Annotated in this window: 52 protein-coding genes and 1 tRNA gene (1 of these 53 only partly in view); 26 read left to right on the top strand and 27 right to left on the bottom strand. The window is 52.6% G+C overall.

Annotated elements, in window-relative coordinates:
* From lldR to WB371_RS10840, 3 genes are all read right to left on the bottom strand, one after another.
* Nucleotides 1-180 carry the 5' portion of a transcriptional regulator LldR gene (lldR, locus tag WB371_RS10850; protein ID WP_336220070.1) on the bottom strand. Its footprint begins 597 nt before the window's first position, so 180 of the gene's 777 nt are visible here — the first part of the coding sequence; it begins with the start codon at nucleotides 178-180; the stop codon falls past the left edge of the window.
* Nucleotides 177-1832 (bottom strand): L-lactate permease, encoded by a 1656-nt coding sequence (gene lldP / locus WB371_RS10845; protein ID WP_336220069.1) that lies wholly within the window; start codon nucleotides 1830-1832, stop codon nucleotides 177-179. The genes lldR and lldP overlap by 4 nt, the downstream gene beginning before the upstream one ends.
* 252 nt (nucleotides 1833-2084) lie before the next feature.
* Nucleotides 2085-2447, bottom strand: a complete 363-nt coding sequence (locus WB371_RS10840) for a YibL family ribosome-associated protein (protein ID WP_336220068.1) — start codon at nucleotides 2445-2447, stop codon at nucleotides 2085-2087.
* 290 nt (nucleotides 2448-2737) lie between these two features.
* Here WB371_RS10840 and WB371_RS10835 point away from each other — a divergent pair, with 290 nt between their 5' ends.
* Nucleotides 2738-2944, top strand: coding sequence for a hypothetical protein (locus tag WB371_RS10835; RefSeq protein WP_336220067.1), 207 nt, complete (start codon nucleotides 2738-2740; stop codon nucleotides 2942-2944).
* A 3-nt stretch (nucleotides 2945-2947) separates the two neighbouring features.
* On the opposite strand, the gene mtlR is transcribed toward WB371_RS10835, so the two are convergent.
* The 3 genes from mtlR to mtlA all read right to left on the bottom strand — a co-directional run bounded on the left by mtlR (nucleotide 2948) and on the right by mtlA (nucleotide 6733).
* Nucleotides 2948-3535, bottom strand: a complete 588-nt coding sequence (gene mtlR / locus WB371_RS10830; RefSeq protein ID WP_336220191.1) for a mannitol operon repressor MtlR — start codon at nucleotides 3533-3535, stop codon at nucleotides 2948-2950.
* A 2-nt stretch (nucleotides 3536-3537) separates the two neighbouring features.
* Complete coding sequence (mtlD, locus tag WB371_RS10825) at nucleotides 3538-4683, bottom strand: mannitol-1-phosphate 5-dehydrogenase (protein WP_336220066.1); 1146 nt, start codon at nucleotides 4681-4683, stop codon at nucleotides 3538-3540.
* Nucleotides 4684-4819: 136 nt separating this feature from the next.
* Nucleotides 4820-6733 (bottom strand): PTS mannitol transporter subunit IICBA, encoded by a 1914-nt coding sequence (gene mtlA, locus WB371_RS10820; RefSeq protein ID WP_336220065.1) that lies wholly within the window; start codon nucleotides 6731-6733, stop codon nucleotides 4820-4822.
* A 532-nt stretch (nucleotides 6734-7265) separates the two neighbouring features.
* Between mtlA and WB371_RS10815 the strand changes: the two genes are divergently transcribed.
* The 7 genes from WB371_RS10815 to aldB all read left to right on the top strand — a co-directional run bounded on the left by WB371_RS10815 (nucleotide 7266) and on the right by aldB (nucleotide 15742).
* Nucleotides 7266-7628, top strand: a complete 363-nt coding sequence (locus WB371_RS10815) for a DUF3302 domain-containing protein (protein WP_336220064.1) — start codon at nucleotides 7266-7268, stop codon at nucleotides 7626-7628.
* Nucleotides 7629-7630: 2 nt separating this feature from the next.
* Entirely contained in the window at nucleotides 7631-8767 is a 1137-nt protein-coding gene (locus WB371_RS10810; protein WP_336220063.1) for an HlyD family secretion protein, read from the top strand.
* Between the two features lie 72 nt (nucleotides 8768-8839).
* Nucleotides 8840-9448: a glutathione S-transferase gene (locus WB371_RS10805; protein WP_336220062.1), complete on the top strand. Its 609-nt coding sequence runs from the start codon at nucleotides 8840-8842 to the stop codon at nucleotides 9446-9448.
* A gap of 99 nt (nucleotides 9449-9547) precedes the next feature.
* On the top strand, nucleotides 9548-10939 hold the full coding sequence (gene selA / locus WB371_RS10800; RefSeq protein ID WP_336220060.1) for an L-seryl-tRNA(Sec) selenium transferase: 1392 nt from the start codon (nucleotides 9548-9550) through the stop codon (nucleotides 10937-10939).
* A complete protein-coding gene (selB, locus tag WB371_RS10795; protein WP_336220059.1) occupies nucleotides 10936-12783 on the top strand; it encodes a selenocysteine-specific translation elongation factor in 1848 nt (615 codons plus the stop codon). Before selA ends, selB begins: the two co-directional genes overlap by 4 nt.
* Before the next feature lie 182 nt (nucleotides 12784-12965).
* The gene (yiaY, locus tag WB371_RS10790) at nucleotides 12966-14117 is read left to right on the top strand and encodes an L-threonine dehydrogenase (RefSeq protein WP_336220058.1); all 1152 of its coding nucleotides are present in this window, start codon (nucleotides 12966-12968) and stop codon (nucleotides 14115-14117) included.
* 92 nt (nucleotides 14118-14209) lie between these two features.
* A complete protein-coding gene (gene aldB / locus WB371_RS10785; RefSeq protein ID WP_336220057.1) occupies nucleotides 14210-15742 on the top strand; it encodes an aldehyde dehydrogenase AldB in 1533 nt (510 codons plus the stop codon).
* Nucleotides 15743-15787: 45 nt separating this feature from the next.
* Here aldB and WB371_RS10780 read toward each other — a convergent pair whose 3' ends face one another.
* Nucleotides 15788-16105, bottom strand: coding sequence for a hypothetical protein (locus tag WB371_RS10780; protein ID WP_336220056.1), 318 nt, complete (start codon nucleotides 16103-16105; stop codon nucleotides 15788-15790).
* 188 nt (nucleotides 16106-16293) lie between these two features.
* Here WB371_RS10780 and WB371_RS10775 point away from each other — a divergent pair, with 188 nt between their 5' ends.
* Together WB371_RS10775 and WB371_RS10770 are read left to right on the top strand one after the other, a co-directional pair.
* Entirely contained in the window at nucleotides 16294-16620 is a 327-nt protein-coding gene (locus WB371_RS10775; RefSeq protein ID WP_336220055.1) for a DUF3302 domain-containing protein, read from the top strand.
* Nucleotides 16621-16622: 2 nt separating this feature from the next.
* Nucleotides 16623-17759, top strand: a complete 1137-nt coding sequence (locus WB371_RS10770) for an HlyD family secretion protein (RefSeq protein WP_336220054.1) — start codon at nucleotides 16623-16625, stop codon at nucleotides 17757-17759.
* On the opposite strand, the gene WB371_RS10765 is transcribed toward WB371_RS10770, so the two are convergent.
* Nucleotides 17756-18736, bottom strand: a complete 981-nt coding sequence (locus tag WB371_RS10765) for a LysR family transcriptional regulator (protein WP_336220053.1) — start codon at nucleotides 18734-18736, stop codon at nucleotides 17756-17758. The genes WB371_RS10770 and WB371_RS10765 overlap by 4 nt on opposite strands.
* Nucleotides 18737-18861: 125 nt before the next feature.
* On the opposite strand from WB371_RS10765, the gene WB371_RS10760 reads away from it, so the two are divergent.
* From WB371_RS10760 to WB371_RS10750, 3 genes are all read left to right on the top strand, one after another.
* A complete protein-coding gene (locus tag WB371_RS10760) occupies nucleotides 18862-19602 on the top strand; it encodes a MipA/OmpV family protein (protein ID WP_336220052.1) in 741 nt (246 codons plus the stop codon).
* A gap of 481 nt (nucleotides 19603-20083) precedes the next feature.
* The gene (locus WB371_RS10755; protein WP_336220051.1) at nucleotides 20084-20491 is read left to right on the top strand and encodes a winged helix-turn-helix domain-containing protein; all 408 of its coding nucleotides are present in this window, start codon (nucleotides 20084-20086) and stop codon (nucleotides 20489-20491) included.
* 226 nt (nucleotides 20492-20717) lie between these two features.
* Nucleotides 20718-21191 (top strand): 4Fe-4S binding protein, encoded by a 474-nt coding sequence (locus WB371_RS10750; RefSeq protein WP_336220050.1) that lies wholly within the window; start codon nucleotides 20718-20720, stop codon nucleotides 21189-21191.
* Between the two features lie 33 nt (nucleotides 21192-21224).
* On the opposite strand, the gene avtA is transcribed toward WB371_RS10750, so the two are convergent.
* Together avtA and malS are read right to left on the bottom strand one after the other, a co-directional pair.
* On the bottom strand, nucleotides 21225-22478 hold the full coding sequence (gene avtA, locus WB371_RS10745; protein WP_336220049.1) for a valine--pyruvate transaminase: 1254 nt from the start codon (nucleotides 22476-22478) through the stop codon (nucleotides 21225-21227).
* A 173-nt stretch (nucleotides 22479-22651) separates the two neighbouring features.
* Entirely contained in the window at nucleotides 22652-24682 is a 2031-nt protein-coding gene (gene malS, locus WB371_RS10740) for an alpha-amylase (protein ID WP_336220048.1), read from the bottom strand.
* Nucleotides 24683-24995: 313 nt separating this feature from the next.
* Here malS and WB371_RS10735 point away from each other — a divergent pair, with 313 nt between their 5' ends.
* Entirely contained in the window at nucleotides 24996-25820 is an 825-nt protein-coding gene (locus WB371_RS10735) for a protein bax (protein WP_336220047.1), read from the top strand.
* A gap of 48 nt (nucleotides 25821-25868) precedes the next feature.
* On the opposite strand, the gene xylR is transcribed toward WB371_RS10735, so the two are convergent.
* The 4 genes from xylR to xylF all read right to left on the bottom strand — a co-directional run bounded on the left by xylR (nucleotide 25869) and on the right by xylF (nucleotide 30900).
* Nucleotides 25869-27047: a D-xylose utilization transcriptional activator XylR gene (gene xylR / locus WB371_RS10730; protein WP_336220046.1), complete on the bottom strand. Its 1179-nt coding sequence runs from the start codon at nucleotides 27045-27047 to the stop codon at nucleotides 25869-25871.
* Between the two features lie 81 nt (nucleotides 27048-27128).
* A complete protein-coding gene (gene xylH / locus WB371_RS10725) occupies nucleotides 27129-28310 on the bottom strand; it encodes a xylose ABC transporter permease XylH (protein ID WP_336220045.1) in 1182 nt (393 codons plus the stop codon).
* On the bottom strand, nucleotides 28288-29829 hold the full coding sequence (locus WB371_RS10720) for a xylose ABC transporter ATP-binding protein (RefSeq protein WP_336220044.1): 1542 nt from the start codon (nucleotides 29827-29829) through the stop codon (nucleotides 28288-28290). Before WB371_RS10720 ends, xylH begins: the two co-directional genes overlap by 23 nt.
* 78 nt (nucleotides 29830-29907) lie before the next feature.
* Nucleotides 29908-30900, bottom strand: coding sequence for a D-xylose ABC transporter substrate-binding protein (xylF, locus tag WB371_RS10715; protein ID WP_336220043.1), 993 nt, complete (start codon nucleotides 30898-30900; stop codon nucleotides 29908-29910).
* A gap of 364 nt (nucleotides 30901-31264) precedes the next feature.
* On the opposite strand from xylF, the gene xylA reads away from it, so the two are divergent.
* The 3 genes from xylA to yiaB all read left to right on the top strand — a co-directional run bounded on the left by xylA (nucleotide 31265) and on the right by yiaB (nucleotide 34646).
* Nucleotides 31265-32587, top strand: a complete 1323-nt coding sequence (xylA, locus tag WB371_RS10710) for a xylose isomerase (protein WP_336220041.1) — start codon at nucleotides 31265-31267, stop codon at nucleotides 32585-32587.
* 98 nt (nucleotides 32588-32685) lie between these two features.
* On the top strand, nucleotides 32686-34140 hold the full coding sequence (gene xylB / locus WB371_RS10705; protein ID WP_336220040.1) for a xylulokinase: 1455 nt from the start codon (nucleotides 32686-32688) through the stop codon (nucleotides 34138-34140).
* A gap of 167 nt (nucleotides 34141-34307) precedes the next feature.
* Nucleotides 34308-34646 (top strand): inner membrane protein YiaB, encoded by a 339-nt coding sequence (gene yiaB, locus WB371_RS10700; protein WP_336220039.1) that lies wholly within the window; start codon nucleotides 34308-34310, stop codon nucleotides 34644-34646.
* Nucleotides 34647-34783: 137 nt separating this feature from the next.
* Here the strand turns inward: yiaB and WB371_RS10695 are convergent, their stop codons facing one another.
* Complete coding sequence (locus WB371_RS10695; RefSeq protein WP_336220038.1) at nucleotides 34784-35779, bottom strand: acyltransferase; 996 nt, start codon at nucleotides 35777-35779, stop codon at nucleotides 34784-34786.
* A 172-nt stretch (nucleotides 35780-35951) separates the two neighbouring features.
* Here WB371_RS10695 and WB371_RS10690 point away from each other — a divergent pair, with 172 nt between their 5' ends.
* The 3 genes from WB371_RS10690 to glyS all read left to right on the top strand — a co-directional run bounded on the left by WB371_RS10690 (nucleotide 35952) and on the right by glyS (nucleotide 39344).
* Entirely contained in the window at nucleotides 35952-36257 is a 306-nt protein-coding gene (locus WB371_RS10690; RefSeq protein WP_336220037.1) for a YsaB family lipoprotein, read from the top strand.
* Between the two features lie 96 nt (nucleotides 36258-36353).
* Nucleotides 36354-37265, top strand: a complete 912-nt coding sequence (glyQ, locus tag WB371_RS10685) for a glycine--tRNA ligase subunit alpha (protein ID WP_042323214.1) — start codon at nucleotides 36354-36356, stop codon at nucleotides 37263-37265.
* 9 nt (nucleotides 37266-37274) lie between these two features.
* Nucleotides 37275-39344 carry a glycine--tRNA ligase subunit beta gene (glyS, locus tag WB371_RS10680; RefSeq protein WP_336220036.1) on the top strand — a complete coding sequence of 690 codons (2070 nt, stop codon included), beginning with the start codon at nucleotides 37275-37277 and terminating at the stop codon, nucleotides 39342-39344.
* 186 nt (nucleotides 39345-39530) lie between these two features.
* Here the strand turns inward: glyS and cueP are convergent, their stop codons facing one another.
* The 4 genes from cueP to WB371_RS10660 all read right to left on the bottom strand — a co-directional run bounded on the left by cueP (nucleotide 39531) and on the right by WB371_RS10660 (nucleotide 42620).
* Entirely contained in the window at nucleotides 39531-40070 is a 540-nt protein-coding gene (gene cueP / locus WB371_RS10675) for a copper-binding periplasmic metallochaperone CueP (protein ID WP_336220035.1), read from the bottom strand.
* 152 nt (nucleotides 40071-40222) lie between these two features.
* Entirely contained in the window at nucleotides 40223-40435 is a 213-nt protein-coding gene (gene cspE / locus WB371_RS10670; RefSeq protein WP_000014594.1) for a transcription antiterminator/RNA stability regulator CspE, read from the bottom strand.
* A gap of 269 nt (nucleotides 40436-40704) precedes the next feature.
* Nucleotides 40705-40995, bottom strand: a complete 291-nt coding sequence (locus WB371_RS10665) for an HTH-type transcriptional regulator (protein WP_336220034.1) — start codon at nucleotides 40993-40995, stop codon at nucleotides 40705-40707.
* Between the two features lie 254 nt (nucleotides 40996-41249).
* Nucleotides 41250-42620, bottom strand: coding sequence for an MFS transporter (locus WB371_RS10660; RefSeq protein WP_336220033.1), 1371 nt, complete (start codon nucleotides 42618-42620; stop codon nucleotides 41250-41252).
* Between the two features lie 441 nt (nucleotides 42621-43061).
* Between WB371_RS10660 and WB371_RS10655 the strand changes: the two genes are divergently transcribed.
* Entirely contained in the window at nucleotides 43062-43772 is a 711-nt protein-coding gene (locus tag WB371_RS10655; RefSeq protein ID WP_336220032.1) for a DUF3053 domain-containing protein, read from the top strand.
* Nucleotides 43773-43813: 41 nt separating this feature from the next.
* On the opposite strand, the gene ghrB is transcribed toward WB371_RS10655, so the two are convergent.
* The 6 genes from ghrB to WB371_RS10625 form a co-directional block, all read right to left on the bottom strand.
* Complete coding sequence (gene ghrB / locus WB371_RS10650) at nucleotides 43814-44788, bottom strand: glyoxylate/hydroxypyruvate reductase GhrB (RefSeq protein ID WP_336220031.1); 975 nt, start codon at nucleotides 44786-44788, stop codon at nucleotides 43814-43816.
* A gap of 22 nt (nucleotides 44789-44810) precedes the next feature.
* The gene (locus tag WB371_RS10645) at nucleotides 44811-46091 is read right to left on the bottom strand and encodes an MFS transporter (RefSeq protein ID WP_336220030.1); all 1281 of its coding nucleotides are present in this window, start codon (nucleotides 46089-46091) and stop codon (nucleotides 44811-44813) included.
* A 67-nt stretch (nucleotides 46092-46158) separates the two neighbouring features.
* Complete coding sequence (locus tag WB371_RS10640) at nucleotides 46159-47097, bottom strand: sugar kinase (RefSeq protein WP_336220029.1); 939 nt, start codon at nucleotides 47095-47097, stop codon at nucleotides 46159-46161.
* 3 nt (nucleotides 47098-47100) lie between these two features.
* Nucleotides 47101-47850, bottom strand: coding sequence for a sugar phosphate isomerase/epimerase (locus tag WB371_RS10635; protein WP_336220028.1), 750 nt, complete (start codon nucleotides 47848-47850; stop codon nucleotides 47101-47103).
* 100 nt (nucleotides 47851-47950) lie between these two features.
* On the bottom strand, nucleotides 47951-48967 hold the full coding sequence (locus tag WB371_RS10630; protein ID WP_336220027.1) for a LacI family DNA-binding transcriptional regulator: 1017 nt from the start codon (nucleotides 48965-48967) through the stop codon (nucleotides 47951-47953).
* 101 nt (nucleotides 48968-49068) lie between these two features.
* Nucleotides 49069-49731: an OmpA family lipoprotein gene (locus WB371_RS10625; protein WP_336220026.1), complete on the bottom strand. Its 663-nt coding sequence runs from the start codon at nucleotides 49729-49731 to the stop codon at nucleotides 49069-49071.
* Nucleotides 49732-49884: 153 nt separating this feature from the next.
* On the opposite strand from WB371_RS10625, the gene WB371_RS10620 reads away from it, so the two are divergent.
* Nucleotides 49885-52209, top strand: coding sequence for a molybdopterin guanine dinucleotide-containing S/N-oxide reductase (locus WB371_RS10620; RefSeq protein ID WP_336220025.1), 2325 nt, complete (start codon nucleotides 49885-49887; stop codon nucleotides 52207-52209).
* Here WB371_RS10620 and WB371_RS10615 read toward each other — a convergent pair.
* On the bottom strand, nucleotides 52187-52618 hold the full coding sequence (locus WB371_RS10615; RefSeq protein WP_336220024.1) for an N-acetyltransferase: 432 nt from the start codon (nucleotides 52616-52618) through the stop codon (nucleotides 52187-52189). The two genes, WB371_RS10620 and WB371_RS10615, sit on opposite strands and share 23 nt — an antisense overlap.
* Nucleotides 52593-53177 carry a DNA-3-methyladenine glycosylase I gene (gene tag / locus WB371_RS10610; RefSeq protein ID WP_336220023.1) on the bottom strand — a complete coding sequence of 195 codons (585 nt, stop codon included), beginning with the start codon at nucleotides 53175-53177 and terminating at the stop codon, nucleotides 52593-52595. Before tag ends, WB371_RS10615 begins: the two co-directional genes overlap by 26 nt.
* A gap of 157 nt (nucleotides 53178-53334) precedes the next feature.
* Between tag and WB371_RS10605 the strand changes: the two genes are divergently transcribed.
* The 4 genes from WB371_RS10605 to WB371_RS10590 all read left to right on the top strand — a co-directional run bounded on the left by WB371_RS10605 (nucleotide 53335) and on the right by WB371_RS10590 (nucleotide 57590).
* Complete coding sequence (locus WB371_RS10605; protein WP_336220022.1) at nucleotides 53335-54036, top strand: autotransporter outer membrane beta-barrel domain-containing protein; 702 nt, start codon at nucleotides 53335-53337, stop codon at nucleotides 54034-54036.
* Nucleotides 54037-54266: 230 nt separating this feature from the next.
* Nucleotides 54267-55469 (top strand): MFS transporter, encoded by a 1203-nt coding sequence (locus WB371_RS10600; protein WP_336220021.1) that lies wholly within the window; start codon nucleotides 54267-54269, stop codon nucleotides 55467-55469.
* Between the two features lie 261 nt (nucleotides 55470-55730).
* The gene (gene eptB / locus WB371_RS10595; protein WP_336220020.1) at nucleotides 55731-57422 is read left to right on the top strand and encodes a kdo(2)-lipid A phosphoethanolamine 7''-transferase; all 1692 of its coding nucleotides are present in this window, start codon (nucleotides 55731-55733) and stop codon (nucleotides 57420-57422) included.
* Between the two features lie 91 nt (nucleotides 57423-57513).
* Nucleotides 57514-57590: transfer RNA gene (locus WB371_RS10590), tRNA-Pro, on the top strand.
* Nucleotides 57591-57671: the final 81 nt, after the last annotated feature.

Genomic DNA, 57671 nt, shown 5'->3' with positions numbered 1-57671 from the left:
AACGCCTTCGCTGACGAGCTTCGCCAGCGCCTCGCGCAGAGAGTTACGCGACACGCCAAGCTGTACCGCTAACTGTCGTTCGGCGGGCAGTTTCATGCCCGCTTCCAGTTGTTGTTCTTCAATCAGCGCTCGCACACGAGAAGCCACCTCGTCTGACAGGCGTCTGGGCATCACAATCATGGAATCATCCAGGTTAAGACATAGGCCTGAAGCGTGGTGATCACGCCCACCATACAGGTGAAAATCAGGCTGTGTTTGACGGTAAAACGGAACAGATCCGACTCTTTGCCGACCAGCCCGACCGCCGCGCAGGCGATGGCGATAGACTGCGGCGAAATCATCTTGCCGGTAACCCCACCGGTGGTGTTCGCCGCGACCATCAACACATCAGATACGCCGATTTGTTGGGCGGCCGTGGCCTGCAAGGCGGCAAACAGTGCATTAGAAGAGGTGTCTGAGCCGGTCAGGAACACGCCCAGCCAGCCGAGGAACGGCGAGAAGAAGGTAAACGCGCTGCCGGTGTGCGCCAGCGCTAACGCCAGCGTCGAAGAGAGCCCGGAATAGTTTGAGATAAACGCGAATGCCAGCACCATCCCAATGGAGTAAATCGGCAGTGCCAGCTCTTTCAGCGTATTACCAAAGGTTTGAATGGCGGCGGAAGGCTTCATCTTCAGCCAGACGATAGACAGTAGCGCCGCGAACAGAATGGCGGTGCCGGTCGCGGAGAACCAGTCAAATTTATAGACGGCTGCATAGGCGGTGGCTTCGTGGACCACCGGAGGCATACGGGCAACCAGCTTGTCGAGGAACGGGACCGGAATGGTAATCACCCAGTCATACAGCGCGCCGCCTGGGGCAAACAGCGCTTTAAACGGCGGAACGCTCCACAGCGTAACCGTGGCGGTCAGAAACAGGAATGGCGTCCAGGCGCGAACTACCTGTCCCGCAGAGTAATTCGTGCGCGCCAGCGTTTGATCGACCTGCGATGCGCCCATATTGCCAAAGCGGAAGATACGTACAGGCTGCCAGCGTTTCAGGAACAGGGTCAGACACACCAGCGATACCAGCGAAGAGATGATGTCCGGCAGTTCCGGGCCGATAAAGTTGGAGCTTAGGTACTGGGCGATGGCGAACGAGCCGCCCGCCACCATTACCGCAGGCCACGTCTCTTTGACGCCGCGCCAGCCGTCCATAATCGCCATGATCCAGAACAGTACGATGATCGTCAGGAACGGTAACTGGCGACCCACCATCTGGCCGATTTCGAAGCTGTCCAGCCCGGTCACCTGACCAGCGACCAGGATTGGAATGCCCATAGCGCCAAAGGCCACCGGGGCGGTATTTACAATCAGGCACAGTCCGGCGGCGTAAAGAGGGTTAAAGCCGAGACCTACCAGCAGAGCAGCAGTAATCGCCACTGGCGCGCCAAAACCTGCCGCCCCTTCCAGGAAGGCGCCAAACGAGAAGCCAACGATTAGCATCTGTAAACGCTGGTCAGGGGTAATCGACAGAATCGACGAACGGATGATGTCGAACTGGCCAGTTTTGACCGAGATTTTATAGACAAACACCGCGGCGATGATTATCCAGGCAATCGGCCACAGGCCGTAGAAGAAACCGTAAACCACGGAAGCCAGTGCGTGATCGACCGGCATTTTATAGAACAATAGCGCCACAGCCAGTGCGATAACCACTGTCCATGAGGCCGCAACGTAACCTTTCAGCTTGAGCTTAATCAGCGCGAAAAAGAAAAACAGGATCGGAAGCGAGGCGATCAGACTCGAAAGCCAGATGTTACCAGCCGGATCGTAGTTTTGTTGCCAGAGATTCATTGCAGGTCTCCTGAGAACCACACGCACAATGCAATGAGTCTGTGCTCATCTCTTTGTCACACTGTGTGTAAAAGTGGTCCTACCAATATTGTTGTGTAGGGGTAATGACAATGAATGGTTAATCAAATGTTATTTATTGGCAACGATAGTGTAGGAAGAAATTAATGAATTGTGAACCAGTGGTCGGAAGGAGGAGGAATTGGTAGGGCCAATTGGCAGAATCGGACAGCAATGTTGCTGCCCGACAGAACCTCAGAATTCAGTCTTTGCGAAGCCGGTCATCTCTTTCAAGCCCATTTCGCGGCCTAATGCGGTCATCGGGTGAACCACGACCAGACCGCGTACGCTTTTTTTCAGCTTGCCCATATCTGCCTGCTCTTTTTTCGTAATCGCACGGCGAAACGGCAGGTTCATCAGTTTCTGAGCTTCTTTACTCAGTTTCTGGCTATGAACATCACGCAGACGGGCGATTTCTGCTTCCAGAGTGGCTTTCTCTTTTTCCAGCTCCGCGTATTTGTCGGCGGCTTCAACCAGTGACAAATCGGCTTGTTGGTGGCGGATGGCGTCAAGGCGATCGCTCAGGCGTTTGATTTCGTTTTTTTCGACTTCTTTCATGGTATGGCTTCTGATAAAAATAAGGGGAATGCCCTATAGTATGCGCGCTGAGCGGGTTTCTTCACAATCAATCGCGATAAATTAATCAAATAAAAGGACGATCACGAAACAGGATGAAATTGTAATTCATTGATTGTTTGTGTTTTACGTCTGAAAAAACATCAGTCTGGCATCTTGTCTGAAGGATCAGGTTTAAGCACGTTTTCCCCAATGTCATCACCAAACCGATCCTAAACTAAAAGTAGCGGCTGCGGTTATGGGGCGCAGGAAAACATGGAGGAGAATTCAACATGGCTAAAATTGGTGAAAACGTTCCGCTTCTTATTGATAAAGCAGTTGATTTTATGGCCTCAAGCCAGGCGTTCAGAGAGTATCTGAATAAAATGCCGGCGCGTGATGTTGTTCCGGACGAGGTACCCAAAGAAAACGTGCAGATGTATTTACAGCGTCTGGCGTATTACCGGCAGCTTTATCAGCCAAAGCAGGAAGAAAAGTAGCACTTATTTCTGAAAGGCTTTTTTTAAGCTGATTTTAGAAATCAGCTCAGTCAGAGAAAGTACCATCGTTGAGCGCACCGCTTGCTGGTAGCGCTGGATTTGCATCGCATACAAACTGGGATCGGCTGCATCAAACTGTGGCGGTGGGGGGAGCGCCGTGACGCAGTGCAGTTCACCGAACGGGCCGAGGATCTCATCATCCGTGAAGGCATACTCATTGCCGTCATGATTCATCTCTTCACGCAGTGCCATCAGCAGTTCCGCATCTTCATATTCAGGCCGATTGAGTACGCCAAGACCGTAGATCAGTTTCAGACGCACAGACAGATCGCCCAGCGGTCCATCGCCGTCGAGTAACGGTTCCACAGCGTACTTCACCGCGTAATCATCTTTGCGAAACACCTGAAGCACCAGAATATTCACTGCCTCGGAAAGTAACTCCACGGCGGTGATGAGGAAGCTTCGTACGGTTTTGCCAGCATTCAGACGCTCAAGCACACGATTTTCAAAGGCCTGGGTTTGTTCCATTGTTGCCTGCATATCTGACAATCTGTTAGTCAGGCGCAGGGAGTCCTGCGCCAGTTCCTGCAACATTATTTTGCGTTATACGCGTTTACGGCCTCGGCAACGACTGCGCTATTGATATCCAGTCCGGAAATCTGCGCGAGAGCCGCCTGCGGGCCTTTATCAGCGATCAGTGCAGCCAGTTCCTGCGCCTGCGGATCGTCTTCGCTACGGAAGTGCATTGCGGCTGCAATTCCTTTAACCAGGTTGAGGTGTGGCAATCCATATTCCAGCGTACCCAGCAGCGGTTTGATCAGACGATCGCCCGCGCTCAGTTTACGCAGCGGCTGGCGGCCAACACGCTCAACGTCATCTTTCAGATACGGATTTTCAAAACGGCCGAGGATTTTCTGGATGTAGGCCGCATGCTTATCGGCTTCAAAACCATAACGTTTGATCAGTACCGCACCGCTCTCTTGCATTGCGCCTTTCACCACCGCGCGGATTTTCTCATCGAGAATCGCGTCACGGATGGTTTGATGTCCGGCTAATTTTCCGAGGTACGCGGTTATAGCATGCCCGGTGTTCAGCGTGAAGAGTTTACGTTCGACAAATGCCATCAGGTTATCAGTTAATTCCATTCCTGGAATGACAGGCAGCTCACCTTTGAACTGCGTTTTGTCGACGATCCACTCGCTGAATGTTTCTACAGTCACTTCCAGCGGATCGTGGGTTGCAGAGGCGGAAGGCGGCACGATGCGGTCAACTGCGGAATCAACGAACCCGACATGAGCGTCAACCCAGGCTTTGTCTTCCTCTGCCAGCGCATTCATCACATGGCCTTTTAACTGCGTGGTGCCGCGCACCATGTTTTCACAGGCGATGATATTCAGTGGGGGGGTGATCCCTTGCGCTTTGCGTTTGACCAGACCTTTCGCGATAGCAGGCGCAATGCGCTCAAGAACGACAGGCCCCACCGCCGTCGTGACCAGATCGACCTGCGCGATCAGATCAACCACCTCGTCGCCAATGCTGCTTACCGCATTGACGCCAGACACGGTGTCCACCTGCTCATTTTCTCCCACCACATGCACCTGGTAGCTATGACGGGCATTCAGGGCGTCGAGTACGACCTGATTTACATCAGCGAATGTCAGTTGTATCCCCGCGTCCGCCAGCAGTTTGCCGATAAAGCCACGACCGATATTACCTGCGCCAAAATGTAATGCTTTCATAGTATTAACCTTCATTAATGTTTTTTACCCGAGAGGGCTGGGGTGAGGAGTAATCTGTTGCACCTCACCCAAACCCTCTCCACAAGGGAGAGGATTGGGTAGGCCCGATAAGCGTCGCGCCATCGGGCTACGGGGTTTACTTACGACCCGCCAGCAGCGCCAGTACTTCTTCCACGCTGGTGGTATTCGCCAGACGCTCAATGACAGACTCATCATCCAGTGCGTTGGTCAGACTGGTAATCACCTGAATGTGCTCGTTGTTACGGGCAGCGATACCAATCACCAGGCGGGCGATATCGTCTTCTTCTTCACCGAAGCGAACGCCTTGCGGATACTGACAGAACACAACGCCCGTTTTCAGTACGCGGTCTTTGGCTTCAACGGTACCGTGCGGCACTGCGATTGACTCACCCAGGTAGGTCGGCGTCAGTTTTTCACGCTCCAGCATCGCATCGACATATTCTGGCTCAACGTAACCGCCTTTCACCAGTTGCTCACCGGCGAAGCGAATCGCTTCTTCTTTCGTTGCCGCGGTACGGCCGAGGAAAATGTTCTCCGCGCCCAGTTTGAACAGGTTGCTGTCGCTGTCATCAAAGCTGTCTTTCAGGCTGTCTTTCACTTTCACTTCGTTTTCAGTGTGGCGCTGTGCTGCAACCAGACGCTCGGTCAGGCTGGCGTACAGGCCGCTGTCCAGGAAGTTGGTCAGCGAAATATGCTGTGCCTGCGGAACCTGACGCATTGCGCGTTCGGTCAGGTCACGGTGAGTGATGACCAGGTCAACGTCCGGCGGCAGGTTGTTGATAGCGCTGTTGGTAACAGAGATCTGGCTCAGGCCTGCATCTTGCACTTTTTTACGCAGCACGCCGGCACCCATTGCGCTGGAACCCATACCGGCATCACAGGCAACGATAATTTTACGCACGTGGCTCAGGTCGTTGGTGACATCGCCAGCAGACAGCGGAGTACCGCCTTTGGATTCCGCTTTCATATCCTGCATGCGACGGGTCGCGGCTTCAATGTCATCTTCTTCTTTCACTTTGCTGGTTTTCAGCAGAATGGCAGAGACAACGAAGGAGACCGCCATGGCAGCACAGATTGCCGCGATGTTGGCGAAGTAAGCGCCTTTCGGCGTCATCGCCAGCACGGCCAGGATAGAACCCGGAGACGCCGGAGAAACCAGACCACCGTTCAGGATAGTCAGCGTGAACACGCCAGTCATGCCGCCGAGGATAACGGCAAGGATCAGACGCGGGTTCATCAGCACATACGGGAAGTAAATTTCGTGGATACCGCCCAGGAAGTGGATGATTGCTGCACCGCCTGCAGACTGTTTTGCGCTGCCGCGACCGAAGAACATATACGCCAACAAAACGCCCATACCCGGACCTGGGTTAGCTTCAATCAGGAAGAAGATGGATTTACCCATCTCATGGGACTGCTGGATGCCCAGCGGAGAGAAGATCCCGTGGTTGATAGCATTGTTCAGGAACAGGATTTTGGCTGGTTCAACGAAGATAGACGCCAGCGGCAGCATGTCATGGGCAACCATGAAGTTAACGCCCGCCGCCAGGATTTTCGACAGAACTTCAACCGCCGGACCAATGCCGAGGAATGCCAGAATAGCGAGGATCATCCCGATGATACCCGCGGAGAAGTTATTCACCAGCATTTCAAAACCGGATTTGATCTTACCGTCAACCCAGCTATCGAAATGTTTGATTGCCCAGCCGCCCAGCGGACCGGCAATCATTGCGCCGAGGAACATCGGCATATCCGCCCCGACGATAACGCCCATGGTGGTAATTGCACCGACCACACCGCCGCGCTCGCCGCCCACCAGTCTACCGCCGGTATAACCGATCAGCAGCGGCAGGAGATAAGTGATCATTGGGCCGACCAGCTTCGCCAGCGTTTCGTTTGGCAACCAGCCTGTTGGAATAAATAATGCGGTGATAATACCCCACGCGATAAACGCGCCGATATTTGGCATCACCATATTGCTGAGGAATCGACCAAAGCTTTGCACTTTGATCTTAATATCGGATGACATAAAAACACCCCTTCTTATGTTTGCTGTCGCGCAGGCTGGAAGCCCGAGGTTTTGTTGATGTAGCGGCAGAGGTAGCCGGACCCTGTAGATACTGCGAAATCTGGCACTGAATCGATAAACTGTCCAGTCCATGACCTTTAATGTGAGTTGAGTCACATAAATATAGGGGGTAGAGAGGTAATTGATGTGATTGTGATCACAAATGCACTGTGTAAAAAAACAACAAATCTCGTTTTTTAACCATTACGGCCTGAAAAATGTGATTCAGTTATCATTTTTACTTTGGCTCTTTGTTGAATGTTTGTGATGTGTATCACAATAAACTTTCCTTCCCATTTATCCTGATGTGATCCTGAGCAGATTCTGCATGTCGTGATATTGGCGGATGTCACTCAGTAACCATTCCGCGTGAAAAATAGTCTTTGGCGTGATGGCGAAAATGCAGAACTCGAATTATGTTCAAATTAACAGCCAAATTGCTTTCGGCTGCCAGCATAAAAAAAACACTGATTAGCGTGAAGCCGAGGCAGATATGTTTCTAAATTATTTCGCGTTGGGAGTGCTGATTTTCGTTTTTCTGGTGATCTTTTACGGCATCATCGCCATTCATGACATCCCCTATTTAATCGCAAAGAAACGCAATCATCCGCATGCTGATGCAATACACACCGCCGGTTGGGTCAGTCTGTTCACGCTCCATGTAATCTGGCCGTTTTTGTGGATTTGGGCGACGCTCTACCAGCCTGAACGCGGATGGGGCATGCAGTCTCACGTAACCCCTGCTGGGCAGGAGACCGATCCGGAAATTGCGGCGTTATCCGCCCGTATCACACAACTCGAAAAAAAACTGGCCGGGGTTAAAACGGCTGAAGAGACGACGTTTCCGGAGATCTGACCATGGATCTGTTGATTGTTTTAACTTATGTGGCGCTGGCGTGGGCGGTCTTCAAAATCTTCCGCATTCCGGTGAATCAGTGGACGCTGGCGACGGCAGCATTAGGCGGCGTATTTCTGGTGAGCGGCTTAATTCTGTTAATGAACTATAACCACCCCTACACCTTTACGGCGCAAAAGGCCGTTATTTCAATTCCGATTACGCCGCAGGTCACCGGCGTGGTCAGCGAGGTTACCGATAAAAATAACCTGCTGATAAAAAAGGGCGAGGTGCTGTTTAAACTGGATCCTGTGCGTTATCAGGCGCGTGTTGACCGGTTGCAGGCCGATCTGGTGACGGCGACGCATAATATCCAGACGCTTAAAGCACAGCTTGCAGAGGCGCAGGCCAATACCACCCGCGTCTCGGCGGAGCGAGATCGGTTATATAAAGATTATCAACGCTATCTGAAGGGTAGTCAGGCTCGCGTCAATCCCTTCTCAGAAAGTGATATTGATAATGCGCGGCAAAACTATCTGGCGCAGGATGCGCTGGTAAAAGGTTCAGTGGCTGAACAGGCGCAAATCCAGAGCCAGTTAGACAGCATGGTCAACGGCGAGCAGTCGCAGCTCGTCAGCCTGCGGGCTCAACTGGCGGAAGCAAAATACAATCTTGATCAGACGGTTATTCGTGCGCCCAGTAATGGCTATGTCACGCAGGTACTGATTCGTCCCGGTACGTATGCCGCCGCATTGCCGTTGCGCCCGGTGATGGTTTTTATCCCCGAACAAAAACGGCAGATCGTCGCTCAGTTTCGTCAAAACTCACTGCTTCGCCTGGAACCTGGCGATGAAGCGGAAGTGGTGTTTAATGCCTTACCGGGCCAGGTTTTTCACGGTAAGCTGACCAGCATACTACCGGTGGTGCCCGGTGGTTCCTATCAGGCGCAGGGGGCATTACAGTCTCTGACGGTGGTGCCGGGAACCGATGGCGTCCTGGCAACAATTGAACTCGACCCTTATGCAGAGGTGGATGCGCTACCTGACGGTATCTATGCTCAGGTGGCGGTTTATTCCGATCATTTTTCCCACGTCTCGGTGATGCGCAAAGTGTTACTGCGGATGACCAGTTGGATGCATTACCTTTATTTGGATCATTGAGAGGGCTGTCACCTGCCTTTTGCCGCTACGTGAGCCATACTCATTGTTTTGTGTTGGCGAAAAGGACTGATTATGAAACTCATCGGCAGCTACACCAGCCCGTTCGTACGTAAGATTTCGATTCTGTTGCTGGAAAAAGGCATCACTTTCGAATTTGTTAATGAACTGCCCTATAACGCGGAAAACGGCGTGGCGCAGTACAACCCATTGGGAAAAGTGCCCGCTCTGGTGACCGACCAGGGGGAATACTGGTTCGATTCGCCGATTATCGCGGAGTACATTGAACTGCTGGATATCGCACCGGCAATGCTGCCGCGTGAGCCGCTGGCCTCGCTGAAAGTACGACAGCTTGAAGCGCTGGCGGATGGGATTATGGATGCCGGGTTAGTCTCCGTTCGTGAACAGGCTCGCCCCGCCGCGCAACAGTCGGAAACGGAACTGTTGCGCCAGCGCGAGAAAATTAACCGTAGCCTGGATGCGCTGGAAGGATACCTGGTGGACGGCACAATTCGGCCCGATACGGTCAATCTGGCGACCATCGCCATTGCCTGCGCGGTGGGTTATCTCAACTTCCGCCGTGTTTCTCCAGGCTGGTGTGTCAACCGGCCTAACCTGGTTAAACTGGTAGAAACAATGTTCCAGCGCGAAAGTTTTGCGCGCACAGAACCGCCAAAGGCTTGACCGGGGCATATGTCCGCCTGAGCAATCTCACGTTACAATCCCCCCTATGTCGACATCCCTCTCCGTGGTGGAGAGGGCCACCAACAGCCAGGCTTTTTCATGACTACCGAAACGCGTTCGCTCTACAGCCAGCTTCCTGCCATTGATCGTTTATTGCGTGAAAGTGAATTTCTGTCACTGCGTGACACCCACGGGCATACCCGCGTTGTGGATCTGCTCCGTCAGATGCTTGATGACGCGAGAGAGGCGATACGGGATACGCACGCGCTGCCGGCGTGGTGCGATAACTGGGCGCAGGAAGTGAGTACCAGACTGGAAAAAGAGTCGCAGAGTGCGCTGCGTCCGGTGATTAACCTGACAGGAACAGTACTGCATACCAATCTGGGCCGTGCGTTACAGGCGGAAGACGCTATTGCAGCCGTCACGCAGGCAATGCGTTCGCCGGTGACGCTGGAATATGATCTGGACGATGCCGGAAGAGGGCATCGCGATCGTGCGGTGGCGGCGCTGTTGTGTCGTCTCACCGGGGCGGAAGATGCCTGTATTGTGAATAATAACGCGGCGGCGGTACTGCTGATGCTGGCTGCTACGGCGGCGGGAAAAGAGGTGGTGGTTTCACGCGGTGAACTGGTGGAGATTGGCGGCGCGTTCCGTATCCCGGATGTGATGCGCCAGGCGGGGTGCAGACTGCATGAAGTCGGGACCACTAACCGGACGCACGCTAACGACTATCGTCAGGCGGTAAACGAAAACACCGGTCTGCTGATGAAAGTCCACACCAGTAATTACAGTATCGAGGGATTCACGAAATCCGTTGACGAAGCGGAACTGGCGCAAATCGGTCAGGCGCTGGATATTCCTGTCGTGGCGGATCTCGGTAGCGGTTCACTGATTGATTTGAGCCATTACGGTTTGCCTAAAGAGCCGATGCCGCAACAGTTGATTGCCGCCGGTGTCAGTCTGGTGAGTTTTTCAGGCGACAAACTGTTGGGGGGGCCACAGGCCGGGATCATCGTCGGCAAAAAAGAGTTGATTGCACAGTTGCAGAGCCATCCACTGAAACGGGCGCTGCGGGCGGACAAAATGACCCTTGCGGCACTCGAAGCGACGTTACGTCTTTACCTGCATCCGGAAGCGTTAGCCGACAAGCTACCAACGCTACGCCTGTTAACCCGTAGCAAAGAGACCATTCAGGCGCAGGCGGAACGACTTCAGGCCGCACTGGCGGCACACTACGCTGCAGAATTTGCGCTGAACGTGATGCCTTGCCTGTCGCAAATAGGTAGTGGTTCATTGCCGGTTGATCGGCTGCCCAGTGCAGCATTAACCTTTACACCGCACGACGGGCGCGGAAGCCGTCTTGAGGCGCTGGCAACCCGCTGGCGCGGGCTGCCGGTCCCGGTGATCGGCCGGATTTACGAAGGGCGTCTGTGGCTGGATTTGCGCTGTCTTGACGATGAGACCCGGTTTATGGAGATGTTGTTGAAATGATTATTGCGACCGCCGGACACGTTGACCACGGTAAAACAACGTTGCTGCAGGCGATTACCGGCGTGAATGCCGACCGCCTGCCGGAAGAAAAAAAGCGGGGTATGACTATCGATCTCGGTTATGCCTACTGGCCGCAGGCAGATGGCCGCGTGCTGGGTTTTATTGACGTACCGGGGCACGAGAAATTTCTCTCCAATATGCTGGCAGGCGTAGGCGGTATCGATCATGCGTTGCTGGTGGTGGCCTGCGACGATGGTGTGATGGCGCAAACGCGTGAACATCTGGCGATTCTGCAACTGACCGGGAATCCGACGTTGACGGTGGCATTGACCAAAGCCGATCGCGTGGATGAAACGCGAGTGCAGGAGGTTCAACAGCAAGTCAGGGAGGTGCTCGGTGAATTTGGCTTTGCCGATGCGACCTTGTTTGTTACTGCCGCCAGCGAAGGCCGTGGAATCGAGGCGCTGCGTGGGCATTTACAGCAGTTACCTGCCCGCGAGCATGCGGGAAATCACACCTTTCGTCTGGCGATCGACCGCGCCTTTACCGTCAAAGGTGCCGGGCTGGTGGTAACCGGAACCGCGTTAAGCGGTGAAGTGAACGTTGGGGATATGCTGTGGCTGACCGGCGTGAACAAGTCCATGCGCGTACGTGGACTTCATGCACAAAACCAGCCGACGGACCATGCCCACGCCGGGCAGCGCATTGCGCTGAATATTGCGGGGGATGCCGAAAAAGAACAGCTTAACCGTGGAGACTGGCTGCTTTCCGATGCGCCGCCAGAGCCGTTCACACGGGTGATTGTGGCGCTGGAAACCCATGCGCCGCTGACGCAATGGCAACCGCTACACATCCATCATGCTGCCAGCCACATCACGGGGCGCGTATCGCTACTGGAAGATAACCTGGCGGAACTGGTGTTCGATACGCCGCTATTACTGGCGGACAACGATCGGCTGGTATTGCGTGATATCGCTGCGCGCGTGACGCTTGCAGGGGCGCGGGTGGTTGCTCTCAATTCACCGCGCCGCGGAAAGCGTAAACCGGAGTATCTGCAGTGGCTGGCGTCACTGGCAACGGTGAAAGATGATGGTGCCGCGCTGGCTGTACATCTGCAACGCGGAGCAGTAAACCTGCCCGACTTTGCGTGGGCGCGGCAGTTAAATGGCGATGGCATGCGCTTGCTTATACAGCAGCACGGCTTTATTCAGGCAGGTTACAGCCTGTTGAGCGCGCCAGTTGCCGCACGCTGGCAGCGCAAAATCCTCGATACGCTGGCAACTTATCACGAACAGCATCGTGATGAGCCCGGCCCGGGGCGCGAACGCCTGCGCCGCATGGCGTTGCCGATGGAAGACGAAGCGCTGGTACTGCTGCTCATTGAACAGATGCGCGAGAGTGGCGAGATTCATAGTCACCATGGCTGGTTGCATTTACCAGAACACAAAGCCGGTTTTACTGACGAACAGCAGGCCATCTGGCTGAAAGTCGGCCCCTTGTTTAATGATGAGCCCTGGTGGGTGCGCGATCTGGCGCGCGAAACCGCGACGGAAGAGCAAACCATGCGTCTGGTGCTGCGTCAGGCGGCGCAGCAGGGGATGATTACGGCGATCGTGAAAGATCGTTACTACCGTAACGATCGCATTGTGGCCTTCGCCAGTATGATCCGTGAACAGGATTTGCAGAAAGGATCAACCTGCGCAGCCGATTTTCGCGACCGTCTGGGTGTGGGGCGCAAACTGGCTATCCAGATTCTGGAATATTTTGACCGGATTGGCTTTACGCGCCGCCGGGGTAATGATCATTTATTACGAGATGCGTTATTATTTCCTGAAAAAGAATAATACAAATTATTTATGATAAAATGAAATGATACAAATAATATATTGAATTAGAAAAGCGCATTAGAACATTGACCTAATGTGTTTTTTATTTTTTCGAACGTCAAATAACAACGATGATCATATTTTTTTCTGCTTTTCATTCGTATCCTGCTCGTCCACGTTAAATAATTAAGGATAGCTCAATGACCGCGACGACATTTTATATTCCCTCCGTGAATATAATTGGTGCTGATTCATTAAAAGATGCAATGAATACGATGGCAGAATATGGTTTTCGCCGAACGTTAATTGTGACGGATAAGGTACTTACACAATTAGGTATGGCGGCTGATATTCAAAAAGCATTGCAGGCCTATGATATTTTCAGCGTCATTTTTGATGGCACCCACCCAAATCCGACGACGAAAAATGTTGCAGATGGTCTTAAAATCCTTAAAGAAAATGACTGTGACAGCGTTATTTCACTGGGGGGAGGATCACCACATGATTGCGCGAAAGGGATTGCGCTGGTCGCGGCGAATGGCGGAGATATTCGTGATTATGAAGGCGTGGATCGTTCTGCAAAACCGCAACTGCCGATGATTGCGATAAACACGACAGCCGGTACTGCATCTGAGATGACGCGTTTTTGTATTATTACCGATGTCGAGCGTCACATTAAAATGGCGATTGTGGACAAACATGTCACACCGTTGCTCTCTGTGAATGACGCATTGCTGATGATTGGTATGCCGAAATCGCTGACGGCGGCGACGGGTATGGACGCACTGACTCATGCAATCGAAGCCTATGTATCCGTAGCGGCAACGCCTATCACTGATGCCTGCGCGTTGAAAGCCATCACCATGATTGCGGAGCATTTGGCCGTAGCCGTGGAAGAAGGGGGTAATGTGCATGCACGTGAAGCGATGGCTTATGCGCAGTTTCTCGCCGGGATGGCTTTTAACAACGCCTCTTTAGGTTATGTCCATGCGATGGCGCATCAGTTGGGCGGGTTTTATGACCTGCCACATGGCGTATGTAACGCCGTACTGCTGCCGCATGTTCAAATGTTTAACAGCCAGATTGCTGCAGCGCGTCTGCGTGACTGCGCAGAGGCGATGGGCGTGAACGTTGCAGGGATGACGGACTCTGAAGGCGCTGAAGCCTGTATCGATGCTATCCGTTCACTGGCGCAGCGAGTCAATATCCCGGCCGGTTTGCGTGAACTGGGTGTCAAAGAAAACGATATCCCTGTTCTTGCGACCAATGCATTGAAAGACGCCTGTGGGCTGACCAATCCCATCCAGGCGACGCACAGCGAGATTATGGCAATTTATCGCGCGGCGATGTAATTCGTGACCGTTGTCGTAAACCCATGAGTGACTGGCGAGAAAATCGCCAGTCACGTCTACCCTTGTTATATCCCTGTAGCAAGGAGACGATCATGACCAACAATCCCCCCCGTATTCAGCCCGGCGAATATGGTTTCCCTTTGAAGCTGAAGACCCGTTACGACAATTTTATTGGCGGCGACTGGGTGCCCCCGGCTGATGGCGAGTACTACCAGAATCTGACCCCCGTTACCGGGCAACTCTTATGCGAAGTGGCCTCTTCCGGTAAAAAGGACGTTGATTTGGCGCTCGATGCGGCCCACAAAGTGAAAGATCAGTGGGCGCACACCTCCGTTCAGGATCGTGCGGCGATTCTGCTCAGGATTGCCGACCGGATGGAACAAAACCTTGAGCTTCTGGCGACGGCGGAAACCTGGGATAACGGTAAGCCGATCCGCGAAACCCGTGCGGCTGACGTGCCGCTGGCTATCGATCATTTCCGTTATTTCGCTTCCTGTATTCGTGCTCAGGAAGGGGGAATCAGTGAGGTGGATAGCGACACGGTAGCGTATCACTTCCACGAACCGCTCGGCGTGGTGGGACAAATTATTCCATGGAACTTCCCGTTACTGATGGCAAGCTGGAAGATGGCACCCGCGCTGGCAGCAGGAAACTGCGTGGTGCTTAAGCCTGCCCGCCTGACACCGCTGTCAGTTTTACTGCTGATGGAATTGATTGGCGAGCTCCTCCCACCCGGTGTCGTCAACGTGGTAAACGGTGCTGGTGGTGAGATAGGCGAGTATCTGGCGACATCGAAACGGATTGCTAAAGTGGCCTTCACCGGCTCGACGGAAGTCGGCCAGCAGATCATGCAGTACGCCACGCAAAATATTATCCCGGTAACGCTGGAATTAGGTGGCAAATCACCCAACATTTTCTTCGCTGACGTGATGGATGAAGAAGATGCCTTCTTCGATAAAGCGCTGGAAGGCTTTGCGCTCTTTGCTTTTAATCAGGGCGAAGTATGTACCTGCCCGAGCCGCGCGCTGGTTCAGGAATCTATCTACGAACGCTTTATGGAGCGCGCCATTCGCCGCGTTGAAAGTATTCGCAGTGGTAATCCGCTCGACACCATGACGCAAATGGGAGCTCAGGTTTCTCATGGGCAGATGGAAACCATCCTGAATTACATTGATATTGGTAAGAAAGAGGGCGCGGATGTGCTGACCGGCGGGCGGCGTAAGCGGCTTGAAGGTGAACTGCAGGGCGGCTATTACCTCGAACCGACCATCCTGTCTGGTCAGAATTCTATGCGCGTATTCCAGGAGGAGATCTTTGGTCCGGTGCTGGCGGTGACCACATTTAAAACGGTGGATGAGGCGCTGGAACTGGCTAATGACACACAGTACGGGCTAGGGGCGGGTGTCTGGAGCCGTAACGGTAATCTGGCCTATAAAATGGGGCGTGGCATTCAGGCGGGACGAGTATGGACCAACTGCTATCACGCCTATCCCGCCCATGCGGCATTTGGCGGCTATAAGCAGTCGGGAATTGGGCGTGAAACACACAAAATGATGCTGGAACACTATCAGCAAACGAAGTGCCTGCTGGTGAGTTATTCAGACAAACCGCTGGGATTGTTCTGACGCATTATGTCAATGCCCGATGGGGTCTCCTGTCGGGCATGCTGCTTAATCCAGCACCTTAACCTGCAACGGACGGAAACGGCTGTAGACCCATAGCCCAAGGCAAGCAATGGAGCCGACAAATACAGTGAACAGCACGGTGATAAACAGACCACTGAACAACGCGGCGGGGATCGCCAGCGCCCCATGAATAGATTGATCGTTCCACTTCACCATGTCATAGCCGAACAGTCCCAGAACACCGCAAACTAAGCTGAATGTCATCATGGGAAGTCCCAGTCCGATTAACAGTAAACGGTAAATAATGGAGGCTTTAATACGCTTGATACTCACTGATGGAGTGGCTTCCTCGTTGTTCATCATTTTTTCCGGTTGTAGTGATATTTCAGCATGATAAACCACCGCCTGTATAAATGCCACCTGTTAAAATGAACGCAGTATATGTAAAACCATATGTCGTTATATAAATATCAAAATTGCACACTAACTGGTCAATCCACTATCATTTTCGAACTCATTTACTTCTATTTTAAAATTTCTCTGAGGGAAATATGTTTCTGGATTATTTTGCACTTGGGGTACTTATTTTTGTTTTCCTGGTTATTTTTTACGGGGTCATCATATTGCATGATATTCCCTACTTAATTGCGAAAAAACGCAATCATCCGCATGCCGATGCTATCCACGTTGCTGGCTGGGTGAGTTTGTTTACATTACATGTGATCTGGCCTTTCTTGTGGATTTGGGCAACGCTTTATCGTCCAGAGCGAGGGTGGGGCATGCAGCATCCGGATACTTCCGTTATTCAACTCCAGGAACGCATTGTCGGGCTGGAAAAACAATTAGCTGAGTTGAAATCCTCCTCTGTAGAGAATTGATTATGGATTTACTGATTATTCTGACCTATGTCGCTTTCGCATGGGCGATTTTTAAAATCTTCAAGATTCCAGTTAATAAATGGACAATACCCACTGCGGCATTGGGTGGGATAATTATTGTCAGTGGCTTAATATTATTAATGAACTATAACCACCCATACACATTTAAAGCACAAAAAGCGGTGGTCTCTATTCCGGTTGTTCCACAAGTTACTGGCGTTGTCATTGAAGTCACGGATAAGAAAAATACGCTGATTAAAAAAGGAGAGGTATTGTTCAGACTTGATCCAACGCGCTATCAGGCGAGGGTGGATCGTCTGCGGGCGGATCTCGTGACGGCGCAACACAAACAGGATGCGCTTGGCGCAGAGCTCAACGAAATGGCTGCCAATACTCAGCAGGCAAAAGCCACGCGGGATAAATTTGCGAAAGAGTATCAGCGTTATGCGCAGGGTAGCCTGGCGAAAGTGAATCCGTTTTCTGAGCGCGATATTGACGTGGCGCGACAGAACTATCTGGCGCAGGAAGCCTCAGTGAAATCATCCGCAGCGCAGCAACAGCAGATTCAAAGCCAACTGGACAGTCTGGTGCAGGGCGAGCATTCGCAAATCGCCAGCCTGAAAGCGCAACTGACCGAGGCGGAATATAATCTTGAACAAACGGTTGTACGTGCGCCGAGCGATGGTTATATCACGCAGGTACTGATTCGCCCTGGAACTTACGCCGCATCACTGCCGTTGCGTCCGGTGATGGTTTTTATTCCCGCTCAAAAGCGGCAAATTATTGCGCAATTCCGCCAGAATTCGCTGCTTCGCCTGGAACCTGGTGATGAAGCTGAAGTGGTGTTCAATGCCCTGCCGGGTAAGGTTTTTAGCGGTAAGCTGGCGGCAATAAGTCCTGCGGTGCCAGGGGGAACGTATCAGTCGAGCGGAACGCTGCAATCGTTAACCACGGCACCGGGTTCGGAAGGGGTTATCGCCACAATCGAGTTAAATGAACACGTTGATTTGAGCGCCTTACCGGATGGGATTTATGCACAGGTTGCGGTTTATTCAGACCATTTCACCCATGTTTCGGTGATGCGCAAAGTGCTGTTACGTATGACAAGTTGGGTACATTATCTGTACCTTGATCATTAACATTTCCCTTCGTCTGCCGGGACTTGCTCAGGCTGCAGGAGTTTGGACTGAGCAAGCTGGTGGCGAATTTCACGTAACATTTCATCCAGCACATATTGTACTCGCCATGGCTGGTATTCCCGTTTGCGAAAGATTGCAACCAGATCCAGCCACCATTCGTATTGTTCCGGAAAGCAGGGAGCCAGCGTACCGGCCAGCAGATCGCTTTGTACGCTTTTGTCAGGCGCAAAGACAATGCCCAAATGATTGCGCGCCAGTTCCAGCGCTGATTGAGTGTTGTCACAAACGTAATTCCCCGTAACGCGATAATCCCGAATCTCTTTGCATCCGGCGGCATTAAACTGCCAGATGTTGGCGTCATCAATCATCATGGAATCTATCAGAATACAGGAGTGATGCTCGAGATCGGCTGGTTGACTGATAGGATGCGCCTCAAGATAGGTGGGGCTGGCGAAGGCGGTTACCGCATATTTGGTGATAAAGCTGGCGACTAAAGACTCGTCTTTCGGATGTGCGTAGGTGATTAATATGTCGCAGTCATCAGGAAATTCAACGCCTTCAAAAAAAGCTTTCCGCTCAAGATTACACGTTTTCAGCGACAGCGTGATGTCGCCGATATCTTTGATTTGCGCAATGACATGTTTCGATAAGTAAGCGATGACACCTGTTGGCGCATACACGGTGACGCGTCCACGTTTTTCATGCTTATAATCAGCAATGAAATGATTGAGCTGCTCGTTTCTGTCAAGCATGTCATTAATGTAGGGCAGTAGAGCTGAGCCAAAAGGGGTAAGGGTCAGTTGCCGTGTAGTTCGTTCAAACACTTTCAAACCCACTTTTGATTCAAAATCAGCAAGATATTTGCTGACATTGGCCTGTGCGATGCCGAGCACAGTGGCTGCATGGCTGATGTTTTCACTGGCAGCAATGACCGAGATGATCTTTAATTCCCGGTGTTTAAGTTGTAATTTATTCATCGCAGCAATCCAATATATATATGATTTTGTATATTACTATATAAATATGCGCCTTGCACTGACGAATTTGTAAGCATTATTATGCTACCGACACTTTGTAGCTTATTTATAATGGAATGTCGGGCATGTTAATTAAACACAAAATAACGGCGCTGTTGGCTTTTTCTTTTATCGCCAGCGCATCAGCTTCAGAATTATCGGTCGGTGCAGGCGCGATATATAATGAATCACCTTATCGTGGGTATAATGAGAATACTCACGCGATTCCCCTTATCAGCTATGAAGGAGAATCATTTTATGTTCGACAGACCACGCTGGGATACATTCTGTCCAAGAGTGAACAAAATGAATTTAGTCTGACAGCATCCTGGATGCCGCTGGAGTTTGACCCTTCAGATAACGACGACCATGCCATGAAAAAGCTCGATAAACGCGATAGCACGATGATGGCGGGAGCGGCATGGTATCATCATGAAAACTGGGGTAGCGTGAAAGTTTCAGCGTCCGCAGACGTCCTGGATAACAGCAATGGATGGATTGGTGAGCTGTCATTGTTCCGCAAAATACCGGTTGGACAACTTTCCCTGATACCGTCCGTGGGCGTTTTTTACTACGACGAAAACTTCAATGACTATTATTACGGCGTCTCGGGTAAAGAGTCCCGTCGTAGTGGATTATCCACCTACTCAGCACAGGATAGTTGGGTTCCGTATGTTAGTCTGACAGCTAAATACCCTGTTACTGACAACATCATCCTGATGGCAAGCGCAGCATATAGCACCCTGCCAGACGAGATTAAAGACAGCCCAATGATTGACCGTGATGATAGCTTCACGTTCATATCAGGCGTGAGCTGGCGCTTCTAAAAGCGCGTGAAACAGAATTGCCGGGTGGCGGCCATTACCCGGCCTACGTTTATGCATATCCGTAGGTCTGTCGCCATCTGGCATATTTTTCTTACAAATCGGACAAGAGAGCTACACTCAAATATTGATGTCCTGTAATACGCCTGTCACCGTGAATTGCCATCCACTATTTTTAAGCATTGTTTATCCCCGCAGAATATTTAACTGAAATTTGTGATAAATATACCCACTTTGCTTGCAACATTGATTGTCTATTCTTAAACAGCGTTACCCTCTGTTAATTTGTTTTTAGTGTTTATATTGCACCGTCTAAATTTACCCCTCAGACATTCAGTCTACACTTTGCTGGAAGCGAAATGAAAATGAACGCTTCGAGTATGTATTGATATTAAATCTGTTTTTCCTAAACTTGCGCAAGACAATATCAACAAGGACTTGCACATGTTTAGCTATTGTTAGTTTGATAAAATGTGGGTATGTAATGATGGACTACCAGTTACATGGATTTATGATCGGTCGGGAAATATTTTTTGATATTAGTGAGTCGAGAATATTCAGACTTCCGGTAAATAAAATGGACAGTGTGATTTCATTTGGTGGTATATTTTTTAATCACACAATGCTTCGTTTGTTCGTTTATCTTTTACTGAATGCCAGAGCGCATTATGTTTCAAAAGATGAATTACTCGTCAACGTCTGGGAAAAAAATGAATTAAGCGCTTCCACACAGCGTTTGTCTACGATGGTAAAAAATCTTAATAACAAATTAAATTTGTTGGGATTACCCCAGCACTCTGTCGTCAGCGTAAAAGGAAGCGGTTACATACTGGCACTGGATAATATCCAACCGCTCTACCGTGTGGTGGATGAGGCAGATTATCAAATATAGATGTCACTTAATCTGGAGCCAGCTTATTCCGCAGCGTGATGTCGCCTGCGGATTATTATCCCTGGGCGTTTGCGCCCAGGTTTTTTTTGACTTGAGCCGGGAATATTGGGCGAATTTCCGAAAGGGGTCAGGCATCTGATAAAATTTCATCGTTTCCTCTGTTTGATCAAGGCGGCAATAGTATTCTCTCTGGCACTCTGTGGTTTTACAGCGGGGGGAGGGAGCAATGAACCGGTTTATCATGGCGGATGCGGCGAAGTGTATTGGTTGTCGCACCTGTGAAGTCGCATGTGTCGTTTCGCATCAGGAAAATCAGGACTGTGCAGCGGTATCAGCGAGTCATTTTGTCTCACGCATTCGGGTCATTAAAGAGAACACCCTGACCACCGCCGTTTCCTGCCACCAGTGTGAAGATGCGCCCTGTGCTAACGTCTGCCCAACGCAGGCAATTCGTCGCGAGCGTGGGCATATCTTTGTCGAACAGGCACGGTGTATCGGCTGTAAAAGCTGCATGCTGGCCTGCCCGTTCGGCGCAATGAATGTCGTCTCCCATGCTTCACGCGTGCAAGCGGTCAAATGCGATCTCTGCGTACATCGGGAAACCGGTCCTGCCTGTGTGGAGGCTTGCCCAACTGGGGCGTTGACGTGTACGGATGCGGTCCAGGTTCAGCAGCGGCGTTTACGCGCTCAACCATTGTAACGAGTGTCCCGGCCCTGGATGGCCGGGATTGGGTTACTGCTTCTCGCTCCAGGCGCGTTCAACCTCTTCCGCCAGAATTTTCACGCCAGCCTCAATTTTCTCCGGATCGGGCACATAGTTCATGCGCATACACTGATGCGTGTGCGGCCAGGGTTTATCGAGACCCGGGAAGAAGTAATGCCCCGGAACCATCAACACCCCACGTGCTTTCAGGCGCTGGTAGAGCAACTCGGTGGTAATCGGTAGATCCTGGAACCACAGCCACAGGAAAATTGCACCTTCCGGTTTATGAATTAAGCAGCGATTTTCCGGTAAATAGCGACGAATAATCGCAATTGTCTCCTGCACTCGCTGAGAGTAGAACGGTTTAATAACCGTCTCTGACAACCGCAACAGATCGTTACGCTTAATCATCTCGCACATCATTGCGGGTCCAATCCCACCGGGCGCCAGGCTAACAATGCCGTTCATATTGGTGATAGCGGTGATGATTTTTTCATTGGCAATGATAATGCCGCAGCGCGAACCCGGCAGGCCCAGTTTGGAAAGGCTCATGCACAGGACAATATTGGGGTTCCACAGGGGACGTGCTTCACTAAAAATAATCCCCGGGAACGGCACGCCGTAGGCGTTATCAATCACCAGTGGGATACCATTCTGGTTGGCCAGCCTGTCGAGTTTGATCAGCTCTTCATCCGTGATGACGTTACCCGTCGGGTTGGTGGGGCGGGACACACAGATCATCCCGGTTTCTTCACCTATGTGCAGGTGCTCAAAATCAACGTGATACTTAAACTGGCCTTCAGGCAGCAGCTCAATATTGGGTCGCGCTGAAACAAACAGGTCTTCTTCCAGCCCGGAATCCGCATAGCCGATGTACTCAGGGGCGAGCGGGAACAATACTTTTTTGGTGGTCCCGTCAGCGCGGCGGCCGGCAAAAAGATTAAACAAGTAGAAAAATGCGCTCTGGCTGCCATTTGTTAGCGCAATATTCTGTGGTTCGATATCCCAACCCAGATTCTCACGAAGTAGCGAAGCGAGCGCGGTGAGCAACTCGGTTTTGCCCTGCGGACCGTCATAATTACAAAGCGCATCAGTGGCTTTGCCGTTTTCCAGCATCTCTGCCAGTAGCGTATGGAAGTAATCTTGCATCGCCGGGATTTGCGCCGGATTACCACCGCCCAGCATGATCGCGCCGGGGGTACGTAAACCGTCGTTGAGGTCCTCCATCAGGCGAGTAATACCTGAATGGCGGGTGAATTTGTCGCCAAAAAGTGAAAATGTCATAACGGATGGTCTGTCAAACGCGGAATCAAAGTAAGTTACCTTAACGCCAGGACTGACAGGGTGCAAATCGAGCCGGAATGGCCATTTTAACGTTTTATGCTGGATGTTTTATTCAGGCTGGTTTTTTGTTTTGTGTCGCCGGATGCCAGTCTGACATCCGGCGACCATTCCCATCAGTGTTGTCCCGCCCAGACAACCATCACGGAGTCATCACCGTGTTGGCGTACAAAGCCGTAGCCCTGCGCCAGTGAGAGTGTGGTTTGTTTACCTGCCCCAATGGCCGGATGACGAGCTCTGAACTGGCCGAGGCGCTGCCAGTGGGCAATATTACTGGCAAAGTTGCCGCTGACATCCTGCCAGTTCATATCCGAGCGTGTGCCCTGTAGCGGATCGGAACCGGTTGGACCGAAAGGACGCGCTGATTCGTCACCATAAAAAATCTGTACCGCGCCTGGCGCTAACAGCAGTAATTCAGCGGCATTGCTGCCACCTTCACGAAACAGACGAGTGTCGTGCGAAGACAAGTAGCTCAGTACATTGAAATCCTGTAATTTCTCTGCCATTTGCTGCCAGGTAAGCTCCATGTGTGCCAGGCAATCAACCGCTTTTGCCGCCTGTTCCTGATAATCAAAGTTGATCATTGCGTCGAAGCCGTGGCGGTAGTAGTCGCTCTGCATTACGCCGTGACCCCAGGCCTCGCCGGTCATCCAGAACGGTTTATCATCAAGCGCTTTTCCTGGGTTTACCTTTTTCCATTCACGCAGCGCCGCGCTGGCCTCTGTTTTTAGCTGCTGCCAGGCCGGAAGTTCAACATGCTTCGCGGTATCGACGCGAAAACCATCCACACCATAATCACGCACCCATTGGCTCAACCAGTGGGTCAGATAGTCTCGCGGCGTATAACCGTCAATGGCTTTGGCGCGCGTATTGGTTTTGTGTTGATAAAACACCGGCAGGCCAGAGGGCGTTGTTGATTCGGTTTTCACATCTGGCAGGAAGGCCAGCGACAGGGTCAGATCGTCAAATCCTGGGTTGTCGTAATCGCCGATGTCTGTACGGATCCACGCTTTGCCCCACCATTTTTCCCATGCGGCCTTGTCGCCAAAGTTGATGTAATCATTGAAGCTATGCCAGCTTTGGCCCGCCGAGGGCTTCCAGTCCGTCCAGCGTTTGCCGAGCGTTTTTTCCTGCTCGTCGCCGGAAAGATAGAGTGCGCCGAATTTGAATTCCTGCATATCCGCCAGCGTCGCGTAGCCGGTATGGTTCATTACGACATCAAAAAGGATACGGATCCCGCGCTGGTGTGCACCATCAATGAGCGCGTGCAAATCGGCTTCGCTACCCATGTTGGCATCCAGTGTGGTCCAGTCCTGGGTGTAATAACCATGATAGGCGTAGTGCGGGAAATCCCCTTTTGTGCCGCCGCCGACCCAACCGTGGATTTGTTCGAACGGCGCGCTAATCCACAGCGCATTGACGCCCAGTTGTTGCAGATAATCCAGTTTGCTGGTCAGGCCGCGTAAATCACCACCGTGAAAGGTACCGATTTCCTCCTGGCCATCTTTATGGCGACCATAACTCAGGTCATTTGTGGTATCGCCATTCATAAAGCGATCGGTTAACACAAAATAAACGGTGGCGTTATGCCAGTCGAACGGCGCGGGGGCATCGGTTTCTGCCCGTTCCAGCAGTAACAAACCGTTACTGTCGGGGGCAGGTTGCAGGGTTACCCGTCCGTTTTTTACGGTGGCGGTTTGCTTACTGTAAAAATCACGCACCACGGTGCCTTCAGGGAAGGTGTGTACGACCTCGATCGTCAGCGGTGAGCCATCCCACCTGGGACACTGGCGAGTCACATTTAGCGCCGCTTCAGCCTCGCGTTGCACGGTAATCATCAGGGTGGGTGTGCCGGAGCGGGTATCTATTTCCAGAGTGTACTGGCCGTCTTTAAACAGCCGCCATTGCGGGGGCGCGCCCTCACAAGGTTTCAGCGACAGCATCTGATTGAGTTTTATCGTTCCGGCAGGCTGCCAGCACTGTTGGTCAAAATTGAGCGTTAAAGAGCGAGTACCCTTCGTCAAGTCCGCATGGCTGGTAAACTGACCGGTTCCCCCGGTGCTGAATGAGGGAAAGCCCTGAGAGGTCCATGTCGAGGCCATCGCGATACCGGGCAGAAATGCCAGGGTGATAGCGGCAAGTTTCATTGTGGGTCCTTTGTGCGGCGATTTTAACCAGTTTGCCTGAGAGCCCAGAAAGGAAAATCATCCCTGGTGGTTTTTGGCCAGGATGAGGTGTGTGGATGAGCGATCGAGAGCAAAAAACAGCCTAAAATTGCGATAGCCGCCACAGATTCTTCTAAATAATTCCCTGTGGGATAGTTTATGCGTGACATAATTTCAGAATTGGCCTATTCCTGAGGGTGCTCTTGAACGCTATTTTTGATATGATTTGGGATTCAGCTCTCAAAATTTTGAAAAGATAAGGTGTTGGAATGATTCAATCCGACCAGGAGACCTAATGATATTGACTCCCATACGACGATATGGGGCAATGATTCTCATGTCACTCACCATGGCATTTTCAGGTGGGGTGCTGGCAAAGACGCACACGACGACATCGAATCATAAGTCCCACGTAACCAAGACAAGTCATAAACAGGTAAGCAGTAAACAAGAGTATTCTCGCAATAGTGCAAAGAGCAGTTCACTTCCTGATTTGCGAAAATACCCTTCCGGAACACCAAGGAAAAAAGCGTTTCTCCGGACGGTTATGCCTTTTATTACCAGTCAAAATGCTGCGATCACGTCTGATCGCAACTGGTTGATTGCAAAGCAGTACCAGAATCGCTGGTCACCGACTGAGCGCGCGCGTATGAAAGATATCGCGAAGCGGTATAAAGTGAGTTGGTCTGGAAACACGCGCAGCATTCCGTGGAATACGTTGCTTGAGCGTGTCGACATTATCCCGACCAGCATGGTGGCGACAATGGCTGCGGCAGAAAGTGGTTGGGGTACCTCTAAGCTTGCGCGTACCAACAACAACCTGTTCGGCATGAAGTGTGCGAAAGGAAGTTGTAATAATGCGCCTGGTAAAGTGAAAGGCTACTCTCAGTTTGAGTCTGTCAAAGAGTCGGTTAACGCGTATGTGATCAACCTGAATACGCACCCGGCTTATGCTTCGTTCCGTAAATCGCGTGCGCAACTGCGCAAGGCGGATCAGGAAGTCACGGCGACAGCGATGATTCATAAGCTGCAGGGGTATTCAACAAAGGGGCAGAGTTACAACAACTATCTGTTTGCGATGTTCCAGGATAACCAACGATTAATCGCGGCGCATATGTAATCCCGGACGCCTTCTTTCCAGAAGGCGTTTTTGTTTTTCCTTTCAGCATCACATCAACACTTCACTGTTCAGATCGCGATACTCTTTTGGCGTTGTGTCGTACTCTTTCTTAAAGACGGAATAGAAATACTGCAGCGAAGGATAGCCACACATCTGCGAGATTTCGTTAATCGACAGGGTGGTGGAAATCAACAGGCTGCGGGCTTTCTCCAGCTTTTCGGCGTGGATGACCGCGTGAATGGTTTCTCCCACTTCCTCTTTAAATCGCTTTTCAAGGTTGGAACGTGAAATCCCGACAGCGTCCAGCACTTGATCTACTTTGATGCCTTTGCAGGCATGGTTGCGGATATAGTGCATCGCCTGAATGACGGCAGGGTCGGTGAGCGAGCGGTAATCTGTTGAACGGCGTTCCACGACGCGTACCGGTGGTACCAGTATACGTTGCAGCGGCATCTCTTCTTTTGCCAGCAGTCGGTGCAATAACTTAGCCGCCTGATAACCCATCTGTCTTGCGCCCTGAGCTACTGACGACAACGCTACCCGTGACAGATAGCGGGTCAGTTCTTCGTTATCAATCCCGATTACGCAAAGCTTCTCGGGCACGGGAATATGAAGGTGTTCACAGACCTGGAGAACATGACGGGCGCGGGCATCGGTGACGGCAATAATACCGGTTTGCGGCGGCAGCGTTTGTAACCAGTCTGCGAGCCTGTTTTGCGCGTGCTGCCAGAGTTCAGGCGCGGTTTCCAGCCCTTGATACACCACACCGCGATACTTCTCTTCTGCCACTAACTGGCGAAAAGCGTGCTCACGTTCTGCGGCCCAGCGCTTTCCACTGGAGGCGGGCAGTCCATAAAAAGCAAAGCGATTGACGCCTTTTTCTTTGAGATGCAGAAACGCGCTTTCCACGAGAGCGTAGTTATCGGTGGCAATGTAATGAACAGGGGGATAATTTTCCGCAAGATGGTAGGAACCGCCAACACCCACAATCGGTACACGGACATCGACGAGCAATTGTGCTATCTCATCGTCGTCATAATCGGCAATAACGCCATCGCCCAGCCACTCTTTGATGTTATCGATGCGGGCGCGGAAGTCCTCTTCGATGAAGATGTCCCATTCAGATTGCGAGGCTTGTAAATATTCACCGACCCCTTCCACCACCTGACGGTCGTAGGCTTTATTGGCGTTAAATAGCAGGGTAATACGGTGACGTTTATCAAACATGGTTCTTTCTCTGCTCAATCATTCATAAACAGCAATGCCGGACGACATTGACCGGCATTGAAAATAGCCCCATTTTTCCCCTCAGGCGCGGCGTTTTGTCGCTGAATCCATCCAGACTGCCAGCAACAGAATCGCGCCCTTCACGATGTACTGCCAGAAAGTGGGGACGTCCATCATACTCATTCCGTTATCCAGGGAAGCCATAATAAATGCGCCCATTACCGCGCCGGCAACGCTTCCTACGCCTCCGGCAAGGCTTGTTCCACCTATGACACAGGCGGCAATCGCGTCCAGTTCAGCGATGTTCCCGGCGGAAGGCGACCCGGCACCAAGACGAGAACTAAGGATAAGCCCGGCGATAGCCACCATCAGACCGTTGATGGCGAACACTGCCAGTTTGGTTCGCGCGACGTTAATGCCTGAAAGACGGGCGGCTTCCAGATTTCCGCCGATGGCGTAAATGCGTCGACCAAAGGCCGTTCGTGTTGCCATAAACATACCGGCCAGCAGCAGGAAAACCAGCAGCAGTACCGGTGTCGGGACACCGCGATAATCATTCAGTAACCAGATTGCCCCTAATACAATAATGGCGGTTAATGCCTGGCGGCCTACTACGCCGGTGGACGCTGGGGTATCGAGATCCAGCGATTGTCGACGCATCCGTCCACGCCACTGCCAGCCGATGAAAGCCATTAACCCGATAGCGCCAATCGTGAAACCCAGGCCATCAGATAAGTAGCTTTGACCAATTTGTGACATCGCGGCACTGGTTGGCGATACGGTTGTACCATTAGTGATGCCGATGAGGATACCGCGAAAAGCCAGCATCCCGGCCAGTGTCACAATAAACGACGGGACCTTGCGATAGGCGACCCACCAGCCATTCCATGCACCGAGCAGCAAACCCAGCGCCAGCGTCACCACAATGGTTAATGGCAGCGGCCAGCCCAGCCAGACGTCACAAATGGCCGCGACGCCCCCCAGCAACCCCATCATGGAGCCGACGGAAAGGTCGATTTCTGCCGAGATAATGACGAACACCATGCCGACCGCCAGGATCCCCGTAATCGCGGTCTGGCGGAGCAGGTTAGAAACGTTGCGCGCGCTGAGATACGCACCGTCTGTAGTCCAGGTGAAGAACAGCATGATCACGATAATCGCTGCGATCATCACGAATACCTGCAAATTCAGCGATTTAATCCTGGGAAAAACGCCCGTCAGAGGGGCGGCTAGTTTTACTTCAGACGGATTGCTTTTCGACATGATGTTCGCTCCTCAATGCGGCTTCCATCACCTGCTCTTGTGTCAGGTTATGATTGACCAGGTTTGCTTTCAGTTTTCCTTCATGCATCACCAGAATGCGGTCGCTGAGTCCAAGGACTTCAGGCAACTCTGACGAGATGACGATGACGGCAATACCCTGCTGAACAAGCTGGTTTATGAGTTTGTAGATTTCATATTTCGCGCCGATATCGATACCCCGGGTAGGTTCATCCAGGATGAGGATTTGCGGGTTGAGTAACAGGCAGCGCGCCAGAATCGCTTTTTGTTGATTTCCGCCGCTCAGACGGCCGATCGCCAGCTCAGGAGAGGACGTTTTAACCTTCAGGCGCTGGAGGGATTCCAGGATGCACTTATATTCAGCGGCGTCGTCCAGTTGGCTTATTTTGCCAGTAAATTGATCAAGCGCGGCAAGGGTGATGTTCTTCCCGACGGCCATGACCGGCACGATACCATCGCGTTTACGATCTTCCGGCACCATGGCAATGCCGTGAGCGATAGCCTGCTGGCAATTGCGGATGTTAACGGGTTGCCCGGCAATTTCGACGTGCCCTTCCCAGCGACCGGGCCACACGCCAAACAGACACTGAACAAGCTCGGTCCGTCCTGCGCCCACCAAACCCGCAACCCCCAGGATTTCGCCGCGTTTTAGCGAAAAGGAGACATCATTCACGCGCTTGATATGGCGATTAACAGGGTGCCAGGCCGTCAGATGTTCAACGCGTAAAATGTCCTCGCCCGTAGTATGAGGCTCGCTGGGATAGAGCGCAGTGAGTTCGCGGCCGACCATCATCGTGATGATGTCGTCTTCGCTCATGCCTGAGGCTCCACGGGTGCCAATATGCTTGCCATCGCGGATCACGCAGATGGTATCGGAAATGGCTTTCACTTCATTCAGCTTGTGCGAAATGTAAATGCAGGCAATATCATGCTGTTGCAGGTCGCGGATAATGTCTAACAGCACAGTTGTTTCTTGCTCAGTGAGCGAAGCCGTCGGCTCATCAAGAATCAGCAACCGCACCTGCTTATTGAGGGCCTTAGCGATTTCCACTAACTGTTGCTGACCAAGACCCAATTCGCCCACGCGGGTATCGGGTGAAATCGACAGGCTGACCTGTCTAAGTAACTTTTGGCAGCGCAAGGTCATCTGTTCGTAATCAAGAACGCCATGACGACTTATTTCGCTACCAAGAAAGATATTTTCCAGGACGGTTAAATGTTTAACCAGCGCCAGTTCCTGATGAATAATGGCAATGCCTTTGCGTTCAGTATCTCGAATATGGCTGGCCTGTAGCGTTTCTCCCGCAAAGACAATTTCACCGTCATAGGTACCGTGAGGATAAATGCCGCACAGTACTTTCATCAGCGTCGACTTACCTGAGCCATTTTCGCCACATAATGAAACGACTTCACCGGAATTAAGGCTGAGGCTGACGTTATCAATGGCCTTCACTGCGCCGAAGGTTTTAGTGATGTTCTTCATTTCAAGTAGACAGGACATAGCGACTCCACATAAGCCAATGAGAGAACCCGGCGAACCCGGAAATGCGCGCCCACGACCTGCGCCGGGGCGCCGCGCTTAGAGATCGCTCTGCTTATGGAAACCGTCTTTGATCACTGTCTCAGTGATGTTGTTCTTGTTGACGTCAATAGGCGTCAGCAAACGGGAGGGAACATCTTTCAGACCGTTATTCAGCGTAGCATCGGCTTTTGGCTGCTGTCCGTTGCCCAGTTCGACGGCAATCTCTGCAGCGGTGTTTGCCAGCAGCGTAATCGGTTTATAGACCGTCATTGTTTGCGTACCCGCGACAATCCGTTTTATGCCCGCAAGATCGGCGTCCTGGCCTGAAATCGCCACTTTTCCTGACAGTCCCTGGGCGCTGAGTGCCTGAATAGCACCACCGGCAGTCGCGTCATTGGAGGCGACAACGGCGTCAATTTTGTTGTTATTCGCCGTTAATGCGTTTTCCATAATTTTCAGCGCGTTTTCAGGTAACCAGCCATCAACCCACTGATCGCCAACAACCTTTATTTTTCCAGCGTCGATATAGGGTTTTAACACTTTCATCTGGCCAGCGCGGAAGAGCTTGGCATTATTATCAACAGGAGAGCCGCCCATCAGGAAATAATTCCCCTGGGGGACACGCTCAACCAAAGCCTGAGCCTGTAATTCGCCCACTTTTTCATTATCGAAGGAAATATAAAAATCAATATCCGCGTCATTAATCATGCGATCGTAAGCTAATACTTTAATCCCTTCTTGTTTTGCTTCTTTCACGACATTACTTAATACCTGTCCGTTATAAGGAATAATAACAAGGACATCGACACCGCGGTTGATCATGTTTTCAATCTGCGACATCTGGGTTTCTTCGTTACCATTGGCAGATTGCACAAAGACTTTTGCGCCAAGCGACTCCGCTTTACTAACGAAAATATCGCGATCTTTCTGCCAGCGCTCAAGACGCAGGTCATCTATGGCCATTCCGATTTTGATTTCTTTGGCATGTCCCGCCATGCTGGTCAGAACAAGGGAGGCGCAGACGGTGAGTAAGAGGTTCTTTATCTTCATAATCGTGATGCCTTTTGTTAGGGGAAAGCAACAATAAAAGTAACAATCACAGCGTAAGACGTTGCAGATTTTTAGCAATTACTACGGGGAAGACAATTATAGATTTTTATCTTTCTATTACGATATTTGGTTTATTTCCTGAATTATGACCGGGATCGTATTTTTTATCGGCAGGTTTGTATGTTGCATTTATGTCTGTGGAATACCCATTTCTTGCAAGTGGGTATTTTATTTTGCGAGCTGGCGCACACTTGTGAATTATCTCAATAGCAGAGTGAAATAACATAATTGAGCAACCGCTATTGAGTGCTCAATATTACGGCATTACCTATCCCCGCCGTATTCCCTGATTATGGAGTTCATTATGCAGGCATATTTTGACCAACTCGAACGCGTACGTTATGAAGGCACTCAATCCACTAACCCATTAGCTTTCCGTCATTACAATCCTGATGAAGTCGTGATGGGCAAACGGATGGAAGATCATCTGCGTTTTGCCGCCTGTTACTGGCATACCTTCTGCTGGAATGGCGCCGATATGTTTGGTGTGGGGGCATTTGATCGCCCATGGCAGCAACCGGGTGATGCGCTGGCGCTGGCGAAGCGTAAAGCTGACGTCGCGTTTGAGTTTTTCCACAAGCTGAATGTCCCTTTTTATTGCTTCCACGATGTCGATGTTTCCCCGGAAGGCGCGTCACTCAAAGAGTACAAAAATAACTTTGCTCAGATGGTGGATGTGCTGGCGGCGAAACAAGAGCGGAGTGGGGTAAAACTGCTGTGGGGAACGGCTAACTGCTTTACCAATCCTCGTTATGGCGCGGGCGCGGCGACGAACCCGGACCCGGAAGTCTTCAGTTGGGCGGCGACTCAGGTTGTGACAGCGATGGATGCCACGCACAAACTGGGGGGGGAGAACTACGTCTTGTGGGGGGGGCGTGAAGGATATGAAACGTTACTGAATACGGACCTGCGTCAGGAACGTGAGCAAATTGGTCGCTTTATGCAGATGGTTGTGGAACACAAACACAAAACGGGATTCCAGGGGACGCTGCTGATTGAGCCGAAACCGCAGGAGCCTACCAAACATCAGTACGACTACGATGCCTCCACCGTCTACGGCTTCCTCAAGCAGTTCGGTCTGGAAAAAGAGATCAAACTCAACATAGAGGCTAACCACGCGACTCTGGCAGGCCACTCTTTCCATCATGAGATTGCGACGGCCATTGCGCTGGGTCTGTTTGGTTCTGTGGATGCCAACCGTGGCGACGCGCAACTGGGTTGGGATACCGACCAGTTCCCGAATAGCGTGGAAGAGAACGCGCTGGTGATGTACGAAATTCTGAAGGCGGGCGGGTTCACCACCGGTGGTCTGAACTTTGACGCGAAGGTTCGCCGCCAGAGCACCGATAAGTACGATCTGTTCTACGGTCACATCGGCGCGATGGACACCATGGCGCTGTCGCTGAAAATTGCGGCGCGTATGATTGAAGATGGCGAGCTCGATAAACGTGTCGCGAAGCGTTATGCCGGCTGGAATAGCGAACTGGGCCAGCAGATCCTGAAAGGGCAGATGTCGTTAAGTGAACTGGCGCAGTACGCCGAACAGCATAATCTGGCGCCAGTGCATCAGAGCGGCCATCAGGAGCGACTGGAAAACCTGGTGAATCATTACCTGTTCGACAAATAATCGACATCGCCGGACGGCGTGGTGGATGTCCGGTCTGTGGTTTTACTGGCCCGGTGAGCGTTATGCCACCGGGCACTTTCAGTTAAGGAGCCCACTTTATGTATATCGGGATCGATCTTGGCACCTCAGGCGTAAAAGTGATTTTGCTCAATGAGCAGGGTGAGGTTGTCGCGACGCAAACGGAAAAACTTACCGTCTCCCGTCCTCATCCGCTATGGTCGGAGCAGGACCCGGAACAGTGGTGGCTGGCGACAGACCGTGCGATAAAGGCACTGAGTCAACAGCATGCGTTAAGCGCAGTGAAAGCGATGGGGATAGCCGGACAGATGCACGGCGCGACGCTGCTCGACAGCCAACAGAAGGTTCTGCGACCAGCGATTTTATGGAATGACGGGCGATGCGGCGAGGAATGCGCGTTGCTTGAATCCAGGGTCGCGCAGTCACGCGCGATCACCGGTAACCTGATGATGCCGGGGTTTACCGCGCCAAAGTTGCTATGGGTTCAGCGTCACGAACCTGAGGTTTTCAGCCAGGTTGCGAAGGTGCTGCTGCCAAAAGACTATCTGCGCTTACGCATGACAGGTGAGTATGCCAGTGACATGTCAGACGCAGCGGGAACGATGTGGCTGGATGTGGAAAAGCGTGACTGGAGTGATGTGATGTTGAACGCATGTGGCCTGAACCGTGACCATATGCCAGCCTTATTTGAAGGTCCAGAGATAACCGGGACATTACTGCCTGAAGTGGCGACGGCGTGGAATATGCCAGCGATCTCCGTGGTAGCCGGCGGGGGTGATAATGCCGCTGGTGCGGTCGGTGTGGGTATGGTAAATGCCGATCAGGCTATGCTCTCGCTGGGTACGTCGGGCGTTTATTTTGCCGTCAGTGAGGGTTTTCTGAGTAAGCCGGAAAGCGCGGTGCACAGTTTCTGTCATGCGCTGCCTGAACGATGGCATTTGATGTCGGTAATGTTAAGTGCGGCTTCCTGTCTGGACTGGGCGGCAAACTTAACGGGGCTGGTGACCGTGCCGTCGTTGATTGATGCCGCGCAGCAGGCCGACGATGCGGCAGATCCTGTCTGGTTTCTTCCTTACCTATCCGGTGAACGCACACCGCATAATAACCCCCAGGCAAAAGGCGTTTTCTTTGGCCTGACCCATCAGCACGGCCCGGCTGAACTGGCACGTGCCGTGCTGGAAGGCGTAGGGTATGCATTGGCTGACGGGATGGATGTGGTACATGCCTGTGGCGTCAAACCTCGCAGCATTACGCTGATTGGGGGCGGCGCGCGCAGTGGATACTGGCGGCAAATGCTGGCGAATATCAGCGGATTGCAGTTGGACTACCGTACCGGAGGGGATGTGGGCCCGGCTTTGGGGGCAGCGCGCCTGGCGCAGATTGCGATGAATCCTGAAAGGCCAATTGAAGAACTGTTACCACAACTTCCGCTTGAGCAAACGCACACGCCTGATGCACAGCGCCATACTGTTTATCTACAGCGTCGTGATACCTTCCGACGTCTTTATCAGCAATTACTTCCGCTGATGTCCTGAACCAGAATCCCTCCTGGAGGACAGGAGGGATTAATGCAATGTATATCAAAAATCCATCAATACATTAATTACATGGATTTATTCTGAAATTCCATTCACTGACGATTTTCCATTGTTGTCTCCCATCGCTTATCCCTAATCTGCACCTGTTTGATAAGGAGATCCCAGTGAAAAGCGCAACGTTAATCTCTTGGCTGTTGTTCATTTCAGGTACGTTGACTTACATGATTGGTTTATGGCTGGCCTGTCCGTTATTAAGCGGGAAGGGCTATTTTTTAGGGGTTTTATTGACCGCAATGTTTCTGACTTACGTCTATTTGCGTGAGGAAAAACGCGGACAACTGGATGATAGATTCATTTCGGTGTGCCAGATGGTGGCACTAATAACGTTGGGGCTGTTTCTGGTTGGGATCCTCAACGCGCCCCTGTCGCCTGGTGAGCGGGGTCTCTATCCCGTAGCCCTTTTTGTCAGTCTGCTGGGGTTGGTTAGAATTTTACGTCAATAAAAAAGTAAAAATAAGGAAAACATTTTGCTCTGGGGTTGGCTGGTTTGTTATCTGTTTCGTCGTCTGAAGCGACGTTTTGCCTGAGGACGGTATCATTATCTCTGGAATGCCCGGTTTGAAGACCGGGCATTCTATTCTCAACTGACCAGTCTGCGCGTATCAATCTGCTGTAAGAGCATAGACAGCAGCAAACTGCCTGCGAGGGTGGCACCAAATATCCACACTATATCCAGCGGCGGCCAGCGTTTAATGTCAATACCGCCGGTGCGTAATGCGTGAATGATGAGCGCATGGAATCCATATATTCCTAGCGAATGGCGGGATATCAGCCCAAGACCTGGAATTGTTCGATTATTCAACGTGTTTTTAACCAGCGTCAGTAGCGTAATGGCGCAAATAAAAACCATCGGTCCGCAATAAAGATACCAGGTATCGGCAAAGTTACCACGCCACTGCAATTCATGCAGCGTTCCGCGTGAAATCACAAATACGGAGACGAAGAAAAGCCCCGCACACAGCCAGGAAAGGGAGCGTTTTTGCGTTTCCATCATACCGATGGCTCGCCCCAGCATACCGTACACAATGTAGTAAAACGTATCGCCGTTAATATACAAATTGATGGGTAACCACTCGAATCCACCAATTTTTTGCGACACGGTATTCGGGTTGGCGATGATACCAACCATCGCTATCAACACGAGTAGCATTTTACCGCTGACGTTTTTCACCTGAATCAACGGTGAAACCAGGTAGATCACGGCGATCGCAAAGAAAAACCACAGGTGATAGAACACCGGTTTTTGCAGCAGATTTTTTAAAGAAAGCTCGGCATTAATCGAGGTGAACAGCGTGATGTAAATCAATGCCACGGCGCTATAAAACAGCAGGCAGAGGGCGATACGTAAAAAATGGCGTGGTTGCGCGCTGCGCTCACCAAAAAAGAGATAACCCGAAATCATAAAAAACAGCGGTACGCTTACGCGGGAGGCGGAATTCAGTATGTTAGCAAGATCCCAACTCCCGGGGCTGACACTCTGTGCATTCGTGATATACCAGGTCGTGGTGTGGATCATGACCACCATCAGACAGGCGATCCCTCGCAGGTTATCAATCCAGAAAATTTTGGGCTGCATCAGTTCCTCTGTTTTCGCTTAAAAAGGGTCTGACTCACATTTCGTCAGCTTGTCCCGTTGGAATAATCTGAGTTTTTACGCTAAAGCTTGTGGTGGCCCAATCAGGTTCGCAAAATGCGTTTGCCATAGAGAACGTAATAATAAGACTGGCCACTAAATTAGGCGGTAATAAATGATGATGAAATCTTTCTTTTCCGCAATGGTCGTTTTTTTGCTGGCGGGATGTGTCAACACTCAGCAACCACCAACGCAAAAAGCGCAAAAAGTGAAAGTGAGTGCAACACGAACGCTGGATATGGAAGCGCTATGCAAAGATCAGGCGGCGCGGCGTTATAACACCGGGGCGCAGAAAATTGATGTTACCGGCTTCGAACAATTTCAGGGAAGTTATGAGATGCGCGGCTATACCTTCCGTAAAGAGAGTTTTGTCTGCTCTTTTGACGCGGATGGGCAGTTTTTACATCTTTCCATGCGCTAAGCCCTGCCTTTTTCCCGTTTCATACTGTATATCTTGCAGTCAGAGGGTATACTGACCCCTTCCATTTAAAACCACACGTATCCAGCACGAAATACTATGCAAAAGTTTGATACCAAGACCTTCCAGGGCCTGATCCTGACATTACAGGATTACTGGGCTCGTCAGGGCTGCACCATTGTTCAACCTTTGGACATGGAAGTTGGCGCAGGCACCTCACATCCGATGACCAGCTTGCGAGCGTTGGGACCGGAACCGATGGCTACGGCGTATGTGCAACCTTCTCGCCGTCCTACCGATGGGCGCTACGGCGAAAACCCGAACCGTTTACAGCACTACTATCAGTTCCAGGTGGTGATTAAGCCATCTCCGGACAACATTCAGGAGCTGTATCTTGGGTCGCTGAAAGAGCTGGGTATGGACCCGACCATTCACGACATTCGCTTCGTGGAAGATAACTGGGAAAACCCGACGCTGGGTGCCTGGGGACTGGGTTGGGAAGTGTGGCTGAACGGGATGGAAGTGACGCAATTCACCTACTTCCAGCAGGTTGGCGGTCTGGAATGTAAACCGATCACCGGTGAAATAACCTACGGGCTGGAACGTCTGGCAATGTACATTCAGGGCGTAGACAGCGTCTACGACCTGGTCTGGAGCGATGGGCCGCTGGGTAAAACCACTTACGGCGACGTGTTCCATCAGAACGAAGTGGAGCAATCCACCTATAACTTCGAATACGCGGATGTGGACTTCCTGTTCACCTGTTTTGAGCAGTACGAGAAAGAAGCGCAGCAACTGCTGGCGCTGGAAACTCCGCTACCGCTGCCTGCTTACGAACGTATTCTGAAGGCCGCCCACAGCTTCAACCTGCTGGATGCGCGTAAAGCCATCTCCGTCACCGAGCGTCAACGCTACATTCTGCGTATTCGCACCCTGACCAAAGCAGTGGCAGAAGCTTACTATGCTTCCCGTGAAGCCCTCGGCTTCCCGATGTGCAATAAAGATAAATAAGAGGCGGCCATGTCTGAGAAAACTTTCCTGGTGGAAATCGGCACAGAAGAGCTGCCACCAAAAGCCCTGCGCAGCCTGGCGGAGTCCTTTGCTGCGAACGTCACTGCGGAGCTGGATAACGCTGGCATCGCACACGGCAACGTTGAATGGTTTGCTGCGCCGCGTCGTCTGGCGCTGAAAATCGCAAATCTGGTAGAATCTCAACCCGATCGCGAAGTTGAAAAACGCGGTCCGGCGATTGCTCAGGCCTTTGATGCTGAAGGCAAACCGAGCAAAGCGGCAGAAGGCTGGGCGCGAGGTTGCGGAATTACCGTTGACCAGGCCGAGCGTCTGACCACCGATAAAGGCGAATGGCTGCTCTATCGTGCGCACGTCAAAGGCGAACGCGCAGAGACGCTGCTGCCGAACATGATAGCCACGTCGCTGGCGAAACTGCCGATCCCGAAACTGATGCGCTGGGGTGCGTCTGACGTGCACTTTGTGCGTCCGGTTCACACCGTGACTCTGCTGCTGGGCGACAAGGTCATTCCGGCGACTATTCTGGGTATCCAGTCCGATCGTGTGATTCGCGGCCATCGCTTTATGGGCGAACCGGAGTTCACCATCGACAATGCCGATCAGTATCCTAAAGTCCTGCTGGAGCGCGGTAAAGTCATCGCGGATTACGAACAGCGTAAAGCTAAAATCAAAGCGGATGCCGAAGAAGCGGCGCGTAAAATTGGCGGTAACGCCGATTTGAGCGAAAGTCTGCTGGAAGAAGTCACCTCGCTGGTGGAATGGCCGGTGGTGCTGACGGCGAAATTCGAAGAAAAATTCCTCGCGGTGCCGTCTGAAGCACTGGTGTACACCATGAAAGGTGACCAGAAATACTTCCCGGTCTACGCTAACGACGGCAAACTGCTGCCAAACTTTATCTTCGTTGCGAACATCGAGTCCAAAGATCCGCAGCAAATCATCTCCGGTAACGAGAAGGTTGTGCGCCCGCGTCTGGCGGATGCGGAATTCTTCTTTAACACCGACCGCAAAAAACGTCTGGAAGATCATCTGCCGCGTCTGCAAACCGTGCTGTTCCAGCAGCAACTGGGTACGCTGCGTGACAAAACCGATCGCATTCAGGCGCTGGCGGGCTGGATTGCCGGTCAGATTGGCGCGGACGTTAACCACGCGACCCGTGCCGGGCTGCTGTCTAAATGTGACCTGATGACCAACATGGTCTTCGAATTCACCGACACGCAGGGCGTGATGGGCATGCACTACGCGCGTCACGACGGCGAAGCGGAAGATGTCGCTGTCGCTCTGAACGAGCAGTATCAGCCGCGTTTTGCCGGTGATAACCTGCCGTCTAACCCGGTTGCCTGTGCGCTGGCGATTGCCGATAAGATGGATACGCTGGCGGGTATCTTTGGTATCGGTCAGCATCCAAAAGGGGACAAAGACCCGTTTGCGCTGCGTCGTGCCGCGCTCGGGGTACTGCGTATTATCGTTGAGAAGAACCTGAACCTGGATCTGCAGACCCTGACCGAAGAAGCGGTACGTCTGTATGGCGATAAGCTAACCAACGCGAATGTGGTGGATGACGTCATCGACTTTATGCTCGGCCGTTTCCGCGCCTGGTATCAGGACGAAGGCTACACCGTGGACACCATCCAGGCGGTGCTGGCGCGTCGTCCGACCCGTCCGGCGGATTTCGATGCGCGTATGAAAGCGGTCTCCCACTTCCGTTCACTGGACGCCGCGTCTGCTCTGGCAGCGGCTAATAAGCGTGTTTCCAATATCCTGGCGAAGTCCGAAGAGACGCTGAACGAACGTGTGAACGCCTCGACGCTGAAAGAGCCGGAAGAGATTGCGCTGGCGATGCAGGTTGTCGTGCTGCGTGACAAGCTTGAGCCGTACTTTGCGGAAGGCCGCTATCAGGATGCGCTGGTTGAACTGGCGGAACTGCGTGAGCCGGTCGACTTGTTCTTCGAAAAAGTGATGGTGAACGTTGAAGATAAAGATCTTCGTATCAACCGTCTCTCCATGCTCGAAAAACTGCGCGAACTGTTCCTGCGCGTAGCGGATATTTCGCTGCTGCAGTAAACATCGCGCAAGTCACCACCGCAAACAAACGCTGAAGTGCCCGATGGCGCGAGCTTATCGGGCCTACAGAACACAGTGTAGGCCCGATAAGGCACCAGCCGTCATCCGGCAAAAACTATCGCCTGTGTTTTTAACGCGCTGAAACCTGCCCTTGGGCAGGTTTTTTTATAGACGGAACAGGAAAAGTTACTGCAACTGCAATTCCGTCAGGCAGGTCTGGCTGTCATTCCCGGTGGCAATCGCATGGGAGGCCGTCTTGCCGTTGTAGCTCACTTCCAGAGTCCCTTCGATATTACGCGGGAGCCATACGCCGATAAACCCGTTCTGGTAGCTTTTGAGTGGTTTCTGAATCAGCACATCGCCTTTTTTGTCCGTCACTTTGACATTAAACGTGGTGTCTGGCATTTCGCCCTGACAGCCGGAAAGACTGTGGTTAAAGCACGGGTGCGTCTGTCGTTCATAGGGAGCAAAGGAGAGATAAAACTTATCACCCAGCGGCAACGTGTACTTTTGCCCATCGGCGGCGAGTTTTAATTCGGTGCTGGTGATCGACGCAGAATAGGGTAGCGGGCGAGCCTGTGGCGTCTGATCAATGGTATCCACTATCTGCTCGACCGATTTCCCGGCAAGGCCATGCTCAGCAAGGAACGCGGATTCTGGTGATGCCGCAAACGCGACGCTACTGGAGAGCAAACCAAATGCGAGTAACAGGGGGTGTTTAGGCATAGCGACAATTCCATGTGAAAAACAGGGTTTTCACTATAAAGCTTCCCCTTAGGGAAAGGTCAAATGCCGCGCAGGTAAAGTAGTGCAAAGACAGCAGATAAAAAAAAATCCCCGCCGTTTGGCAGGGATCTTGAATTCTGAGCTTTTTAAGCTTACAGGCTGGTTACGTTGCCAGCTGCCGGGCCTTTAGCGCCGCTTTCGATGGTGAAGGAAACTTTCTGACCTTCGTCCAGGGATTTGTAGCCATCGTTCTGGATAGCAGAGAAGTGTACGAACACGTCTTTAGAGCCATCGTCAGGAGTGATGAAGCCGAAGCCTTTGTCAGCGTTGAACCATTTTACGATACCAGTCATTTTACCGGACATAGTGTATTACCTTTTAAAAAATAAGTGTGCCTTTCGGCGATATGGCGTGCTCTACAGATTTTTTAAGCGTTAAGGAAATGCGCACTACGAGGGGTATCAACGATAACTCTTGAAGGGGACTACCTTACTAAACTGCTTTAATGGTCTGTACGTCAAACCGTGGAGCGCATTAACTCATGTAACGCCAAGTGATGCAACTGTTATTTTCCTTTGTTTGATTAAGTGGTCGGAAAACGGCCCTGGACCAGGACCGTTCATAAAACAAAAAACTACTCCATTAACTGCTTACTTAATGCTGGATTAGCCTGTATCAGGCGCATCAATATCAATTCGGTACTGGAGGGTTTAACGCGTTTTGATTCCCACTCATGCACCAGTGCAACACTCACACCCAACGCTCTGGCAAAATCATCTGTTTTGAGCCCACTTCCGCGCCGTAACTGTTCAAACTCGCTAAAGGGATTCGGCTTTTGTGTCAGGGTAATTCTTGATGATTCTTCTTTAAAAACAATTTGTTCCAGGCTGCTCAGCAGCTCAAGCATAGGATCTTTAGATTCCATTGAGAACTCCTATAAATCACACAGCGGGATCGTGAATTTCATCGAAGCCTGTTAAGAATAGTCGGTAAAGTGAAAGTTTGGAGGACGTCACAGTTTTAGGCACTAACCGGATTCGTTTCAGCGCAGGCGGAGGGCGGATTTTTAGCTTGCTAAGGATTTGATAAAGGACGCTATATCCGGCGTGTGCCGGAGAATTGTAAAGATTACGAAAATCTGCGTATTGCCCGGCAGGAAATAACCTGCCGGGGGCATCATCAGGCTTTTTGAGGGGCGTTACCTGGCGTTTCTGCCGGTACAACCGGTGTGGAAAACTGACGTTTGCCGATCCAGTGTTTCACCATTAACGCCAGGGCTGAAACCAGCGCCGGTATAGCCAGGAAGGTAAAGATGGTGTCGAACGCGAGTTGCGCCTGCATCAGGAATGCGCCGCTAAACGCGCCGAGGATGCCACCGAAACGCCCCAACCCCAGCATCCAGGCCACGCCGGTGGCACGCCCTTGGGTGGGATAGAACCCCGCCGCCAGCGCAGGCATTGACGATTGCGCGCCGTTCATGATGGTTCCGGCGATAAACACCATCACGCCCATCAACAGCAGACTGCTGGTGGAGAATCCCACCAGGCAGACGAATACCCCCGTCAGCAGCCAACCTACCGCCACCACTTTGTTCGGGTTGAATTTGTCCATCAGCGCGCCCAGCGCCAGTACGCCAATGCCGCCGCCCAACGGAAACAGCGCCGTAATGATGGAGGCCTGACTCAGTGTGGCGCCCGTTTCACGGATCAGTAGCGGCAGCCAACTGGTCAGCAGATAGAAAATCAGTAACCCCATAAAATAGGTGAGACACAGCATCACCGTGCCCAGCGCGTAGCGGGGCGAGAAGATGACGCCCAGCGCCGATTTCTCTTTGACCTGGCCGCTTTCACGCAGGACAAAATAGGTTGTCTCCGGCAGAGGGGCGATACGGCGCAGTATGGCGCCAATCTGCTGTTGCGATTTGTTTTTCACCACCAGATAACGGGCCGATTCCGGCAGCAGAAAAATGAGCACGACGGCCAGCGCCAGTGGCATTACGCCGCCGAGAATCAACACGCTTTGCCAGCCATAATGTGGGATCAACCAGGCGGAGATAAATCCCCCCATCGACGAGCCAATCGGGAATCCGACAAACATCAGGTTCACCAGCAGCGCTCGGCGGCGCTCAGGCGCATACTCGCTCATCAGCGTAGCGGCATTGGGCATCGCTGCGCCCAAGCCGAGACCGGTTAAAAAGCGCAGGGCGGTGAGCTGGTTCAGCGTGCCGGCAAAAGCCGTAAGCAGACTGAATCCGCCAAAAACCAGAATCGACATAATCAGCACTTTTTTGCGGCCAATACGGTCAGCCATTGGGCCCGCCGTCAGTGCGCCAACGGCAAGACCAACCAGCGCGGCGCTCATCACCGGGCCGAGCGCCGATTTTTCCACGCCCCATTCCTGAACGAGATCAGAGGCGATAAACCCAATGATTGCAGTATCGAAGCCGTCCATCGCGACGGTCACAAAGCACAGCACAAGAATCATCCACTGGTACTTTGAGAAGGGATGCTCATTAATAAACGCTTGAATATCAGTTGTTTTGTTGGTCATGCGGTCATTCCTGCTGAATAAAAGCGGGGGACAGAGGCTTTTTATTTTCTCCACCGCAAGCGTTGAGAATAAATGTGCGATTATCGAACGTTTATTCGTTAATCGTTCATTCAATCAAAACATTGAAGTTACTGTCCGGCAATCATCCTGCCTTTGTTAACGTGCGATAATCGTACGTATTGGCTGTGCATGGACAAGGGAACTAAATAAATGTGTTTTAAATCATAGGATTGGTTAGTGAAAAAACGCCTGGCGCCGCGTGCGTAAATGTGACGAGATTAACAATAAAATAACAATACAGATTCGGATGGTGCGCCTCGTGAATTTCCGCTACAAGAATGCGCCGAGGGGGTATCCTGCGAGCCTGACCTGGACTATCCTTGTAAGCCGTCAGGCACACGTGTGGCCTTGTGCGCATTTTTGGGTGAAAGGAGTATTAAAATGGCGACAGGTAAGTCCTGCTCTCGCTGGTTTGCGCCTCTTGCGGCGTTATTAATGATAGTTAGCCTGAGTGGGTGTTTTGATAAAGAAGGCGACCAACGCAAAGCGTTTGTCGATTTTCTGCAGAATACGGTGATGCGTAGCGGCGAACGTCTACCCACCCTGACCGCCGATCAGAAAAAGCAGTTCGGTCCGTTTGTTTCTGATTACGCGATTCTGTATGGCTACTCGCAGCAGGTGAATCAGGCAATGGATTCCGGTCTGCGTCCGGTTGTGGACAGCATCAATGCCATTCGTTCGCCACAGGACTATGTGACGCAACGTGGGCCGCTGCGCGATCTGAACGGCTCTCTTGGCGTACTCGGCCAGCAGTTGCAGAATGCGAAATTGCAGGCGGATGCGGCGCACGGCGCACTGAAACAGGCCGACGATCTGAAGCCGGTGTTTGATCAGGTGTACAAGAAAGTGGTCACCACACCTTCAGAGGCACTTCAGCCGCTGATCCCGGCCGCGCAAATTTTGACCCAGCAGCTTGTGCAGGTGGGTGACTTTGTGGCGCAGCAGGATACGCAGGTGAGCTTTGTGGCGAATGGCATTCAGTTCCCGACGTCACAGCAGGCAAGCCAGTACAACACATTGATTGGGCCGCTGGCCTCGCAGCATCAGGCATTTAATCAGGCCTGGACTGCGGCGGTAAACGCAATTCAGTGATGACGTGGCCGGGTAAGCGAGAACGCTTCCCGGCTGTTTTGTTATCCCGCCACCTGCGGATTTACGCAGTTCTTCTCGACCTTCCCTTGCAGCGCATCAATCAGGTTATCGACAGCACAGGACGCCATGTTGTAGCGGGTTTCATGCGTCGCTGAACCAATGTGCGGCACAGCGACCACGTTGCTTAGCGACAGCAGCGGCGAATCAACCGGCAGCGGCTCCTGCTCAAACACATCCAGACCGGCAGCGTGGATTTCTCCGTTTTGCAGCGCGGCGATCAACGCATTCTCATCGACCACCGGGCCGCGTCCGGCATTAATGAAAATGGCGGAGGATTTCATTTTGGCGAACTGCTCTGCGCCAAACAGATGATGCGTCTCATCTGTCAGCGGCAGAATAAGGCAGACGAAATCGGATTCCTGCAGCAGCGTATCGAGATCGCAGTAGTGGGCGTTGAAGCGCGTTTCCGCCTCCTGATGGCGGCGTCGTGCGTTGTAAAGTATCGGCATGCTGAAGCCGAAGTGGGCGCGCTGCGCCAGCGCAAGGCCAATACGTCCCATCCCGACGATACCCAACGTTTTATGGTGAACATCTGTACCAAACCAGTCAGGGCCAATGCTTTTGGTCCATTCGCCAGCCTTCACGCGCCCGGCGACCTCCACAACCCGGCGTGCCGTTGACAGCACCAGCGCCATGACCGTATCGGCGACGGTCTCTGTCAGCACCGTGGGGGTATGCATCAGCAGCACATTACGGGCATTCAGCGCATCGACATCGAAATTGTCATAGCCCACGGAGATGGTTGATGCCGCTCGAAGCTTCGGCATTTTCTCCAGCAATGCGGTATCGACGGTTTGGCTGGAGCCCAGCAGACCTTCGGCGCTGGCAAAGGCCTGCGCGTGTTGTTCAACCGTTTGCGGGCTCAGGTTGGGCACCTGCGTGAGGATGAAGTGCTCTTTCAGGCGATGCAGTAAATCATCAGGTAACGCTTTGTAGAGAATAATGGACGGCTTCATGCGGCTCTCCGTGAGTGAAAGTTTACGCGTGGCGTGCGCCAACCGGGAGGTGCTGATTATTAGCAGGCTTAACAATCAGAGTTAGCCATACTGAGGCGAAAAGCGCCACCCCCATGAAAATGTACGAGGCTGACGGGCTGCCGGTAGCGCCGTTGAGGTAACCGACAAACCAGGAGCCGAGGAACGAGCCCAGCGCACCCATACTGTTGATCAACGCCATTGCGCCGCCTGCGACATTGCGTGGCAGCATCTCCGGGATGATGGCGAAAAACGGGCCATACGGGGCGTACATCGCTGCGCCGGCGATCACCAGCAGGGTATAAGAGGCCCAGAAGTTATTGACGCCGACGGCCCAGGAACCGATAAAAGCAAAGGCGGCAATCAGCAGCAATGGCCAGACAAACAGCTTACGGTTTTGCAGTTTATCCGAGGCCCACGAGGCGACAATCATCGCCACCGTTGCGGCAAGGTACGGTACGGAAGAGAGCCAGCCCACTTCGACCATTCCCAGATTCGAGCCGCCTTCGCGGATGATGGACGGCAGCCACAATACGAAGCCGTAGACACCAATGCTCCAGGTGAAATATTGCAGGCACAGCAGGATCACGTTACGCGAACGGAAAGCTTCGCTGTAGTTGCGTACTGCTTTAATGCCCTGTTGTTCTTGTTCGAGTTGCGTCTGCAGCGCTGATTTTTCCGATTCGCTCAGCCAGCCGACCTGCGCCGGTTTGTCCCTCACCAGTACCCACCAGCAGAATGCCCACAGAATGGCGGGAACCCCTTCGATGATAAACATTTCTCGCCAGCCGAGCGCCTGAATCAGGTAACCGGAAACCACGGACATCCACAGCACTGTCACCGGGTTGCCGAGGATCAGGAAGGTATTGGCGCGAGAACGCTCCGATTTGGTAAACCAGTTGCTGATATAAATCAGCATCGCGGGCATCACGGCAGCTTCCACCACCCCGAGAATAAAGCGAATCGCCGCCAGTGCCGGGATATTGCTGACCATCCCGGTCAGCGACGCGCAGCCGCCCCATAAAATCAGACAGACAAAAATCAGTTTGCGCACGCTTCGGCGTTCGGCATACACCGCACCAGGGATTTGAAAGAAGAAATAACCCAGGAAGAACAGGGCGCCCAGCAGAGACGAAATCCCTTTGGTAATACCGAGATCCTCGTTAATCCCCGCGGCAGACGCAAAGCTGAAGTTTGCGCGGTCAAGATAGGCCAGGCTATACGTGATAAACACGATAGGCATGATGTACAACCAGCGTTTTGCTGCATTTGTTGAGCTTGCCATAGTCAACCTCTGTGGTTTTTGCCGCCGCTGTCTGTAGGGTACAGGGGGCTGTTATCGTTACGTAACGTTATTCACCTAACGCGTCACGTGTGGGTAAGCCTTCGCTGTCGCCCTGGACCTGAATGGCCAGTGCGCCAATTTTGTTGCCGCGAGTAATGGCCTGCTGGAGCGAGCGACCTTCCAGCAGGGCGCTGATCACGCCTACTGCAAAGCCATCACCGGCCCCAACCGTATCGACCACGTTGTCCACTTTCACGGGGGCAATGCTGCCTTTTTCTCCCTCAGCGGTTTTATACCAGGCACCGTCGGCGCCCGTTTTCAGCACCACGGCTTTCACACCGTGGCGAAGATAAAAATCAGCAATCCCTTCCGGTGTCTGCTGTCCGGTTAATACCATTCCCTCTTTAAGTCCAGGCAACACCCAGTCGGCCTGGAACGCGAGGCGGTTCAGCTTCTCCACCATCTCTGCCTCACTTTTCCACAGCACCGGACGCAGATTGGGGTCAAAAGAGAGCGTCTTGCCCTGCGCTTTCATACTGCGTGCGGTGTGGGCGAGCAGTTCGTATGAACTGGCGGAGAGCGCTGCCGCCACGCCACTCAGGTGCAGATGGCGAGCGCCTGAGAAATACGTTTCGTTATAGTCCTCAATGGAAAGGTGGCTGGCCGCGGAGCCTTTACGGAAGTATTCCACAATGGGATCGGTTCCATTTTCAACTTTAGATTTAAGCTGAAAGCCGGTTGCAAAGCGCTCATCAACCGTCACGCCCTGGGCATTAATCCCTTCTTTTTTCAGCGAGTTAAGAACAAAGCGGCCAAAGCTGTCATTGCCAACGCGGCTCACCCAGCCCACGTTCAGACCGAGCCGCGCCAGGCCGGTTGCGACGTTCAGTTCTGCACCGGCGACGCGTTTGATGAACCGCTCCACGTCGGCCAGGTCGCCGGTCTGTGTCGCCACAAACATCGCCATCGCTTCGCCAATCGTGATGACATCCAGTGAATTCTTCATGCCTTACTCCTTACGTAATAAGTCGACGTAGCGGCGGGTGACAACCGTCAAATCGGGTCCTTCCAGCGGAAATTCGATGCCGCGCGGAACGTCGGTGGGCAACAGGTTGAGCAGCCTGAACCAGCGTGGATCGGCATTATCCGGGGGGATCGCGCGATAGCTCTCAAGATGTTCTGTCGCGGCTTTGACATGAACATAGCCAACAGAGGCGGCCAGTTGGTGCGCGGCCTCTTCCGGCGAATCACCCACCCACAACCAGTTGCCCATATCAAAGGTCAACTGAACGGGTAGTGCATGTTTTTGACATGCTGTGTTAAAGCATTGCATTGGTTTGAGACGCCCGCAGGCGGTCTGGTCATTTTCGACGACCAGCGCCATACCGCTGGTTTCGAGCCAGTCGCGCAGGGTATCGAATTGTTCTACATTCGCAAAATGGCCCAGCGACACCTTCAGCCACAGCGCGCGCAGCGTCTGTGCTTCCTGGAGCAGCGACGGGAGCTGCGGATTGAGGCTGCCGTCTTCCATAAACAACGGTTGTGGCGCGGAATAGCAGGCCAGTAAATCGAAGAGTTCAATAGCGGAAGCCAGCGTGGTCAGCGTGGCGAGTTCCGCATCCGTAAACATTTCACGGCGGATCTCCACCCCATCCGCACCGGCGCTGGCGATGATTGGTAACATCGCGGTTTGCCCGCCTGCAGCGCGGACGGTGTCGTAGCCATAAGCGGCGGTGACGACCATAATTTTTCTTTCCATGGGAACTCCGAATCTAACGCTTTTTTTATTACGCTAGATGGAACCGGTTCCAAAGAAAAGTACCCTGTGCTGAAATTATGATCACCATCACGAAGGAAAATTAACGGGCTGTGGAGCCGCGAACGATCAGTTCACCAGAGAAAACCTGCTCATGAATGGCGTCGTTACCGCCTTCAATCCGGCGTACGACCTGTTCGACCGCGGCATAACCAATCTGCCAGGTCGGTTGTTTCATGGTCGTAATACCGACACCTGCCAGCTCAGCCCATTCCAGTTCATCGAACCCCAGCAGGCCGATGTCGCTGCCCCAGTTGAGACCAATGCGTTTCAGTGAGCGGGCAACCTGTAAGGTGAGCGCGCCGTTAGCGGAAATCACCGCCTTACGCATCCCGCGATGCTGCTGATGAAACTGGCGTAACGTGTTGTCCAGTTGTGTGTTTTCGCTGAGCGGGACCTCGGCGTTTTCGGCGACGATACCCGGATACCTTGCCAGGGTGGCACGAAAGGCGCTCAGTCGCTCACGGCGAGTGTTAACCATCCCCAGCGGCTCGCTGAGAAACAGAAGGGCTTCAAAACCTTGTTCAATCAGGTGTTCGGTGGCAGTGGTCGCTGCTTGCGTATTGTCCAGACCCACGACGTCGCAGGCAAAATCCGGGATTTTTCGGTCAATCAGCACCATCGGTAATGCGGATTGTTGCAGGCGATTCAGCCCTTCTTCCCGCATTCCCACCGCATTAACCACAATGCCTTCTACCTGATAACTGCGTAACAGATCGAGGTAATGGAGCTCCTGGTTCACTTCGTTATTGGTATTACAGACCAGCGGGGTAAACCCTTTTTCGCGGCAGGCGGCTTCGATACCGCTTAACACATTGACAGAGTAGGGGTTGGTGATATCGGCGATGATCAGACCAATCAGGCGAGTGCGTCCTCGCTTCAGCCCGCGGGCCATCAGGCTTGGGCGATAGTCGAGATCCGCAATCGCTTTTTCAATACGTGCCAGCAGGGCATCAGAAAGCAGGTGTTTTTCACCGTTGAGATAGCGAGAAATACTGGTTTTACCGGTTTTTGCCGCTTTGGCGACATCACTGATGGTGGGGCGTGTTGATTTGCTCATCGCTGATTTCCTTGCCTTGGGTGAGCATACCTTAGCGCGAAAATGCCCGGTGGCGCTACGCTTACCCTTCGGCAAGACGTCGTCGCCACCCGGCTCAATCGTTACTGAATCGGACTCAAGGTGATTTCGACACGGCGGTTCTGAGCTTTACCCTCTGCCGTGCTGTTGCTGGCAATTGGATTCGCCGGGCCCATGCCGCTGGTACGGATGCGGTTGGCGGCAACGCCCTGGGTGATCAGCGCGCTGGCTACGCTGTCTGCACGCTGTTGCGACAGACGCATGTTCAGATCCTGCCCGCCAGTGCTGTCGGTATAACCGATAACGTTAACGGCGGTTTTATTGTATTCCTTCAGCACCATAGCGACACCGGTCAGGGTATTCGCACCAGCCGGTTTCAGGGCTGCGCTGCTGCTGTCAAAGGTCACGTTGTTAGGCATATTCAAAATGATGTTATCGCCACTTCGCGTCACGCTTACGCCCGTTCCCTGCATTTTCTCGCGAAGTTTCGCTTCCTGCACGTCCATATAATAACCGACGCCGCCGCCGAGCGCGGCTCCTGCCGCTGCGCCAATCAGTGCGCCTTTACCGCGATCTTTCTTCGACGATGAGAGTGCGCCGACACCGGCGCCGACCAGCGAACCAATACCCGCGCCAATACCCGATTTACCCGCTTCGCGCTCGCCAGTGTACGGGTTAGTGGTGCAGCCAGAAACCGCCAGGGCACCGCTCACCATCGCGGCAATGACTAAAACACGTTTCTTCATCTTAATTCCTTAATGACTTTCTTATTTTTGCCACAACGATCGTGGCGGTTGATTATGACGTGTGAAGATGAAGAAAATTCCAGGGAACTCTCTGAAATTTGTAAGTAACATTGAGCACCGTAATACATCAGCCCATCTGCAGGAGCGCCTGTCTTGAAGACGCACAACACGGTGTTAACCGCCGCCCACTGGGGCCCCATTCTTGTCGAAACCGACGGCGAAAAGGTGATCTCTTCCCGGGGTGCGCTGCCCACGGCCTATCCTAATTCGTTGCAAAGCGTCGTGCGTGATCAGGTACACAGTGAAGCGCGGGTACGTTATCCGATGGTGCGAAAAGGGTTTCTTGCCTCGCCAGCGCAGCCACAGGGCGTGCGCGGGCAGGATGAGTTTGTTCGTGTCAGTTGGGATGAGGCGCTGGCGCTTATTCATCGTCAGCATCAACGGATTCGCGAGACCTATGGACCGTCGTCCATTTTTGCCGGTTCCTATGGCTGGCGTTCCAACGGCGTTCTGCATAAGTCGGCGACGCTGCTACAACGCTATATGGCCCTGGCGGGCGGCTATACCGGGCACCTGGGAGACTATTCAACCGGTGCGGCGCAGGCCATCATGCCCTACGTGGTCGGCGGCAGTGAGGTCTACCAGCAGCAGACCAGTTGGCCACTCATTCTGGAACACAGCGATGTGGTGGTGCTGTGGAGTGCCAACCCACTGAATACGCTGAAAATCGCCTGGAACGCTTCCGATGAGCAGGGGATCCACTACTTTGACGCCTTGCGTAATAGCGGAAAACGGCTGATCTGCATCGATCCCATGCGATCGGAAACAGTGGATTTCTTTGGCGACAGGATGGAGTGGATTGCGCCGCATATGGGTACTGACGTGGCGTTGATGCTCGGTATTGCCCATACGCTGGTGGAAAATGGCTGGCATGACGAGGCGTTTCTCGCCCGCTGTACGACGGGTTACGAGGTCTTTGCCGATTATCTGCTGGGCGTGAGCGACGGTATAAGCAAAACGGCGGAATGGGCTGCGGAAATCTGCGGGGTGCCGGCAGCGAAAATCCGCGAGCTTGCGGAGTTGTTTCATCACAATACCACCATGCTGATGGCGGGATGGGGCATGCAGCGCCAGCAGTTTGGCGAGCAAAAACACTGGATGATTGTTACGCTGGCCGCCATGCTGGGTCAGACTGGCACGCCTGGTGGCGGTTTTGGTCTCTCCTACCACTTTGCTAACGGCGGTAATCCGACGCGCCGATCGGCGGTACTACCGTCAATGCAGGGAACGCTTGCGGGGGGAACCGACGCGGTGGAGAAAATTCCGGTCGCCCGTATCGTTGAAGCGCTGGAAAACCCCGGCGCGCCGTATCAGCACAATGGGATGAATCGTCACTTCCCGGATATCCGCTTCATCTGGTGGGCGGGCGGCGCGAATTTCACTCATCATCAGGATACCAATCGCCTGATTCGCGCCTGGCAAAAACCGGAACTGGTGGTGATTTCTGAATGCGTCTGGACCGCTGCCGCGAAGCACGCCGATATTGTGCTGCCAGCGACCACCTCCTTTGAACGCAACGATCTCACCATGACCGGTGATTACAGCAACCAGCATCTGGTGCCAATGAAGCAGGTCGTGCCGCCGCAGGGCGAAGCGCGAAATGATTTTGATGTCTTTGCCGAACTCAGTGAGCGCTGGGAGCCGGGGGGATATCAACGTTTCACGGAAGGGAAAAGTGAACGGGAATGGCTGGAAACGTTTTACACCATCGCGGCGCAGCGCGGGGCCAGCCAGCAGGTCACGTTGCCGCCGTTTACTGACTTCTGGGATGCCAATCAACTGATTGAAATGCCGGAAAACCCCGCCAGCGCACAGTTTATCCGTTTTGCCGATTTTCGCCGTGACCCGAACGCGCATCCGCTGAAAACGGACAGCGGCAAGATAGAAATTTACTCGCGGCGAATCGCCCGTTACGGCTACAGGGATTGCCCCGGGCACCCGACATGGCTGGAACCGGATGAGTGGCACGGCAATGCCGAGCCGGGGCAGCTACAGATTTTGTCGGCCCATCCGGCGCATCGTCTGCACAGCCAGCTTAACTACAGCCAGTTGCGTGAACGGTACGCGGTGGCGAACCGGGAGCCCGTTACGATCCATCCGCAGGATGCGCAGGCGCGGGGGATCCGCGACGGTGATACGGTGCGCATCTGGAATCACCGAGGGCAGATTCTTGCAGGCGCAGTAGTGACCGAGGGGATCAAACCGGGCGTGATCTGCATTCATGAAGGCGCATGGCCGGATCTGGATCCGGCGGCAGGGGGGATTTGTAAAAACGGTGCGGTGAATGTGTTGACCAAAGACCTGCCCAGCTCACGTCTGGGAAATGGGTGTGCGGGAAACACGGCGCTGGCGTGGCTGGAAAAATACAGCGGACCAGCACTGGCGCTGACCGCCTTTAATCCACCTGCCAGCCCATAATCCAGGTAGGATGCTGTGTCTCTTCCTGCCATGCGCTGTCTTCAATGCGAAAACCGAGCGTATGGTAGAAATTCACGGCGTTCTGATTTTTTTGGTACACCTCAAGGCTCAACGCACTGTAGCGCTGTTGTACGTGTTGCACCAGCGCTTTGCCAATCCCCCTTCTTAACCTGTCCGGAGCGACAAACAGCGCCCCTAAAAAGCGCTCATCCATAACGCTGACAAACCCTTTCAGCGCCGTTTTTTCTTCCCAGACCCAGGTTCTGGCGGCGGGCAGATAGACATCGCGCACGATCTCTTCGCTTTCATGCCAGTAGCGTTCAGGAATAAAAGGGTGAGCGTGAATAGTGCTTTCCAGCCAGAGCGCCAGCAGCGGCGCCATGTCAGAATGGTGAAACTCGCGAATCATGTTTCCCTCCCGGATGGCAAAAACAGCCAGTCACATGGTCATTGACCAGCCCGCAGGCCTGCATAAAGGAGTAGCAAATGGTCGAGCCGACAAATTTGAATCCTCGTTTTTTCAACGCTTTTGACAGGGCGTCCGAGGCGGGGGTAGAGGTTGGGATCTCCGCCAGCGTCGCGGCAGTGGTGATTTGCGGCTGATTGTCGACAAAAGACCAGACGAAGTCGGCAAACGGTTCGCCGTTTTGCTCCATCGCCAGCCAGGCGCGGGCATTACCGATAATGGCCTGAATTTTCCCCCGATGACGAATAATGCCTGCATCAAGCAGCAATCTTTCCACATCCTCTTCCTGCATCGCCGCCACGCGAACCGGATCGAAATGGTGAAAGTTGGCGCGGTAATTTTCGCGTTTCTTGAGTACGGTAATCCACGAAAGACCTGCTTGCTGACCTTCCAGACAGATCATTTCGAACAGCTTTTTCCCGTCGGTTTCGGGCACGCCCCACTCCTTATCATGGTAGGCAATGTAAAGCGGGTCCTGACTGACCCAACCGCAACGTTCCATACTGTCCCTCGCTCTTTGACTGGTCTTAAAAATATCGTTCCGGGAGGCTTGACGCGCCAGCGAAAAAGACAATAGTTAATTAAGGGCTTTCGCCTGTCATCCCTAAAAACAATGACAATAATATCGCCGATTTCGGCTCTCTTCTGGAGTCGCATTGATGATGATAAAAAAACGCAGTGGTCGCCGGGAGATCATTTTTCTGGCGAGCGTCATGGCCTGTTCGCTTTACATCAACACAGCCCGTGCCTGGCAGCAAGAATATATCGTCGATAACCCGCCGGGATATACAGCGGAACGTTATACATGGGACAGCGATCACCAACCGCGCTATGACGATATTCTGGCTGAACGCATCCGGAACACACAAAATGTGCCGGGACTGACGGTAAACCTGGCGGATACTTCACCCACTGAGGCGACCAGCGGTATGAGTTTGGGCTGGAATTTTCCCGTTTCAGGGGCGGTAACCACAGGGCCTGTCGCCGCGCTGCATTACGACGGTTCCGCGCCTTCAATCTACAACGAATTTGGCGACAGCGTGGTGAATCAATCGACCGATCCGTTGTGGCACGCCAGCGTCAGTACACTGGGCTGGCGGGTGAATTCGCAATTTGGCGATGTGAGGCCGTGGGCGCAAATCAGCTATAACCAACAGTTTGGTGACAATGTCTGGAAGGCACAGTCAGGGCTCAGTCGTATGTCGGCCACCACTCAGGACAGTAACTGGCTGGACGTCACCGTCGGCGCGGATATGTTGCTTAATCCCCACATGGCGGCGTATGCGGCGCTCTCTCAGGCTGAAAACACCACCAACAATACCGACTACCTTTACACAATGGGGGTGAGCGCCAGATTTTAACCTGCGGTTTACAATTTAAACTCAGTGATAACAGTATCTGTGGTGATAGTATGCGCTAACTGACGGGGCAAAAATTGCGTCAATGAAAATTTGTCTCGTCATTCCTTCCATAATCCAGGCATTTCATTCCGTACTGATGGCACTTCATGCCGTTTTCTCCCTGCATAAAATGCATTTCGTTATGGTTGTTGGCAGAGAATTTCCCCTATTTTTTATGCAGGAATAGTGCCATGAAAACCGCATCCTCTCAGCACACTCGTTGGTTGACTCTTATCGGTACCATCATTACACAATTTGCCTTAGGTTCTGTTTATACCTGGAGCCTGTTTAATGGCGTGCTTTCCGCGAAACTGGATGAGCCCGTCAGCCGGGTTGCTTTTTCTTTCGGCCTGTTGAGTTTAGGCCTGGCGATTTCCTCCTCTGTCGCCGGGAAATTACAGGAGCGTTTTGGTGTTAAACGCGTCACGATGGCGTCCGGTATCCTGCTCGGGCTGGGCTTCTTTCTGACCGCTCATGCCAATAACCTGATGATGTTGTGGCTGAGCGCAGGTGTGCTGGTGGGGCTTGCCGATGGCGCAGGTTACCTGTTAACACTTTCAAACTGCGTGAAATGGTTCCCGGAGCGTAAAGGGTTGATCTCCGCCTTTGCCATTGGCTCTTACGGTCTGGGAAGCCTGGGCTTCAAATTTATCGACAGCCAACTGCTGGCGACGGTGGGTCTGGAAAATACCTTTGTCATTTGGGGCGCGATCGTACTGGTGATGATCGTCTTCGGCGCTACGCTGATGAAAGATGCACCGGATCAGGAAGTGCAAACGCATGATGGCGTTATGGATAATGACTACACCCTGGCGCAGTCCATGCGTAAACCGCAGTACTGGATGCTGGCAGTGATGTTCCTGACGGCATGCATGAGCGGACTGTATGTGATTGGCGTGGCGAAAGATATCGCTCAGGGGCTGGCGCATATGGATGTGGCATCTGCGGCTAACGCGGTGACCGTTATTTCTGTCGCGAACCTGTCTGGTCGTCTGGTGCTGGGTATCCTCTCAGACAAGATTGCCCGCATTCGGGTCATCACTCTTGGTCAGGTGGTATCGCTGGTGGGAATGGCTGCACTGCTGTTCGCGCCGCTGAACGCCCTGACTTTCTTTGCAGCCATTGCCTGCGTTGCTTTTAACTTCGGCGGAACCATAACGGTATTCCCGTCACTGGTGAGCGAGTTCTTTGGCCTGAACAATCTGGCGAAAAACTACGGTGTGATTTATCTGGGATTCGGGATTGGCAGTATCTGCGGCTCGATCATCGCCTCACTGTTTGGGGGATTCCACGTCACCTTCTGCGTCATCTTTGCTCTGCTGGTTCTTTCGCTGGCGCTCTCCACAACCATTCGTCAGCCGAAACGCGACGTGCTGGAAATGGCACGCGCCTGATACCCGGCAAGATTATCTACAGGCCAGCCGATGAGCTGGCCTTTTTTGTTATATTTGTCTTGAATGACTCGCGTTCAAACTTGATTTTTTGTAAAAATCTCCTTCGATCACACTCTCTGCTGCCACTTTTACCTCGGCTTGTGGTCTACTTAGCCGCGCGTGTCGATTTTCATATCTGACTACCTTCGCAATTTCACCTGCCCGGCAGATGTTGCCGTTGCGCAGGCGTTGTTAACCCCTCGATTTTCAGGGCTTGTTTGCATGAGATACATTACGTCGATGTCGCAGCAGAAGCTGAGCTTTTTGCTTGCGATCTATATCGGTCTGTTTATGAATGGCGCGGTTTACTTCCGTCGGTTTGACGGTTACGCGCAAGACTTCACCCTCTGGAATGGAATCTCCGCGGTCGTTGAACTGGCTGGCACAGTGCTGGCAACATTCTTCTTTTTACGTCTCCTGTCGCTCTTTGGCAGAGTCATTTGGCGTATTCTGGCGTCGCTGCTGGTGCTGATTTCAGCGGGCGCAAGTTATTACATGACCTTTATGAACGTCATGATTGGCTACGGTATTGTGGCCTCGGTTATGACGACGGATATTGACCTCTCGAAAGAGGTGGTTGGCTGGACGTTTATTCTTTGGCTCATTGGTGTGAGCATTATCCCACTGATCTTCATCTGGTTTAACCGTAGTACGGACACGTTCTGGCGTCAGCTATGCACGCCAAAAGTGCGCTGGCGCAGTGCGCTGATTGTACTGATGGCGGGACTGCTGGTCTGGGTGCCAATTCGTCTTCTGGAGATGCATCAAAAGCGTGCCGATCGTATTGCCGGTGTCGATATGCCGAGTTACGGCGGCGTACTGGCGAACTCCTATCTGCCGTCAAACTGGCTGTCTGCTTTGGGCCTGTATGCCTGGGCGCAGGTGGATGAGTCGTCTGATAACAAATCGCTTATCAACCCGGCGAAGAAATTTACCTATACCCCGACACAAAATCTGGACGACACGTATGTGATTTTTATCATTGGTGAAACCACACGTTGGGATCATATGGGTATGTTGGGCTATAAGCGCGACACGACGCCGAAGCTCGCTAAAGAGAAAAACCTGGTGATGTATCGCGGCTATTCCTGCGATACCGCGACGAAACTGTCGCTGCGTTGCATGTTTGTGCGTCAGGGGGGAGCGGAGGATAACCAACAGCGTACACTGAAAGAGCAAAACGTCTTTGCGGTGCTCAAGCAGTTAGGTTTTAGCTCTGATCTCTATGCGATGCAAAGCGAGATGTGGTTCTACAGCAATACAATGGCTGACAACATTGCCTACCGCGAGCAGATCGCCGCTGAGCCGCGTAACCGGGGTAAAGCCGTGGATGACATGCTGCTGGTGAATGAAGTTGAGCGTTCGCTTCAGGAAAACCCGCAGGGTAAGCATCTGATTGTGCTGCACACCAAGGGCTCGCATTACAATTATACTCAGCGCTACCCGCGTGAGTTCGCCCAGTGGAAACCGGAGTGCTATGCCGTCGATCGTAAGTGCCCGAAAGATCTGATGATTAACTCGTACGATAACTCGGTCACGTATGTCGACCACTTTATTGATAAGGTGATTGATCAGGTGCGTGATAAGAAGGCCATTATTTTCTATGCCGCCGATCATGGTGAGTCGATCAACGAGCGCGAGCACCTGCACGGCACGCCGCGTAAAATGGCGCCGCCGGAGCAGTTCCGCGTACCGATGATGGTGTGGATGTCGGATAAATATCTGGAGAATCCGGCAAATGCGCAGGCGTTCGCTCATCTGAAGAAGGAAGCGGAAATGAAAGTGCCGCGCCGTCACGTTGAGCTGTATGACACGATCATGGGTTGTCTCGGTTACACCTCGCCAAATGGCGGAATTAACGAGAACAATAACTGGTGTCATGTTCCTGACGGACAGAAAGCCGTCGCCCGGTAAGCGGTCTGACGACTTTCTCGCCGATCAAAGGGCATTTTGATACGAAGGGATTGACGGGCGCGCACCTGAGCAGTAAGATGCGCCCCGCATTCGGTGATTGGCGCAGCCTGGTAGCGCACTTCGTTCGGGACGAAGGGGTCGGAGGTTCGAATCCTCTATCACCGACCAAATTTAAAAGCCTGCTCATCGAGCAGGCTTTTTTGCATCTGTTGCTTAAGAGGATGAGAACCTCCGGGGGCAGAGGTTCGA

This window comes from Citrobacter amalonaticus, from assembly GCF_037053465.1.
GTDB lineage: Bacteria > Pseudomonadota > Gammaproteobacteria > Enterobacterales > Enterobacteriaceae > Citrobacter_A > Citrobacter_A amalonaticus_H.
This window is presented reverse-complemented; position numbering and strand designations above follow the sequence as displayed.

Coding starts and splice junctions, on each gene's coding strand:
- lldP (WP_336220069.1), bottom strand. CDS start 1,832: ATGAATCTCTGGCAACAAAACTACGATCCGGCTGGTAACATCTGGCTT.
- WB371_RS10840 (WP_336220068.1), bottom strand. CDS start 2,447: ATGAAAGAAGTCGAAAAAAACGAAATCAAACGCCTGAGCGATCGCCTT.
- WB371_RS10835 (WP_336220067.1), top strand. CDS start 2,738: ATGGCTAAAATTGGTGAAAACGTTCCGCTTCTTATTGATAAAGCAGTT.
- mtlD (WP_336220066.1), bottom strand. CDS start 4,683: ATGAAAGCATTACATTTTGGCGCAGGTAATATCGGTCGTGGCTTTATC.
- mtlA (WP_336220065.1), bottom strand. CDS start 6,733: ATGTCATCCGATATTAAGATCAAAGTGCAAAGCTTTGGTCGATTCCTC.
- WB371_RS10815 (WP_336220064.1), top strand. CDS start 7,266: ATGTTTCTAAATTATTTCGCGTTGGGAGTGCTGATTTTCGTTTTTCTG.
- WB371_RS10810 (WP_336220063.1), top strand. CDS start 7,631: ATGGATCTGTTGATTGTTTTAACTTATGTGGCGCTGGCGTGGGCGGTC.
- WB371_RS10805 (WP_336220062.1), top strand. CDS start 8,840: ATGAAACTCATCGGCAGCTACACCAGCCCGTTCGTACGTAAGATTTCG.
- selA (WP_336220060.1), top strand. CDS start 9,548: ATGACTACCGAAACGCGTTCGCTCTACAGCCAGCTTCCTGCCATTGAT.
- selB (WP_336220059.1), top strand. CDS start 10,936: ATGATTATTGCGACCGCCGGACACGTTGACCACGGTAAAACAACGTTG.
- yiaY (WP_336220058.1), top strand. CDS start 12,966: ATGACCGCGACGACATTTTATATTCCCTCCGTGAATATAATTGGTGCT.
- aldB (WP_336220057.1), top strand. CDS start 14,210: ATGACCAACAATCCCCCCCGTATTCAGCCCGGCGAATATGGTTTCCCT.
- WB371_RS10780 (WP_336220056.1), bottom strand. CDS start 16,105: ATGATGAACAACGAGGAAGCCACTCCATCAGTGAGTATCAAGCGTATT.
- WB371_RS10775 (WP_336220055.1), top strand. CDS start 16,294: ATGTTTCTGGATTATTTTGCACTTGGGGTACTTATTTTTGTTTTCCTG.
- WB371_RS10770 (WP_336220054.1), top strand. CDS start 16,623: ATGGATTTACTGATTATTCTGACCTATGTCGCTTTCGCATGGGCGATT.
- WB371_RS10765 (WP_336220053.1), bottom strand. CDS start 18,736: ATGAATAAATTACAACTTAAACACCGGGAATTAAAGATCATCTCGGTC.
- WB371_RS10760 (WP_336220052.1), top strand. CDS start 18,862: ATGTTAATTAAACACAAAATAACGGCGCTGTTGGCTTTTTCTTTTATC.
- WB371_RS10755 (WP_336220051.1), top strand. CDS start 20,084: ATGATGGACTACCAGTTACATGGATTTATGATCGGTCGGGAAATATTT.
- WB371_RS10750 (WP_336220050.1), top strand. CDS start 20,718: ATGAACCGGTTTATCATGGCGGATGCGGCGAAGTGTATTGGTTGTCGC.
- avtA (WP_336220049.1), bottom strand. CDS start 22,478: ATGACATTTTCACTTTTTGGCGACAAATTCACCCGCCATTCAGGTATT.
- malS (WP_336220048.1), bottom strand. CDS start 24,682: ATGAAACTTGCCGCTATCACCCTGGCATTTCTGCCCGGTATCGCGATG.
- WB371_RS10735 (WP_336220047.1), top strand. CDS start 24,996: ATGATATTGACTCCCATACGACGATATGGGGCAATGATTCTCATGTCA.
- xylR (WP_336220046.1), bottom strand. CDS start 27,047: ATGTTTGATAAACGTCACCGTATTACCCTGCTATTTAACGCCAATAAA.
- xylH (WP_336220045.1), bottom strand. CDS start 28,310: ATGTCGAAAAGCAATCCGTCTGAAGTAAAACTAGCCGCCCCTCTGACG.
- WB371_RS10720 (WP_336220044.1), bottom strand. CDS start 29,829: ATGTCCTGTCTACTTGAAATGAAGAACATCACTAAAACCTTCGGCGCA.
- xylF (WP_336220043.1), bottom strand. CDS start 30,900: ATGAAGATAAAGAACCTCTTACTCACCGTCTGCGCCTCCCTTGTTCTG.
- xylA (WP_336220041.1), top strand. CDS start 31,265: ATGCAGGCATATTTTGACCAACTCGAACGCGTACGTTATGAAGGCACT.
- xylB (WP_336220040.1), top strand. CDS start 32,686: ATGTATATCGGGATCGATCTTGGCACCTCAGGCGTAAAAGTGATTTTG.
- WB371_RS10695 (WP_336220038.1), bottom strand. CDS start 35,779: ATGCAGCCCAAAATTTTCTGGATTGATAACCTGCGAGGGATCGCCTGT.
- WB371_RS10690 (WP_336220037.1), top strand. CDS start 35,952: ATGATGATGAAATCTTTCTTTTCCGCAATGGTCGTTTTTTTGCTGGCG.
- glyQ (WP_042323214.1), top strand. CDS start 36,354: ATGCAAAAGTTTGATACCAAGACCTTCCAGGGCCTGATCCTGACATTA.
- glyS (WP_336220036.1), top strand. CDS start 37,275: ATGTCTGAGAAAACTTTCCTGGTGGAAATCGGCACAGAAGAGCTGCCA.
- cueP (WP_336220035.1), bottom strand. CDS start 40,070: ATGCCTAAACACCCCCTGTTACTCGCATTTGGTTTGCTCTCCAGTAGC.
- cspE (WP_000014594.1), bottom strand. CDS start 40,435: ATGTCCGGTAAAATGACTGGTATCGTAAAATGGTTCAACGCTGACAAA.
- WB371_RS10665 (WP_336220034.1), bottom strand. CDS start 40,995: ATGGAATCTAAAGATCCTATGCTTGAGCTGCTGAGCAGCCTGGAACAA.
- WB371_RS10660 (WP_336220033.1), bottom strand. CDS start 42,620: ATGACCAACAAAACAACTGATATTCAAGCGTTTATTAATGAGCATCCC.
- WB371_RS10655 (WP_336220032.1), top strand. CDS start 43,062: ATGGCGACAGGTAAGTCCTGCTCTCGCTGGTTTGCGCCTCTTGCGGCG.
- ghrB (WP_336220031.1), bottom strand. CDS start 44,788: ATGAAGCCGTCCATTATTCTCTACAAAGCGTTACCTGATGATTTACTG.
- WB371_RS10645 (WP_336220030.1), bottom strand. CDS start 46,091: ATGGCAAGCTCAACAAATGCAGCAAAACGCTGGTTGTACATCATGCCT.
- WB371_RS10640 (WP_336220029.1), bottom strand. CDS start 47,097: ATGAAGAATTCACTGGATGTCATCACGATTGGCGAAGCGATGGCGATG.
- WB371_RS10635 (WP_336220028.1), bottom strand. CDS start 47,850: ATGGAAAGAAAAATTATGGTCGTCACCGCCGCTTATGGCTACGACACC.
- WB371_RS10630 (WP_336220027.1), bottom strand. CDS start 48,967: ATGAGCAAATCAACACGCCCCACCATCAGTGATGTCGCCAAAGCGGCA.
- WB371_RS10625 (WP_336220026.1), bottom strand. CDS start 49,731: ATGAAGAAACGTGTTTTAGTCATTGCCGCGATGGTGAGCGGTGCCCTG.
- WB371_RS10615 (WP_336220024.1), bottom strand. CDS start 52,618: ATGATTCGCGAGTTTCACCATTCTGACATGGCGCCGCTGCTGGCGCTC.
- tag (WP_336220023.1), bottom strand. CDS start 53,177: ATGGAACGTTGCGGTTGGGTCAGTCAGGACCCGCTTTACATTGCCTAC.
- WB371_RS10605 (WP_336220022.1), top strand. CDS start 53,335: ATGATGATAAAAAAACGCAGTGGTCGCCGGGAGATCATTTTTCTGGCG.
- WB371_RS10600 (WP_336220021.1), top strand. CDS start 54,267: ATGAAAACCGCATCCTCTCAGCACACTCGTTGGTTGACTCTTATCGGT.
- eptB (WP_336220020.1), top strand. CDS start 55,731: ATGAGATACATTACGTCGATGTCGCAGCAGAAGCTGAGCTTTTTGCTT.